Consider the following 57,671-nt stretch of genomic DNA (forward strand, 5'->3'; position numbering starts at 1 on the left):
ACCAAGGTACTGAGCGCCACTTTATGCAAAAAGCGGTGGGTGACACCAATACCTTGATTCCGTTCTTCAGTAGTCGCAAACCTAAAGAGACAGATAAGAGCTGAGCAATGGCATATTGCTACGCCGTTAGCTCAAGCACCCTGTTTACTCATTCGTTTCCAACTGTAAATCCCACATACGACGATACTCGCCATTCTTTTGTAATAACTCGCTGTGCGATCCTCGCTCAATCACTTTGCCCTGCGCCATCACTAAAATCTGATTCGCATCAGTAATCGTTGATAGACGATGAGCAACTACTAAGGTTGTTGTGGTCGCGGAAATTTGTCTTAGAGTACGCTGAATGGCTTGCTCAGTAGCACTATCTAATGATGAGGTGGCTTCATCAAATACCAAAATCGCTGGCCGCTTTAGAATGGCTCGCGCAATCGCCACCCGCTGCTTTTCACCACCTGATAATTTCAGGCCGCGCTCACCTACTTTGGTTTCCCACTTTTCTGGCAAGCTCTCAATAAAGTCGTGAATATGTGCCATTTTTGCCGCTTCATGTACTTGCTCATCCGTAGCTTGTGGGTTGCCGTACTGGATATTGTAAAAAATCGTATCGTTAAACAGCACGGTATCCTGCGGCACAATCCCAATCGCCTTGCGCAAACTACTTTGTGAGACTTCCTGCACATTTTGGCCATCGATAAGAATACCGCCATCATTCACATCGTAAAAACGGAATAATAAACGCGCCAAGGTCGATTTACCTGCGCCACTGTGACCAACTACAGCAACTGTTTCACCAGCCGGCACACTGAAATCTACACCCTTCAGTATTTCCCGATCATCCTGGTAGCCGAAATGCACATTTTCAAAACGCACTTCGCCTTTGCTGACTTGCAGATCTTTTGCATCCGTCTGATCCTGAATTTCAGGTTCGCGAGATAGCAGCTTAAAGACCAGATCCATATCTGCCAGCGTGTATTTAAACTGTCGGTAGATCATGCCCAGCGCGCCAAGCGGAATAAACAACTGCAGCATAAAGGCATTCACCATAACCAAGTCACCAATGCTCATGCGCGCATTCACCACTTCTTGCGCGGCAAAAATCATAATAATCGTGACGCCAATCGCAATAATTGCACTCTGGCCAAAGTTAAGTGCTGACATGGAGTTCTGGCTTTTTACGGCAACCTCTTCCCATTCAGAAAGTGTTTGATCGTAACGGCGCAGCTCAAGCTGTTCATTATTAAAGTACTTTACCGTTTCATAGTTGATGAGGCTGTCAAAAGCCTGAGTATTACCTTCTGAATCCAAACGATTCATATTGTGACGATAGTTGATTCGCCAGTTACTGATGGCAATCGTAAACAAAACGTACACGACAATTGTGCCAAAGGTAATTAAGGCAAAAATGCCGTCATAGTTTTTGAGCAATACAACGGCGACCAGCGTGAACTCTACGAAGATGGGAATAAAACTGAACACCAGAAAATTCATCATGGTGCTGACCGAGCGTGTACCACGCTCTAAGTCCCGGCTTATTGCGCCGGTTTTGCGCTCCAAATGAAAACGTAAGGAAAGATTATGAAGATGTTCAAGCACCTGATTCGAGAGTGTGCGCATGGCATGGTAACGCACGCGGGCAAATACACTGTCGCGTAACTCACTAAACAGAGAGTTGGCGAGTTTAAGTGCGCCATAGGCTAGTAATAAACTAACGGGAAGAACTAAAAGCTGGGTGCTTTTATCAAAGTAATCAACAATATCTCGCAGAATAAGCGGTATTCCAATATTCGCCCACTTCGCAACAATCAAACACAGCAAAGCGAAGATGGCACGCCCACGATAGGCTTTCAGGTAGCCAGCGACACGTCGCAGGTTCAACAAATCATCACGGTCGTGATGCTCTAAACTGTCGCGTTTTACAATCATAAAAAAGCCCCTTCTGAGAGGGGCTAATGATAGTGTATTTTTAAAGCGGGCGTTGTATTTAACGCTTACAACGCGGCAGGCTCACCCTTGTACAGATTAGCAACCGAACCCACCACTAACTCATCTGGTGAGTAAACCACTGAGGTATCTTTATTTGGGTAGTCCAAACGGTTCAGGAAGTAGCGCATACAATTAATCCGCGCGCGCTTTTTATCATCAGACTTTACAACAGTCCATGGCGCATCGGCGGTGTCGGTATTGAAGTACATGGAACGACGAGCGTCAGTGTAATCATCCCAGCGATCCAGTGACGCCACATCAATCGGGCTCAGTTTCCACTGCTTGAGTGGATCATGCTTACGCATTTGGAAGCGACGCAGCTGCTCCTGACGAGTCACTGAGAACCAAAACTTAAATAAAATCGTATTGGAATTCACCAGCATACGCTCGAAAACAGGGGCTTGGCGCATGAATTCCAAATGGTCGCGGTCAGAACAAAAGCCCATCACCTTCTCAACGCCGGCACGGTTATACCAAGAGCGGTCAAACATCAAAATCTCGCCAGCAGATGGCAGGTGCTGGATATAACGCTGGAAATACCACTGCCCCAACTCGCGTTCGCTTGGCTTTTCCAAAGCTACCACTCGTGCAATACGAGGGTTTAAGTGCTCGGTGAAACGCTTAATGGTCCCCCCTTTTCCGGCAGCATCACGCCCTTCAAAGATAATGACAATCTTCTGGCCTTCTTCTTTAGCCCATTTTTGTACTTTCAGCAGTTCAATTTGAAGCAGGTATTTTTCGCGCTCGTACTCGGCCAGCTTCATTTTTTCAGGATAGGGATATTGCTTATTGGCATGCGTGATCTTCAGCAAATCTTTGCCTGACATGCGCACTTGGCCGCTCATCACATACTCGGCATTAGTAAGGTCCGGCAACATCGCCCGCGCTTCTTCCTGGGTCATTACTTTTTTAACCGTCGGCGTAATAACTGGCCCGGCAACACTTTCTAACTCTTCAGACATGGCTTAATAACCTGACAAATAAAGTCGAAATTAACAAATCAATTATCAACATACAAGCAGGATACCGTTTTTTGTCAATACCAAACAATACTCATTAGTTTCGCCATATAAATGTCATTTTACTGTGATATACGCTTATATGAACGATGGCTCTATGGGATAATAGAGCACGATTTTTATTAGTGGAACACTCACCATGGCTGAACGAATTCAGAAAATGCTATCACGCGCGGGCTACGGCTCACGGCGTGAAATCGAACGCTGGGTTGAAGCAGGCGAGGTGATCGTGAATGGCCACCCTGCATCGCCCGGTCAAGCGATAGAGGAAACCGATCAGGTTATTTTGCGCGGCCAGCGCTTACGGATTAGCACCCGACTAAAAGCTGACTCGCAGACGATGATTTATCATAAGCAGTCTGGCGAAGTCTCTACCACGACTGATCCGGAAGGCCGCCCAACTGTATTTAAGAACCTGCCAAATCCGCACAGTGGTCGCTGGATTCAGGTAGGTCGCTTGGATATCAATACGGACGGTTTATTACTGTTCACCACCGATGGCGAGTTGGCTAACCGCCTAATGCACCCGTCGTATCAGATTGAGCGTGAATACGCAGTGCGTGTCATGGGTACTGTGACTGAGGAAATTCTTCAGGTACTTAAAGCGGGTGTGATTCTGGAAGATGGCCCTGCAAAGTTTGAACGCATTAAGTTTGCTGGTGGTGAAGGCCTTAATCAGTGGTATCACGTAGTACTACATGAAGGACGTAATCGCGAAGTGCGTCGCTTATGGGAGAGTGTAGGCCTTAAGGTAAGCCGCTTGATACGGATTCGCTATGGCTCGATTACCCTGCCGCGCTACTTGCGAGGTGGTCATCATGAGATCTTGGACGTTAAAGCGCTGCGCTCACTCTATAAGAATGTTGATTTGCCATTTGATGAGCCAACACCTCCGAAGAAAAGCCAAGCCGCGCCAAGTAAACGCCAAGCAGTTAAAGGCGGAAAGCCAAACAAGCGCCGTTAATTGCTAAAACACCTCGTTATTCTTAAAAATCCGCTTCTGGCACCCGCCTTGAGCGGATTTTTTGGTTCTGGCCAGCCAGTTTTGGTAATTTTCTAAAAACTGTCACCTCATGTGACGTTTGACTGTTCCATCCTGACATTAGAATGGGCAAAAAGTGACATTTTTTCAGTAAATTCAATATTTTACGTGCCAATTAAACTCCAATAAAAAACTATTAAGCTGATTCTTTTCAATAACTTAAACCCATTAAGCTCAAGTTTGGCATGGCCTGTGCAATATACTTTTCAGTTACAACATTAACCCATAAGAAAAACAACATAAAAAGAGAGTAATAAAAATGAAAAAGCAACTCCAGAAAGGTTTCACCCTGATCGAATTAATGATCGTAGTAGCAATCATCGGTATCTTGGCTTCTATTGCGCTGCCGGCTTATCAGGATTACACGATTCGCGCCCGCGTCTCTGAGGGAATGACACTATCTTCTGCATTAAAAACATCAATTGTTGAAGCGTTTAACTCACAAGGACCTCGTGATATGGGCTGTATCCAAGATGGCACAGGCTGTGATGAAATTAACGCTTCACCAATTTTATCAACTAAGAATGTTTCTAAAATTGAATCGAACGCGGCGGGTGTCATTACCATCACTTATGATGGAAGTGTAAACAATGGCGGCACCTTAACCCTAACACCAACTGATGGTACTGGCACGGCATTAGCACTTAATCTAAACGCAAGCGGTGGTACTCCTTTCCAGTATGTTTGTGCCGCAGGCACTTTAATTTCAAAATATGTTCCAGCAACATGTAAGCCATAATTAATTTTTAAGAGTAGAGCGAAAGCTCTACTCTTTTTACTTTGAGTATTTATGACTTCTCAAGCCAAATCAAATTTTGGATTTACCTTAATTGAGTTAATCATGGTAATAGCCATAATAGGAATTCTTGCATCAATCGCACTTCCAACCTACCAAACATACGTTAAGAGATCCTATGTCGCTAATGGGCTTCATTTTTCTGGCAGGGTTAAATTCGCAGTTTATGAGTTCTACACCAACAACGGTAATTGGCCAATCGATAACGCCGCTGCCGAACTATTAGATCCAAATGAGTATCAAAGCCAAGAAATTAAATCCATTTCAGTTGACGCAGGTACCATCACAATCACCTATAATTCAAAAGTAATAAATGACTCAACAATCACTTTGATGCCAACGTTTAATAACGGCTACAGCTGGGACTGTACTGGCGGAACAATACCAAACAACATCAGACCACCAAGCTGTAGATAAAAATCAAAGCCTAGTTTTCTCTAAACTACTAAAAGCCTGCTAGCATACCACCCTGTTATTACAAACTCCTTGGTAGCAATGAAAATGGCTAGTTTAAATACACAAAAAACCAAACACATCCTCTGCGTAGAAGATGAACCCGCAATCCGTGACATGATCCGTTTCTCCCTGGAACGCGAAGGCTACACCGTTCACGATGCCGAAAGCGCTCAACAATTATCCGAGCAACTCGTCGAACAGCGCCCCGATCTAATCCTAATCGACTGGATGCTCCCAGACGGCAATGGTCCACAGTTAGTCAAACAACTCCGCCGCGACCCATTCACGCGCGATATCCCTATCATTATGCTAACGGCCCGCGCCGAAGAGCAAGATATGATTCAAGGGCTAGAGTCCGGTGCCGACGACTACATCAGCAAACCCGTTTCCCTAAAATCCTTGAATGCCCGCATTAAAGCCCTACTCCGTCGCAGCGATGCGTTTAGCGAAGATGACAAACTCTCCTATCAAAACCTTGAGCTAAACCTCGCCGATCAAAGCCTCTCTATCGGTGGCAATAAAGTCAATATCGGCACCACCGAACTCAAACTCTTAAAATTCTTAATGCAAAACCCTGAGCGCATTTTCAGCCGCGTGCAATTACTGGATCATGTTTGGGGCCAAAACACCTTTATTGAAGAGCGTACTGTCGATGTTCATATATTACGCTTACGCAAACTCTTAAAAACCAATGCAGCGGATCACTTAGTCCAAACCGTTAGAGGTAGCGGCTACAAACTTTCTGCCTGATCGTATTTATTTACGGATCTGTCATAAACCTGTCATATACGCCCCCTATAGTGCGCTCCATCTTAGACAACTATGACGGAGAGACACTGAAATGAAAAAATTACCACTACTGGTAGCTGCTGGTCTTGTTGCAACTGCTTCTGCAGCGTCAGCACGTGATTACATCGAAATTGTTGGCTCTTCAACAGTTTACCCATTCACTACCGTTGTTGCTGAAACCTTCGGCAACAAGACTAAATTCAAGACTCCTAAGATCGAATCAACCGGTACTGGCGGCGGCATGAAGCTGTTCTGCTCAGGCACTGGCATTGATACTCCAGACATCACTAACGCTTCACGCCGCATGAAAAGCAGCGAGTTTGAAGATTGCCAAAAGAATGGCGTTAAGGACATCGTTGAAGTACAGGTTGGTTTTGACGGAATCGCCATTGCTAACTCGAAAGAAGCGGATCAAATGGAGCTGACTCGTAAAGATTTATTCCTAGCATTAGCTAAATCTGTTCCAGGTAAAACCCCAGGCGAGTTAATTCCTAACCCATACCAAACTTGGCAAGATGTTAACCCAGCACTTCCTGCAACGAAGATCGAAGTGTTAGGTCCTCCACCAACGTCTGGTACACGTGATGCTTTTGCTGAATTGGCAATGGAAGGCGGCTGTAAAGCAATCCCTGAAATCGCAGCACTGAAAAAGACGAATGGCTCTTTGTATAAAGAAGTTTGTCACTCAGTACGTGAAGATGGCGCATACATCGAAGCCGGCGAAAACGACAACCTGATCGTTCAAAAGCTCGAGAAGAACCCTAAGGCACTGGGTGTATTCGGCTTCAGCTTCCTTGATCAAAATGCGGACAAAGTACAAGGTTCAAAAATTGATGGTGTTGAGTTGTCATTCGATTCAATCGCTGACGGTAACTACCCAGTATCACGTCCTTTGTACTTCTATGTGAAGTCTAGCCACGTTGGCAAGATTCCTGGTATCAAAGAATTCTTGGCTGAGTTTGTAACAGAAGATGCATTCGGTGAAGAAGGCTACCTGACTGAAAAAGGTCTGATCCCAATGCCTGAAGAGAACCGTAAGTCTTTCCGTCAAGCGGCAACTGAGCTGAAGTCTTTATCTTTATAATTTAGGACAACTCAGTTTTTTGTCTCTTTGCGCCCTGCTCTGGCACTTTATTCAGAGTGGGGCGCTTAGCTTCAAACGGGTTTATTCCGGACTGAGCCAACGAATGCCACATAACAATAATATCAGTGCATAGATGGCTCAGACCCGAGTAAACCTTCGCAGATTAATTTGCACCAAATAGCATATAATCCCCGCTCGATCGGGGCTTTAGGATGTCAGGTATGTCATTAAACACCATTTTAATTACGCTGCTAGCATTGCTGCTATTCAGCTACTTTATCGGCAGGAGCCGCTCTATTGCGGTGGCGGGTAAGCCAGTCAACGGGCGACGCGCACTGCACTCCCTCCCCTCTTATTACGGTTATATGGTCGCTATTTGGGCTGCCATTCCTGCCATTATCATTTTACTATTGTGGACGGCATTTGACGCCAAGTTAGTATCCAGCCTGACCTTCTCATCGTTGCCAGCCGAGCTACAAGCCAAAGGCTCTGCGCAATTAGGCTTAATACTCAACGAAGTAAAATACCTAGCTGCTGCCGGCAACCTTGATCAGATTACAGATCCGGTCAAGCTAGCCGCTGCCGAGCGCTATCAAAGCCTGCAAAATATTAGCGCAATGGCCAAAACGGTTGTGGTGCTAGCAGCTGCCATTATCGGTCTGATGCTGGGTTTACGCTTAGTCAAACCAGAAACGCGTGCCCGAAATAAAGTGGAAAGCGTGATTCGCGGAATGATGATTCTCTGCGCGTCAATTGCCATACTCACCACGCTGGGGATTGTATTCTCGGTGATGTTTGAATCGATTCTGTTCTTTAAATCAGTCTCGATTACCGACTTCTTATTTGGCACACACTGGAGCCCGCAAACGGCAATCCGCAGCGATCAATCCGGTAGCTCTGGCTCATTTGGAGCCGTGCCGCTATTTGTTGGTACCTTGCTGATCTCTTTAATTGCATTGATTATTGCCGTACCACTCGGTTTGATGTCTGCAATTTACTTATCCGAATATGCCAGCCCAAGATTTCGCTCTTTTGCCAAGCCAACATTGGAAATCCTAGCGGGTATCCCAACGGTAGTTTATGGCTTCTTTGCGGCACTAACCGTTGCACCGTTTATACGAGATGTTGGTGAGTCACTTGGGTTAACGGTGGCCTCTGAAAGTGCGCTGGCGGCAGGCTTAGTGATGGGTATTATGATTATCCCGTTTGTATCCTCACTCTCAGATGACGTTATCAACGCGGTTCCACAATCTCTGCGCGATGGCTCCTACGGTATGGGGGCAACCCGCTCCGAAACAATCAAGCAAGTGGTCATCCCTGCCGCGCTTCCGGGTATTGTTGGTGGCGTATTATTGGCTGCATCCCGCGCCATTGGTGAAACCATGATCGTGGTTATGGCTGCCGGGCTCTCCGCCAACCTAACCTTCAATCCTCTCGAAGCGGTTACCACCGTGACGGTACAAATCGTAACGCTATTGACCGGCGACCAGGAGTTCGACAGCCCTAAAACACTGGCCGCATTTGCGCTGGGTCTGGGACTGTTCCTGATCACTTTATTACTTAACATTATCGCGCTGCATGTCATCCGCAGATACCGCGAACAATACGACTAAACCCGGGATATATTCATGAGAACCAGTACCCAAATCGTTGAAGCCGGTCTAAAGAAGCGTTATGCCAAGGAAAAGCGATTCCGATTTTTCGGTTTAGTCTCGATCCTGATTAGCTTTCTTTTTCTGATCGTATTGCTGACCGATATCATTTCCAAAGGCTTGCCCGCATTTGAGCAAAGCTATATAAAAATCAGCGTGACGTTGGATACCGACGCGCTTGGCGTAACGGCTAATTCAACGCCCGATGAGCTATACAGTGCCAACTACTCCACTGTGATTAAAAACGCCTTAAAGGAGAAGTTTCCGGGCGTTACCGGCCGTAAGCAAAAGCGTGAGCTGAATAATTTAATCAGTAAGTCGGCGGCTTATGAGCTGCGTGATGCGGTAATTGAAGACCCGACGCTACTCGGCACCACCAATGACTATTGGTTTCTGGCCAAGGATGATGTCGATGTCTTTATGAAAGGCAAGATTGACCGCTCTCTGCCAGAGGGTGACCGTCGCTTAAAAGACTTCCAACTGGAGTGGATCGATACCCTACTAGCCGAAGATCGTTTAGAAAAACGCTTTAACACGGTGCTATTTACCGAAGCAGATTCACGTGAACCAGAGCAAGCTGGTATTCGTGGCGCATTGATGGGATCGCTGTACACCATGCTGATCACTATGTTCCTGTCATTCCCAATTGGTGTGGCAGCAGCAACTTACCTTGAGGAATTTGCCCCGCAGAATAACCGCTGGGTAGATATGATCGAGATCAACATTAATAACTTGGCGGCAGTACCCTCTATTGTGTTCGGCTTGCTAGGCTTGGCGGTGTATATCAACTTCTTTGGTGTGCCACGCTCGACCCCATTAATTGGTGGCTTGGTACTGACTTTAATGACCTTGCCGACCATTATTATTGCCAGCCGCGCTGCAATCAAAGCCGTCCCACCATCCATTAGAGAAGCGGCACTGGGCTTGGGTGCATCCAAAGTACAAACGGTTTATCAACACGTACTGCCAATGGCAATGCCTGGTATTTTAACCGGAACCATTATCGGTATGGCGCAGGCATTGGGTGAGACCGCCCCACTGCTAATGATCGGAATGATCGCCTTTGTATCGGACGTTCCACAAGGCATTATGGACCCATCAACGGTTATGCCAGTGCAGATTTATCTGTGGTCAGACAGCCCGGAGCGTGCCTTTACCGAGCGTACCTCCGCCGCTATCATGGTGCTGTTAGCCTTCCTGATCACCATGAATATGATTGCAATCTTCTTGCGCAAACGATTCGAGCACCGCTGGTAAGTACCATGCAATACTTGAATAAGGCACAACTACTCAATATGACTACGGCAGGAATTTTCTGACAATGAGCAATGACCCAAACACCACTAAAAACCGCGACGAATTTGACGTTGAGATCCTGAATACTGTGGGTAAGCCACTGTTGGATAATCCTGAAAAAATCAAAATGGCCACTCGTAACTGCGATGTTTTTTACGGCGACAAGCAGGCAATCTTTGGCGTCGACCTGGATATCGGTAAAAACGAGATTATTGCCATGATCGGGCCTTCCGGTTGCGGTAAATCTACCTACCTACGTGCGTTAAATCGCATGAATGACACCATCGATATTTGCAGTGTAAAAGGTAGCCTGACCTTAGATGGTCAGGATATTTACGATAAAAAACAAGATCCTGTATTGCTACGGGCGCGGGTTGGTATGGTGTTTCAAAAACCAAACCCCTTCCCTAAGTCGATCTACGATAACGTAGCCTATGGCGCTCGCTTGCATGGTTTAACCACCAATAAATCTGAATTAGATGATTTGGTTGAAGCTAGTTTGACCAAAGCCGGTTTGTTTAAAGAAGTGAAAGATAGCCTGCAAAAACCTGGTACTGGTTTATCCGGTGGTCAGCAGCAGCGCTTGTGTATTGCACGCACCATTGCGGTTGACCCTGAAGTCATTTTGATGGATGAACCGACCTCCGCACTGGACCCGATTGCCACCGCGATTATCGAAGAGTTAATGGATGATTTACGTCATAACTACACCATTGCAATCGTAACTCACTCCATGCAACAGGCGGCTCGTATTTCACAGCGCACCGCCTATTTCCACCTAGGTAAACTGGTGGAAGTGAATAAGACGAACACGGTGTTTACCAACCCTGAACATAAATTAACTGAAAATTATATCACTGGCCGATTCGGCTAACAGAGGGCTAAGTATTATGGAAACCGGAGATCATATTCTTCAATCCTACGATCAGGAACTTGAAGATATTCGCAGTAAAGCGATGACCATGGGCGGCATGGTTGAGAAGCAAGTTCGCTGCGCACTGCAAGCCGTGCTTGAGCGCGATGTTGAGCTGGGTGAACTTGTTGCCGCGTCCGATGGTGACATCAACGATTTGGAAGTGGATATTGATGAAGAGTGCGCGGGTATTATTGCGCGTCGCCAACCGGCAGCAGGTGATTTACGCTTACTGCTGAGCATCATCAAAGTCACTACCGACCTTGAGCGTATTGGGGATGAAGCCGAGCAAATTGGTTTATATGCCTCACAGCTGGGTAATCAAGTCTCCAACCAAGGCATGAGCGCCCAATTACGTCATTTAGGTGAATTGGCGCACAGCTTGTTAAAGCTGGCACTCGACTCCTTTGCCCGCATGGATGACCTGCAAGCGATTGATGTGGTTAAGAAAAGCCGCCGCATTAGTAAAGAGTTTGATGATTTATCACGCGTACTCATCACCCACATGATGGACGATACCCGCAACATCAAAAACGCCCTACGCGTTATCTGGTGTGCGCGTGCTTTTGAGCGCATTGGTAATCACTCCACCAATATCTGTGAGTTCGTTATTTACCGCGTAAAGGGTAAAGACATCCGCCACACTAATCTAAAGAAAGTGCGTAAGAAGTTATACCCTGAAACACTTAAGGCTGAAGATAGAGCGGAAAACCTAGCTGGTTCAAAAACAAGCTCTTCAAACTAAGCCACGTACTTAATAGCGAAAATGACGATGCCCTGCCTGTTCACCAGCGCAGGGCAATTTTCATCCAGCAGCGTGATGGCCCTACCTCTCATTTGAGAAAGTCGGCAATCAATCATCTGTGGCAGTCCGTAACGGCTTATTGAGGGCTTCTCCAAGGGTATATTTCTTCAAGCAAATCGAATAGAAAATGGTGTTACTAACCGCTTTGTCACACTGCTGACATATAGCTTTGATTTAATGGCTGAATCTAAAAAAATCCCAGTGGCAATAGGTAATTATGGAAACCATTTTATTAGTTGAAGACGAGCAACCCATTCGCCAAATGTTAGGCTTTGCCCTATCGCGCGCTGGCTATCGAACCCTTGAAGCCGGTGATGCACGCCAGGCTCAGAGTACACTTAGCGAAGCGCAACCAGATCTGATTTTAATGGATTGGATGCTACCGGATGCCACGGGGATTGAACTGATTCGTCACCTAAAGCGGGATAGCTTTACCAGCGATATCCCTGTTATCATGCTTACCGCAAAATCCACAGAACAAGACAAAATCACCGGCCTAAATTCAGGGGCAGATGACTATGTCAGCAAGCCATTTTCACCCCGGGAACTCATCGCACGAGTACAGGCTGTATTGCGCCGCAACAGCTCTAAACAAGCTAGCGAAGAAATTCTGCATGCGCGTCAATTGCGACTCAATAAAGCCAGCCACCGTGTCACCGTGGATGATAATACGCTTGATCTTGGCCCCACGGAGTTTCGCTTGCTCAGCTTTCTGATGGAAAATCCGAACCGTGTTTATAGCCGTGGCACCTTGTTAGATCATGTCTGGGGACGAAATACCTATGTCGAAGAACGCACCGTCGATGTCCATATTCTGCGCCTGCGCAAATCACTTGCGCCATGGCGCTATGATCAACTTATCCAAACCGTGCGAGGAGTTGGCTATCGCTTCTCACCTAGCGAGTAATCCGAAGTAATGACTTGGAAATATTATTTAAGCGAGGTATTGGCTCACGAAATCCGCGTGCTGATGTATATCGGAATTGCTTGTTTATTGCTGGCGACTACCGGAGTTTCGTGGGTCGGATTAGTCATCTTGGCGCTGACGTCTTTTACGCTGTATCACCTATGGCAAGGTAAGTTACTGCTGGAATGGGTATCGATCGATCATCGTGAAGCACCGCCCGATGAGGTTCGTGGTATCTGGAATCTGCTCGCTACACGGATGCATAAAACTAATAAAGCGCATCGCCAACAGGATGCCAAGTCGCGCCAATTAATTAATCAATTCATTAAAGTCAGTATGGCCATGCCTGACGGAATTGTGATCGTCGATGACAAGGGCAGAATTGAGTGGTTTAACGAAACAGCGATTCGCTTATTGGGCCTGCGAAAAGTGCAAGATCGTGGCAGCCACATCATTAACTTAATCCGCGACCCTGCTTTTATTGCATTTATCGACAAAGATAATACCAGCGAAAGCCTGCGCATGGATTCCTCTGTCGACCCCGATGTGAAGCTTGATCTTCGACTCACCCGTTATAATGACAAGCGTCTATTAATCATTCAGGATTTCAGTGCTTTAGATCATATGGAACAAGTGCGCAAAGACTTTGTCGCCAATGTGTCCCATGAACTGCGCACACCACTGAGTGTGATTGCCGGCTATCTTGAAACCTTAAATGATGAAGAGGCCCCTGAGTTGGAGCCTTACCAACCGATATTCTGGCAGATGAAAGATCAATCTGATCGCATGACGCGCTTGGTTGAAGACTTGCTCATTCTGTCAAATCTGGAAAGTAATCAAACCATTAGTAACCGCACGCCTGTCGATGTTCCGGGCATGTTAAAAGGCATCTGTGATGACGCCATTATTCTAAGCGGCTCAAAAAATCACGACATTCATTTAGAAGTGAGCAGCGACAAATTCTTAAGCGGTAATCCGAGTGAGTTGCATGGCGTGTTTTCTAATCTGGTCTCCAATGCGGTTAATTACACTCCCGAGCTGGGTGCGATTTATATTCGCTGGTATTCCAGTGGAGGCAAACTCATTATGGAAGTCAGCGATACCGGAATTGGTATTGAGCCGCAGCATATTAATCGCCTGACGGAACGCTTTTACCGCGCCGATAAAGGCCGCTCACGGAGCGTTGGTGGCACTGGACTAGGTTTAGCCATCGCCAAACACGCACTGCAACGCCACGATGGTGTGTTGAAGATTAGCAGCGTACCCGGCCAAGGCAGCACCTTTAAATGTATTTTCCCTCCGGAGCGCGCACTGGATAATACTTTCAATTCATCCTCCGCTGACTCTATACTGGAGGACGATTAATACTATTTTGAGGCGCCCCAATGATAGCCATTGCACCCGGTTCAGCTCTCCACCAAGACATGATTACCTGGCGTCATTGGCTACATCAGCACCCCGAACTGTGTTTTGAAGAGTTTAAAACCAGTGACTACATTGCCAGTGTGCTGGAGTCGCTGGAGATACCCATTCACCGCGGTTTAGGTGGCACCGGTATTGTTGCCACTATAACCGGCCAAGGCTCCGGCCCCAGTATTGGTTTGCGCGCCGATATCGACGCCCTCCCCGTCACTGAGCTCAATGACATCCCCTACAAATCGCAACACCCCGGAAAAATGCACGCCTGCGGTCATGATGGCCACTCCACTATGCTGCTTGGCGCTGCCGCTTATCTTAAACAGAACAACCAATTTAACGGAACCGTTCACTGCATTTTCCAGCCTGCTGAAGAAGGTGATGCGGGAGCACTCCAGATGATTGAGGAAGGGCTGTTTGATTTATTCCCCTGTCAGGAAATTTACGGCATGCACAACTGGCCGGGCTTAGAAGCGGGTCAATTTGCGGTACACGATAGTGCGGTGATGGCAGGCGTGGAAACGCTTAATATCAGCATTCATGGCAAAGGTGGTCATGCTGCTATGCCACACAAAACTATTGATCCTGTGGTTATCAGTGCGCAAATCATTACGGCATTGCAGAGCATTGTGTCGCGTAATATCGCACCAGTAGATTCGGCGGTAATCAGCATTACTCAAGTCAATGCAGGTCATGCGCATAATGTGATTCCGGATACCGTGAATATGGCTGGTACCATGCGCTACTTTGATCCCCTCACCCGCCCGCTGGTATTAGATCGAATTAAAACGCTGGTAGAAGGGATTAGTGCGAGCTATGGCGCAACTGGCGAACTCACGATTATTCCTGGCTATCCACCAGTGATTAACTCGCCTGAGCATGCGGCGTACAGTGCCAATGCAACCAGCGCAGTGGTTGGTGAAGACAAAGTACAACGCACTATGCCGCCAAGCATGGCCGCTGAAGATTTTGCCTTTATGTTGCAGGAATTACCCGGTGCTTATATTTGGATTGGCAATGGCGAAGGTGAGCAAGGTGGCTGCATGCTCCACAATGCACATTATGATTTTAATGATGATGTGGCTCCGCTTGGTGCAAGCTATTGGGTAAACTTAGTTCGGCAGCGACTAACTTAAGGCAGCCGAAAATTATTAAACATCATGGCTTGGCCAACCACGCGCCAAGCCTAACCATCCGCCAGTAAGCCAGTAAGCCAGTAAGCCAGTAAGCCAGTAAGCCAGTAAGCCAGTATTATTCGCTAGGTGCCTGCGCTGTGACTAACTCTAATTGTTCCAGCATTAGTTTAAAATCATCACTTAGCGGCGCTTCAATATCTAATGGCTTCCCCGTTACCGGATGCTTCAAACTCAAGCGCCCTGCGTGCAGCATCAAGCGCTGCAAATCAAACTGATCCCGCAAAAAACGGTTCTGTGTGCCATCGCCATGCGAGGTATCACCAACGATCGGATGGAAGATATGTTTCATATGCCGACGCAGCTGATGTTTACGTCCCGTCTGCGGGCTTAAGCTCACCAAGGAATAGCGCACGCTGTTATAACGCCCCACCGGAAACGGCAACTCAGTTCGCGCCAAGCACTCATAATGAGTCACTGCATCCTGCGCAGGCTTGTCAGGATCGACCTTAGCATCGGTCATTTTGTCCCATTGTGCTTGTAATGCATAATCAATAACCCCACTATCTTCTATATGACCACGCACAATTGCCTGATACGTTTTGGCAACCTGCTTTGCCGTGAACTGCTCCGTCAACTGGCGGGCAACTTCGGATGACAAAGCAAACAACAACACACCAGAGGTAGGCTTATCAAGCCGATGCACCGGAAATACGTGTTGCCCAATTTGGTCTCGCGTGAGTTGAATCGCAAAGCGCGTCTCATGCTTATCAATCGGGCTTCGATGAACCAGCAAACCTGAAGGTTTATTGATCGCAACGACCGCGGTATCTTGGTAAAGTATTTCCAGCATAAACGTCAGCAACTATTTGTTTTTAATTCATAAAGATTTATTAATCAATTGGCAAACAATCAGTAACAATGTGCGTGACACAATCGCATGCAATTAATCAATGGAGGTTATAACGGTGAGCCAGATAATTAGGCCAGCAACCATTAAAGCATTTTCCGCAATGCTTCTAACAGGTATTTTACTTGCCACATCCTATGCCGCGAAGGCAGATGGACTCCCTAATCTCGTCGATGTAATCGAGAAGAACCGTAATTCGGTCGTTAACATCGCCACAAAAGGCAGCTCAGACCCGACGGTAAACACTGGAAGCAACAGTCTGGATCTGGATAGCCTGCCACCGCAACTGCGTGAGTTCTTTAAAGGCATGCCAGCGCCAAATGCTAAGCCAAAATCGCAGCCATTTCGTTCATTGGGCTCCGGCTTCATCATCTCATCCGATGGTTATGTTGTCACCAACGCCCATGTAATTGATGATGCAGAAAGCATTCGCGTGACCTTAAAAGATCGTCGCGAGTTAGATGCAAAAGTGATTGGTGTCGATGAAAACAGCGACATCGCATTGTTAAAAGTTGAAGCTAAAGATTTGCCAGTGGCGACCTTTGGTGATTCATCAAAATTGAAAGTTGGCCAGTGGGTTGTAGCGATTGGCGCACCATTTGGTTTAGAGCACAGTGCTTCGCAAGGTATTGTCAGCGCACTGGCTCGTAGCTTAAATGACGGCGTAAACAACACAACGTATGTGCCATTCATCCAAACGGACGTTGCGGTTAACCCTGGTAACTCAGGCGGCCCACTGTTCGATTTAGATGGCAATGTCGTTGGTGTGAACTCCATGATTTACAGCCGCAGTGGCGGTTACATGGGAATCTCATTCTCCATTCCAGCGAACACGGTTAAGAATGTAACCACACAGCTGAAGGAAAAAGGCTATGTAAGCCGCGGCAAACTGGGTGTATTGATTCAGGATGTTACTCAGGAGTTGGCAGATTCGTTCAACCTACCTGGCCCAACCGGCGCACTAGTTGCCCGTGTCGAGACGGATAGTGCAGCGGATAAAGCGGGCCTAAAAACCGGTGATGTCATCGTGTCGTTTAACAGCGTACCAGTTTACACCTCTTCAGATTTACCACCATTGGTTGGTAACACTGAAATCGGTAAACACGTACCAGTGACACTGATCCGTGCTGGTAAGGAAGTTAAGGTTGAAGTGGTCGTAGGCCAGTTAAAACCAACACCGGATGCGAAAGTGGCTAAAGCTGCTGCCGCTAAAGATGGGTTTGGCGTTGCCGTTGGCCCACTGGATGAAGAGCAGCGTAAAGCGACTCGTTCTGACAAAGGTGTGGTTGTAAATCAGGTAATCGGTGACAGCACTGCTGAGAAAGCCGGCATCCTAGTTAACGACATTATCGTATCGTTTAATAACAAAGAAGTGGCTACACCAGATGAGCTTCGCCAAGCGATTAAAGATGCCCCTAAAGGCCGCTCAGTACCCGTGCTAGTCATTCGTGACAACTCTGCGCGTTACATTCCGGTGCACTTACCTGAGTAACACGCAACAACAAGCTTCATAGGTAGTACCCTTTTGCGCCCTGTTTCAGGGCGCTTTTTTTATGCCTGCTATTTCGCTATCGGTTTAACTTACAGCTCGATGGTGCCTTGCCTGGATTGCTCAACATCTTCATCGTCGTCATCTGAAGAAACACGCTGCATTGGACCGTGATCATGAATTTTATTGATCTTGTATTGCAGATAGTAAGTGGTAAACAAAAACAGTAATAAGCCGTTTACCCAAACCGCATCACCCGGTACCGCACCCGTCAAACGGTTTAATTGACGGCGAAAATTAAATAGCCATACTAACGCCATCACAAACGATAACAGCCCCAAAATGCCTTGTGCACCAGAGGTTGAAGTCGCCAGCCCAGTTTCCGGCATCATCAATTGAATCGAGGACATTACAAAACCGATCACACCCAGAATCACGGTAGAGTTGACCAACCATTCCGGCATTCTGAGCGAGGCGGGTATACAGCGGTTTAACATTTGATTGCGGGTATAAATCCAGTAATACACAAACAATCCCATGGTAAGAATACCGATACCAACAAATAACATGGTTGGGAAACGTGGGAAGTTCTGGATAAAATTAGGGTCCTGCTTCGGTCGTAAATCAGACTCTGGCGGGGTATACGGGTCGTGCTCCGACATTGTTTTTCCTTGTATGAAAAAAGGGATTCATGCCCCTGAAAATAAGGCGTTAGTGTACCAGTAGACCCTGCAGGGTCAATGCTGGACTAGTTAACTTAAGCTTTGGATAATGGTATATGTATATTGACCAAAAAGACAAAACACCCAGCTCTCGCGCTGAGAAAATATTCATCCTAATCCTAAGCGGGCTGTTCCTGTTTATGATGTGCATGGAAATGATCAGCGACTACGAGCCTCGCAAGCTATCCATGCTGCTATTCATCCTATTCTGGGTGCCTTTATTATTCCTGCATGAGTTTGGACACGCATTAATGGCAAAGTTCTGTGGCTGGGAAGTTAAACGCACGGTAATTGGCTTTGGTAGCGTGATGCACACCACTCGCTTATTTGGCGCGCCAATGGAAATTCGCATGGTGCCGCTGGAAGGGTTTGTCAGTATTGCACCGCTGAATATGAGCTGGGTACGCGTAAAACATGCGCTGATTTATTTTGCAGGCCCTGGCATTGAGCTGCTGGTGTTTTTTGCGATCATGGTTTTTTTAGGCACTGATCAGATTTTTGCACACCATGATAATTATGCGCAGATAGCCTTGCAGAGTCTGGCTTTTGCAGCTTTAGCAGGTGCCATTATCAATTTGATTCCGATTGGTATTCAAACGGAATCTGGCAACTCCCCAAATGACGGTTTAGGTATTTTGCTGTGTTTGACCAGTAGTAAATTAGATTATGAGCTCTGGATTCAGGAGAACCAAAAATCCTAAGCTCAGAATCAATAGCCCGCTTAGCGCCCTTCCGCCTCTGATAGCAAATAAGAGGTTAAGTAGAGCGCAAAGGAAGCCGCACAGTTCACATGAGTGGATGGCACTGCATTGCAGTCTTCCAGCGTGACATCCGCCGCGCCATTGGCTTGCATACTCGTCAATGCATTTACTGCATTTTGATACGGTACGATGTCATCGTTTTGTCCGTGGAATAAGCGCACTGGTGCGTGCGGAGTCCAGTCATACACATTATTGTCTTCCAAGCGATACTTCAGCGTTAACTCACCAGCCAATCCGGCATACTCACTTAAGAAAGCCGGGTCAAATAACTCATCCTTAGCCCGTGGCAACACGCTATTCACCGCAGCACTGCTGTAATCACCGTTATAGCGGCTGTCCAGCACCCGATCGTAAGGCGATTGAATGGCGCGCAAGGTGAGATTTTCCAAGTCATACCATGTGTCATAGGCATGTACCACAAAGCTAAAATAAGCGGGCTGACTTAGCGTCGACTGATTAAGCAAAACCTCATCCGTCATGCCACGCACATCATAAGGCCCTGCCCCAGCGATACTGGCAGTCACCGTAAACTCATCGGCATATAACGTTTGCATGCGTTGATGCGCGGCAATCGTGGCATAGCCACCTTCGGAGTAACCGGCTAAGAATAGCTGCTGATTTAATTCAACGGATTGGGCTTGCAGGTAAGAGCGCGCAGCCCGCAATAAATCAATCACGCTGTTAGCACTGGGAATTGCCTGAATATAAGGATGAGTCAGTGATTTAGACTCGCCGTAGCCAATATAGTCCGTCGCCACCACCACAAAGCCAGCCGATGCAGCCAGCAACGGGCTCGTGTCAAATGAGGGATTATTACTGGGTACCGCACTATCCAGAAAAATTGTACCGTGCTGGTAACTCAGCATTGGGCTTGCTGTAGTTTTGCCTTGCGGAATCGCTACAATCCCCGAAGCATTCACCCGATCCCCGTTTTCCAGTGTGGTTTTGTACACTAGCTTAACCACTTTAACGTCGTAATTACGCCCGGAAATCACGGAAAACAGCGTTAAAAAGGTGTTTTCAGAAACTTTGTATTCATTGAGCACAGAGCTACGAAGTAAGGCTCCCGGTTCGGTATCACCATCAGAGTTGCTACTGCTACCACCGCAAGCACTCAGCAATAGCATCGTTGTTAAAATAAGAATTAAACGCATGGGGGATATCATCATCGACTTATAGTGTGCGCCATCATAACAGAATTTCAGCCAATCGACCCTAGCGTCCTCTACCGAATATGACCCTACGGATACTGTCAGAGCGGCTTAGCGTGTATTATACAGCGTTCAGAAATAACCAACTATTCGGATCGCAGATGGCAAATACCACCTTATTCTGGCATGACTACGAAACCTGGGGCATTAACCCGCGCAAAGACCGCGCATCCCAGTTTGCAGGCATTCGCACCACTCTGGAATTAGAGGTCATTGGCGAGCCCGTGATGATTTACTGCCAGCCTTGCGTCGACTTCCTACCGCACCCTGAAGCCCTACTGGTCACTGGCATCACACCGCAAAAAGCGGCAGCTGAAGGTTTGAATGAAGCAGAGTTTTTTACCCAGATCAATGAAGAGCTTAGCAAGCCCGGCACCTGTGGCGTGGGTTACAACAGCCTGCGCTTTGATGATGAAGTCAGCCGCTTTGGTTTTTACCGCAATTTTATCGACCCCTACGCCCGTGAATGGCAAAACGGTAATAGTCGTTGGGACTTGCTGGATTTAGTGCGCATGACGCATGCTCTGCGCCCTGAAGGCATTGAATGGCCTGAACGTGAGCCCGGTATTACCAGTTTCCGCCTTGAATTATTGACGGCTGCCAATAACATTCAGCATGAAGGCGCTCACGATGCCTTAGTTGATGTACGCGCTACCATTGCCATGGCTAAGCTAATTCGCGAGAAGCAGCCACGGCTTTACGAGTACTACTTTGCGCTGCGCCAAAAGAGCAAAGCGGCAGAGTTATTGAATGTGCAAAAGCAGGCAACCGTGCTGCACATTTCTGGAATGATTCCGGCAGAGCTAGGGTGTATTTCCCCGATCGTACCGCTGATGCAGCATCCGGTAAATAGCAATGAAATGGTCTGCTTTGATCTACGCCAGGACCCGCAGCAATTATTAAATGCTAGTGTCGATGAAATTGCCAAAAGCTTATATACACCCAATGCAGAACGCGAAGATGACACCCCACGCATTGCGCTAAAAGGCGTACACATCAATAAATCCCCTGCCTTGGCACCGCTTAAAACACTAAGCCCTGAAATGACTGAAAAATGGCAGATTGACTGGGAAGTGATTGAGCAGCACAAACAAACCCTGCTGGCAGATAGTGGCTTACTGGATAAACTGAAAGAGCTCTACAGCCGCTCACCAGAGCGCGAGCCAATTGATGCTGATTCTGCCTTGTACAACGGCTTTATCAATTCTGGCGACCGCAAGCTGTGTAATCTGGTCACCAGCTTATCGCCCGACCGCTTAGCTGGCGAGACAATTGCATTTTCCGATCCACGATTGAAAACCTTGTTATTCCGTTATCGCGCCCGCAACTGGCCGGATAGCCTGAGCCAGCAAGAGCAATGGCAGTGGCAGGAGTTCTGTCGTGCCCGCCTGTGGGATGGGGAGTTTGGTTGTGACTTTACGGCGAGTGATTTTCAGGAAGCCATGCAAGGCATTGCGCAGCGTGATTTGAGTGATGATCAGAAAGCCAATCTTCAACAACTTGTGGATTGGGTTCAGCAGTACGGTTAAATCAGTATAAAAAAAGCGGGTTAATCTAAGACTAACCCGCTTTTATCAAGCTTTCATGCTTAACTACACGTCACACCGCTTTGCTTATTCCAGTCAGGAACTAAGCATCCAGCGCACCAGCTTTGGCTTTCTCAAGCTCAACTAATAACGCATCCGGTAACTCTAAAGCAGCAGCCAACGCATCCAAGTAAGCGCGCTCCATTTCGTTCTGCTTATTGATCACCATTGAGGAGACCAAATAGATCTCAGCACTGGTTTCAGGGCTGTCAGACATCGCTGCCAACTCATCCAGATTCAATGGCGAGGCAATTTCCTTTTGTACAAAGGATGCCACATCACCGCTTAAATTCAGCTTATGCATTTGCTCAGTGATGCTAGTGATTTCATCCTGATCAATATGACCATCTGCCTTAGCGGCTTCAATCATCGCTTTAAGCAAAATCAAGCTGCGTTTTTCAGCTGCATCAGACTCCAGCATGCCCACTGGCACGGGGTCAGGCTCGTTATTTGCCGACTCCACATTATTTTTGTCAGACCAATTTTGATACGCTTTCCAGGCAATGCCACCCACAGCAGCCAAGCTTCCCAGTTTTAATGCGGAACCGGTCACACGGCGACCTGCGCCAGTGCCCAGTAATAAGGCCAACACGCCCGCAGCAACTGCACCGGTTTTCATTCCGGAAATGGTTGAATCACGCTTTTCGCCGGGCTCAGCAATATCAAGCTTCTGCTCAATCGCCGCCTGACCTTTCGCAGCCATCTGGCGTCCGGTTTGCAGTAGTTCTTCAAGTACTGATTTTGCGTCCATACGAGTTACCTATTTGCGTTAAAAGCAGAAAGCCTGCCCTTTAATTAATAAGGTTAAACCAGCTATGAATCAAGTACCTGCTTTAAAAAGGGTACTGTTATTTTCGAATGCTTGCGTAGGCTTTCCTGATCTAACACGTTCAAAATAGTGAGTAGCGAGCCGATATCTCGCGGGTAATGGCGCTCCAGGTAGCTCAGTACCCGATCGCTTAACTCAATCCCGCGCTGTGCTGCACGCTGCTGAAGTACCTGGCGCTTCTCATCATCGGTCAGTGCATACAACACATGCGTTTCACCCCAGATCAGGCGCGAGGCCAAGTCCGGCAACTGACACTCAAGATAGCGAGGATTCTGCGTGGCACTTAAGATCAAACGCTGCTGGGAGGTTCGGGACTGATTAATCAGATTAAACAAAGCCTCTTCCCAATCGCGATTACCCAGCACCTGATCAATATCATCGATCACGATCATGTGCATGGCTTCAAGGCCGATGGTCGCCGCAACGCCATAAGTCGCCAAGGATTTCATCGGTAAATAGGAGACTCGCTGCCCACGCTCCGAGGCGTGATAGCAACACGCTTGTAATAGATGGGATTTTCCACTGTGCATTTCACCCCATACAAATAGCTGGGATGATTGGCTGGTTTCTGAGAATGTTTTTAACAGAGCAAACACATCCTCATTCGCCGGTGTGGAGAAAAAGGAGTCGAAACTCAAGCTGTCACGCGATGTGACATTTAGCACCATTTGTTGTGACATCAGATTCGGTATATTTGGCTTTCGAGATAGGAGTCATGCGCATGTCGTAACAACACCGCAAGAACTGCGAAGACTGGCAATGCCAGCAGGATTCCGAAAAATCCAAACAACTGACCGCCAGCTAATACGGCGAAAATGACCGCCACCGGATGCAGCCCAATACGATCACCGACCAGCAATGGCGTTAAAAACATTCCCTCGATCACCTGCGCCACTCCGAATACCACAAAGACCCAGAATACCATCATAAAGCTTTGGGTTTCTACTAATGCAGCAACACTCGCAATCGCAATACCAACAAACAATCCCATGTAGGGAATGAAGCTAATAATGCCCGCGATCATGCCAATCAGCAGTGCAAAATCAACACCGATAATCGCCAATCCAATGCTGTAAATAGTGCCTAAACCCATCATCACCAGCATCTGGCCACGCAAAAAAGCACCCAACATTTCATCGGACTCTTTAGCCAGCATGGCAATTTTAGGCTCGATATTACGTGGTAGCAGTTCGCGGACATAAGCAACCAATCGGTCCCAGTCGCGCAGCAGGTAGAACGTGATGACCGGAATCAGCATCATATTGATCAGCCAGCCCATCACCACTAAGCCAGACTTAGAAACAGTGCCAACCAAACCTTTAATGAAGCCACCGGCAACATCCCACTCTTTGGAGAGCGTAGCACCCAAGCTTTCTTTATCAATCTGTGGCAGATCAATACCGAAGGCAGCCAGCTGCGGTGACAAGGTCTCACGCAGCCAGATTAGATAATCAGGTACTTTAACAATGAAGTTAGTGATTTGCCCCTGCATCAGAGAAGCCAAGAACACAAAGAATGGCAACAGAACCAAGAACACCACCGCAAACACAATGGCTACGGAGGTGGTCCGGGAGAGCTTATAGGTTTCCAGCCGATCCACTAAGGGATCGCCCAAATATGCCAGCAAAGCACCAACCACAAATGGCAATAAGATCGGCGATAACAGATAAATCAGAAAGCCGCCGACCAGCAGCATTGCCAGCCAAAACCATTGTGTACTTGCTGTCATAAACTCAACATCCTGTTATCAATTCAAATCCAACACATCCTGCATCGAGTAAACAGCAGGCGGGCGACCTTTTAGCCAGTTCGCAGCGCGTATTCCACCTTTAGCAAAGGTCATACGGCTAGAAGCTTTATGGGTGATTTCAATGCGCTCACCGATGTCAGCAAACAGCACGGTGTGCTCGCCCACAATATCACCGGCACGAATGGTTTCAAAGCCAATCGTTTTGCGATCACGCTCGCCCGTTACGCCTTCACGACCATACACGGCGCATTCTTTCAAATCGCGCCCTAAAGCATCCGCCAGCACTTCCCCCATACTCAGTGCCGTACCGGATGGCGCATCAATTTTATGACGGTGATGCGCTTCGATCACTTCAACATCGACGGTATCGCCCAGCACGCGTGCGGCCATATCCAACAACTTAAAGCACAGGTTCACACCCACACTCATATTCGATGAAAAGACCACCGGAATAGTTTTGCCAGCTTCCTGAATACGGGCTTTTTGCTCATCACTAAACCCCGTTGTACCGATCACGATGGCTTTATTGTTCGCCACGCACCAATCCAAATGCTGCATCGTCGCCGCTGTTACCGTAAAGTCGATAACAACGTCAAAGTCTGCTGCGGCATCCAAAGAGTCTACCAGCGCAATCTCGTTCTTACCGATTGCGGCTAACTCACCCGAGTCAGCACCGGCCAGAGAGCTACCCACATTCACCGTCGCAGCGGTTAACTGCGCAGTTTCATCTAAGTGGACGGCTTCCATCAGAACTCGTCCCATACGTCCGGCAGCGCCGACAATTGCAACCTTAGTCATGGCTTACTTCTCTCCCTCAAACCAACCTTTTACATTATCAAAGAATGATTTGGTTTTATCACCCCAGCCGTGCATTTCCGGGCTGTGCTTTTCTTTGCCATCTGACAAACTTTGCTCCAGCTCTTCCAGCATGCGCTTTTGATCTTTAGTCAGATTCACCGGTGTTTCTACCTGAATCTTACAGAACAGATCGCCTTCAAACGCATCGCGGACTGATTTCACGCCTTTGCCACGCATCCGGAATACTTTTCCAGACTGTGATCCTGCCGGAATCTTCAGACTAACTTTACCATTCAGCGTTGGCACTTCAACTTCACCGCCCAGTGCGGTCGTTGTAAAGCGAACGGGAATGGTGCAATGCAGATCGCTGCCATCACGTCTGAAGATAGAGTGTTGCTTAAGCTCCATCTGAACATACAAGTCACCGGATGGGCCGCCGTTCATGCCAGCTTCGCCTTCGCCCGACAAACGAATACGGTCGCCAGTATCCACACCCATTGGAATCTTAACTTCCAGCGTCTTGTGTTCTTCTGTACGTCCTTGTCCGTGACAACTTGGGCAAGGGTCTTTAATTTCTTTTCCTGAACCATGACAACTTGGGCAAGTCTGCTGTACCGCAAAGAAACCTTGCTGAATACGGACCTGGCCTTGGCCATGACAGGTTGAGCAGGTTTGTGGTGTAGTGCCCGATTTAGCACCGGTTCCGCCACAAGGCTTACAGTTTTGCATGGTTGGAATGCGAATATCGACTGTGGTACCAAATACAGCCTGTTCCAGTGTCAAATCCAAGTTGTACTGCAAGTCGTTACCGCGATATGCACGGTTCGGATTATGACCACCACGGCCACCGCCAAAGATCTCATCAAAGATATCGCCAAAGCCGCCACCGCCGCCACCGAAGCCGCCGCCAAATCCACCACGACCACCCGCAGAGCCATCCACACCCGCATGACCAAACTGGTCATAAGCCGCGCGCTTTTGGGGCTCACTCAATATTTCATAAGCTTCTTTAATGTTCTTAAATTTGGCTTCTGCTTCAGCATCACCGGGGTTACGGTCAGGATGGTGTTTCATCGCCATGCGCTTAAACGCTTTTTTTAATTCACTTTCACTAGCGTTTTTGCTGACGCCAAGCGTTTCGTAATAGTCCTGTTTTGCCATACTGTTAACCTGAATTTTGCTACGTAAATTGTGATTCGCTAAAAACTAAAGCAGGCGTGCAGAGTATTGCCCTGCACGCCTGAGTGTCTTACCAGCTTGTGTGTTGCTTACTTCTTAGAGTCATCAACATCAACAAACTCAGCGTCAACCACGTCATCATCAACTGGCTTTTGCTGTGCCTGAGCACCGTCTGGCTGACCAGCTGCATCACCGGCACCCGCTTGTGCCTGAGCCAACGCTCCGGACGCTTCCATCAGCGCTTGAGCTTTGCTGTCGATCAGCTCTTTGTCGTCGCCTTCCATTGCTTTTTTAACTTCATCAATCAAAGCTTGGATCTTAGCAACTTCAGCGCCGTCAACCTTATCGCCGAACTCTTTCAGTGACTTCTCAGTACCGTGAACGATGCTGTCTGCAGAGTTACGAGCATCAACCAATGCGCGCAGCTTCTTATCTTCTTCAGCATGTGCTTCAGCATCTTTAACCATCTTTTCGATTTCATCATCAGACAAACCGGAAGAAGATTTGATCTGGATAGATTGCTCTTTACCAGTCGCCTTATCTTTAGCCGATACATTCAAGATACCGTTGGCATCGATGTCTAAGCTAACTTCGATCTGAGGCATACCGCGTGGTGCTGGCGGAATGTCTGTCAGGTCAAAACGGCCCAGAGACTTGTTACCGGAAGCCATTTCGCGCTCACCCTGTAACACGTGCACAGTTACTGCACTCTGGTTATCATCTGCTGTAGAGAACACTTGCTGCGCCTTAGTCGGAATAGTTGTGTTCTTTTCGATCAGCTTAGTCATTACGCCGCCCATTGTCTCGATACCCAGAGACAGTGGAGTAACGTCCAGTAGCAGTACGTCAGTCACAGAACCACCCAGTACACCACCTTGAATCGCCGCACCTGCTGCAACTGCTTCGTCAGGGTTCACGTCTTTACGTGGCTCTTTACCGAAGAAGTCTGTAACAGTCTGCTGAACCTTAGGCATACGGGTTTGACCACCCACCAGGATTACATCGTCGATGTCAGACGCTGACAAACCAGCATCTTTCAATGCCATTTGGCAAGGTGCAACAGTACGAGTAATCAGGTCATCAACCAATGATTCCAACTTAGCGCGAGTCACTTTTACGTTCAAGTGCTTAGGGCCTGATGCATCAGCCGTGATGTATGGCAGGTTTACATCAGTCTGGTTTGAGGATGACAATTCGATCTTCGCTTTCTCAGCCGCATCCTTCAGACGCTGCAGAGCCAGAGGATCGTTATGCAGATCCATGCCGTTTTCTTTCTTGAACTCATCTGCTAAGTAGTCGATCAGACGCATGTCGAAATCTTCACCACCAAGGAATGTATCACCGTTGGTAGACAGTACTTCGAACTGGTACTCGCCATCGATCTCAGCGATTTCGATGATAGATACGTCAAAAGTACCACCACCTAAGTCGTATACCGCCAGCTTCTTATCGCCTTTGGTTGCTTTATCCATACCATAAGCCAGTGCAGCAGCAGTTGGCTCGTTGATGATACGCTTTACATCCAAACCAGCGATCTTACCGGCATCTTTAGTTGCTTGACGCTGTGAGTCATTGAAGTATGCAGGAACGGTGATAACCGCTTCTGTAACTTCTTCACCCAGGTACGCTTCAGCATCTTTCTTCAACTTCATCAATACGCGAGCTGATACTTCAGGTGCTGACATTTTCTTGCCGTTCACTTCAACCCATGCGTCGCCGTTATCAGCTTTAACGATTTTGTAAGGAACCAGCTTAATATCTTTTTGTACGGCTTCTTCTTCAAACGTACGACCAATCAAACGCTTGATGGCATACAGCGTGTTATTTGGGTTAGTAACCGCTTGACGCTTTGCAGAGTGACCTACCAGAACTTCATCTTCAGTGAATGCGATGATTGAAGGCGTTGTACGATGGCCTTCTGAGTTCTCAATGATCTTTGCTTCTTTACCTTCGATTACAGCAACACAAGAGTTTGTGGTACCCAAATCAATTCCAATAATCTTTCCCATTCTGTTTCTCCAAAGAAAACTTTTTAACTTGAGAAATAAATGCGGTTCATTTCTCTTAATTCAAGTAATGTTTTTATCTAAACACCAATTATTTCTAATTAGTGGCTATTAATTTTTAACAACCATGACCATTGCAGGACGAATCAGGCGACCATTGATGGTGTAACCCTTCTGCATAACGGCCATAACGGTGTTGTTTTCCATGTCAGGGTTTGGCTGCATCGCCATTGCCTGATGTAGCTCCGGATTAAACTTTTCACCCATCGGATTAACCGATTCGATGTTAAATTTATCCATTACTGATTCGAACTGTTTCAGTGTCAGGTTCATCCCTTCACGAATTTGCTCGATACTGCCCTCTGCAGACATTCCCATTTCCATACTGTCGGCAACTGGCAGTAAAGCTTCTACGAATTTCTGCGAGGCAAACTTGTGCGCATCTTCAACTTGCTTGTCGGTACGCTTACGTTGGTTATCCATTTCAGCTTGCAGACGTACCAGCGTTTGCCAGCTATCATCAGCTTTCTTCTCTGCTGCCTCTAACTGCTCACGCAACTGCGCGATAATTTCATCGCTGGACATTTCTGCTTCATTGCCGTCCACCGTTACCTCTTCTGTTGCCGCCGCATTTGTCTCGACGGTTTCTGCAGACATAATCTCGACGTCTGCAGCAGGGGCTTCTTGGTTTTCCGGTTTTTGATCAGATGTACTCATTGGCTCCGCTCTCTAGATAGTGTTTGACGCTTATAATTTGGGTTGTCCCTTCGTTTTCAAGCTAAAAGGCGAAAAAACATAAAAAAACCCTGCACAAGGCAGGGTTTCAAGTAATCGATCATACTATTCTAAGCATCATGCTTAATTTGGGATCAAAAGCGATAAGATGCAGTCAACTTGATATTACGACCTGGCTCAAAGTCTTGCAGGTACAAATCGCCAAAACGTGGGTGATAACTGAGCCCGGTTCTGGATGATTGTGAAGCATAGTATTCATCAAATAAGTTATCAACTCCCAGGGTTAAATCTAAGCCCTTAACCCGACTTGGCTTCCAGTTCGCTGAGACATTATGAACAGTAAAGCCATCTTTTTTGTTATTCGCTGTCGCACCATCAAGATCGGTACCCCCCGATAAACTGGCGACATTCATCACATCCCAATGTAGCGACAGATTCTTACTTGGAATTTTATAGCCAACATTTAATGCAACAGTATTCCCCTGCGAGCGGTCTAGACGTGCACCATCCAGCGTATCTTTATAATCATCAAATGCATCCAACTCACTTTCTGCTTTAGAGTAGCTTAATAATGTTGTCAGATTACCTTTGTCATAACCAAGATATGCCTCAAAACCATTAATCGTCATATCGCCGACATTATCTTTCCAGTAGTCACCATCGTCATTGAGCGCATAGTCATAGATATACTTATCAAGCTTGGTTTGGAACAGCGTTGCACCGGCTGCAAAGCGATCAGCACCGAACATTGATTTTTCAAACGCGACTGACAGCTCGGTATTGGTACCGGTTTCCGCCTGAATATTCTGATTTTCAGTTTCATAAAGACCCGCTCCGGTAAAGACTTCGCCAATTTCAGGGCCTTTAAACAGCTGGGTTTGACCTAACTTGAGCTGCAGACTATCCGTTGCCTGATACTCCAACGCCAAGGCGCCCGTGGTTTTACTAAACGTATTGTCAGTCACGCTGGAGTCAATTTTATAGTGGTTGTAGCGAATGCCTGGCGTAATCGCTAACTTGTCGGTGAATTGATAACGGTCCTGAAGGAATAAGGCCGTATTGGTTGCACTCTCGCTTGATTGCTCTGAAGCACCTGAGGTGTATGCTGCATCGAAATCCGTATCGTAATTAACAACCTCGGTGCCATAAGTCAGGGTGTGTTTACCCAGCTCCACATCGCCCGATAAGTTAAGACCCGTGTTGATAGCCTCTCCAGTTACGATACCTGCAGAGCTTGCAAAAGCCTCATTGCTTGCCCAGCCGGTTTCATCACGTTTTAACTTGCTCTCGTTTCTGAACGCGGTTGCTTTTAAAGTCGCATTGTCAGACAAAATACCTTCGTAATTAAATGTCAGCGTGTCACGCGTGAACTCTGTTGGCCACAATAGCGGGACGCCTAAGCTATTGGTAATCGCCAAATCAGTCGCCACGCCCATATCCGGACGATAGGTGTAATCCCCTTCATCCTTATAACTTTCATAGCCGAGCTCAAAACGGTGGTTATCGCCCACATCGTAGCCAAACTTGAGTAAGGTATCGCTGAGGTCACCTTTTAAGCCGCTCACTTCTCCGTTAGTACCCTCAACCGTATTGCCATCGAAATCTTTAATCTCGCCACCGCCGACTTCGTAGTTATCCCGCTTCACCTGATTGTGATACATCAACACATCCAGAGAATCCGTTAACTGGCCATAAAGCGTTAGCGAGGCATTCTCGCCAGAATTATCGCCACCGGATAGCTTTACATTACCGCCAAAGCGCTTGTCGCCCGTTAATAGCTGCTTGGCCTGTTTTGTTTTAAAACTAACGCCACCGCCTAAGCCGCCATCGACCACCGAGTTCGTTCCGACCTTTACATCGACCTCTTCCAGAATATCAGCGTTGATCTGCAAGTTGCCCATATGGTGATACATATAAGTATTTTGGTTGGCGCCATCAATGCTAATGCGCAAATCCTTGTCATCCATACTGCGAATCGTAATACGCTGATTTAAGGAATGAGCGCCGCCAACGTCAACTCCGGGAATTGGCCGCAATAAATCACTAATATGCTCAGCCTGCTTTACGGCAATCGTTTCATCATCCAATTTCACTGATGAGGATTTAATTTCAGTCCCCCAGACCTCAACCGCACCTAAGGTGGTCACTGGCTCTTCAGCACTGACCGCTACCACCGTTGACACGCTGCTTACTATCAAGGTTACGTTGAGTAACACACGTTTTCTATCGACACTCATACATCTCTCCATCGGAACTCTACTTGCAAGTGATTATCATTATTATTTATGATAGAGGAGTCGCAGCAGCAAAATGCTCATAAAGCCTATGCAGAATCGTCAAATGATTGTGTGAAATCGCTATATTTTTCCGGTTACCTTAAAGATGACTAAATTTAAAACAGCCCCACCGACTGACTTAGAAAGCCTGCGACGAATTCATGCTGACTTTGGCCAACAACGCTCAGGCAAGCACTTAAGCAATGGGCCTCACCCCCTGATCCAAGGTCACTTTGCTTATCAAAATACCCACGAGGGTTTAGCCATCCACTATGGCGAACTGACCGAGCTCAATACCGCGTCGATTGCCAATGAGCTACCCGCTGGCCTAAGCATTAACCTGATGTTTGAGGGTGAAATCCAATTTGCATTGGCAGACCAGCAATACACGCTGGGGATGAATCACCCTGACTTTGAATGCTCTCTGTTTGTCTTAACGCAGCCAGAAATACTAACGCGCCACTTTCAGCAAGGCATGACCATTAAAAAGCTGAATATCTTTGTCGAGCTATCTTGGCTAAAAAAGCGTTGCTGCACGCCTTCCCAAGTCGCACAGCTTAATCAACTATTTAACAGCCACGCGCAGCTCAATCGTTTACAAACCTCACCGGATATTCTGGCGGTTGCCTCCGAGCTAATCCAAGCCGAGAAGCAACAACACTCAGGCTATCACTTGATCGTCGAGTCTAAGGCGGTACAACTGTTGTCCCTGTGCTTAAGTCAACTACCCGAGGTCGCGCCACCCTCAAACAAAGAAGCATCAAGTTTAGCTAACGGCCATGACCTTGGTTGGCAAATCAGCAAAATCATTGCCCAAGAGCCAGCCGGTCAAGCAACCTCACTTCAGGCCATTGCTGATCAATTAAACTTAAGCATCAGCACCTTACAGCGTCGATTTAAAGCAAGCGCGGGCATGACAGTAATTGAATACACTCGCCGCGAGCGCTTGGAGAAAGCTAAAAAAGCACTGATTTATGATGGCTTAAGTATTGGTGAAGTGGCGTATCTGTCTGGCTATCAGCACCCATCAAATTTTATTTCCGCATTCACCAAACAATATTCCATCTCACCCTCACGCTATAAGAAAACCTATGCGCCGGAGGGTTAGCGCTAGCGACCGACATAACGAGTTACTCATCACTCCAGACCACTTCGGTTTTCATCAGCTCACCAAACTTAATAATGTGCAGGCCCACCACCGACTTGACGACTTCCAGCGCCTCTACACTCTTTGCACTGCATTCAAAATTCATTTCAGAGCCAGCAGCTGACATTTGGCAAAGCCCCATTTCAAAGCGTACCTGCACCTTGTCTTCATCAAAATCAACAGGGACTTTGCGCGCAAAATGCTTGCCTAATGAGTTGATATAGCGCTGTGATTTTTCAGCATAAACCTGCGTTTTTGATCGGTATTCCATAGTCTTAGTGACCTCCATTCTCAATTGTTTCCACCAGTGCGAATAATGCGTCTAGCTCAATTTCGATATTTTATTTAACAAATGCTAATGCGAATTACTCTTGTTTTTATTAGCGACAACAGTCTACACTATGTCAATCTTTTGATTCAAATGAAGCTTTTCCCGACCCAGATTACGTTTTAATTTCCCCGCATTATTGGAACCGATTTATGACACTTCAACGCTCCCTGAAGGCAAGTACACTCGCTATGCTATTGCTCTGTAGTCCCGTAATGGCTGAAACAATAACGATTGAAACCGCTCGCGGCCCTGCAACTGTCGATGCCAAACCAGAAACCATTGCCGTGTTTGATATCCCTGCAGTCGACACCCTAAACGCGCTGGGCATCACGGTTAACGGCACGGTTGATGAAGTCTTTGTTGATTACCTAGATGAAGTGAGCCAATCGGCAAAGGTGACCGGAAGCTTATTTGAGCCGGATTACAAGGCCCTGTCCATGATGAAGCCAGACCTGATTATTGTTGGTGGTCGCTCTTCAACAACCTTAGATAAAGTGTCCAAAGTCGCACCAGCCGTTGATATGACCATCACCGGTGACGCTCTAATGGAGCAATCCCGTCAACGAATCAATACTTACGGAGAGTTGTTTGGCAAGCAAGATAAAGCAAAGGAACTAGTGAGCGAATTGGATGACGCGCTGGCACAAGCAAAAGCTGCCGCCAAAGGAAAAGGCAATGGGCTGATATTAATGACCAATGGCCCCAAAGTCTCAGCCTTCGGCACAGGCTCACGGTTTGGATGGATCTACTCTGCCCTAGATCTGAAAGCCGCAACCAGCGACATCAGCATTGCGAACCATGGTGATGCCGTTTCCTTTGAATTTGTACTCAAAGTCGATCCGGACTGGATACTAGTAATTGACCGCAGCTCGGCGATCGGTGCTAAAGATGAAAGCCCGACTCAAACATTGGACAATGAAATTATTCATCAAACCAAAGCATGGAAAAATAATCAGCTGGTTTATCTGAATAGCGCTGATATCTACATTGCCAGTGGCGGCATTCAGTCCCAGTTACGGACTCTGGCATTGTTAAGTAAGGCATTTAACGCTGCTCAGTAAGCGATAGGAACTCCAATGTCAGCCTCCTTAAAGTCCACTGCGTACTGGCCTATTGCAGGCCTTGCGCTGCTGTCTTGCACTGTCATCAGCCTGTTTATTGGCGCGATTGAGCTTAGCCCAGCCAGCTTATTGAGCAACCCTGAATCCTTATGGCTGATGGCGGCCAGCCGCTTGCCTCGCACCCTTGCAGTGCTACTCACGGGTACCTCGCTGGCCATTGCTGGTCAGGTTATGCAAGTGCTGGTGCAAAACCGCTTTGTAGAGCCAACCACTGCGGGCAGTGGTCAGTCCGCTATTTTAGGTATTGTACTGGTCACCTTGTGGCTGCCCAGCAGCTCAATCATGATGAAGATGGGTTTATCGAGCCTCGCTGCTTTACTGGGAACCGGGTTGTTTCTGTTATTGGTGCGTAAGCTTCCGGTACGTGACACCTACCTCGTTCCATTGGTAGGCATTATCTACGGCGGTGTGATTGGTGCTATTGCAATGTGGCTCGCCTGGCAGGCCGACTTATTGCAATTAGTCGACATTTGGCTAACGGGTGAATTTTCAGGAATCATTCGTGGACGCTATGACTTTTTATGGATTGCTGGCGCGCTGGCTATCTTTTCTTATTATCTGGCCGACCAGTTTACCATCGCCAGCTTAGGCAAAGATCAGGCACGCAACCTCGGCTTGAATTACAACACGGTACTCGGGTTGGGCTTATTGGTGGTCTCGGTAGTGACAGCAGTCACCGTTGTAACGGTTGGCATCATTCCATTTATAGGCCTGATTGTGCCCAATATTGTCAGCCGCTGGCGAGGAGATAATTTACGTAAATCATTACCGATGGTGGCTTATCTTGGAGCCATGCTAACGCTGCTATGTGATGTGGTGGGCCGTTTGGTGATCTATCCTTATGAAATCCCCGTCGGGTCAATATTTGGAGTCGTCGGCGCGTTTATTACCTTGTGGCTGCTCTATAGCAGCCCGTCAGCGCAGAGAGCCTAGCATGAGTGAGCAATACACACGGGCTCGCCACTCCAAATCCTACACGGTTGTTTGGCTGACGCTTATCTCAGTCCTTGTTTGCCTGATTTACCTGTTTCAGGGCGCTGAGGGCAATAAGCAGTTTATTATCACATTTCGGCTGCCAACGTTAATTGGGCTAGTCATTACTGCCGCAGCGATTGGCGTATCCACCATATTATTCCAGACACTCAGTAGTAATCGCATACTCACCCCGTCACTCATGGGCTTCGACTCGCTCTATGTCTTGCTGCAAACCAGCGTTGTGTTCTTGTTTAGTGCGCTGGATTATGTATCGCTACCCACCTACTGGAAGTTTTTCGGTGAATTGATCTTGATGACTCTGCTATCGGTTGCGTTGTTCAGTACCCTGCTGACGCGCCTGCAAGCGGACTTCTCCCGCATGATTTTAACCGGCATTATCTTTGGTATTTTATTCAGGTCGCTGTCTGGCTTTATGGGACGCGTCATGTCGCCCAATGATTACGCAGTAGTACAAAGTGCCAGCTATGCCCGCTTTAGCAATATCGATGAATCGCTGTTGGTCTACGCGGCAGCCATTGTGCTGCTAGCACTACTCCTCATTGCCAGCATTCATCGCAAACTGGATGTGATGGCATTAGGACGAGATATTTCGATCGGCTTGGGCGTTAATCATCGCAACTGTGCATTTCAGGTGCTCACCCTAATCGCCCTACTTGTAGCCACGGCAACTGCGCTGGTTGGCCCTGTTGTGTTTCTGGGCTTACTCATTAGTAGTTTGGTCTACCGGCTTACGCCTAACCAGAGCCATGCCAACTTATTACCGCTTAGCATTGTATTCGGTGTGCTGGTAGTGGTTGGCGGCCAGCTATTGCTAGAGCGCTTACTCAATTTACAAGTGACCATTAGTATCGTAATTGAGCTAATTGGCGGACTGGTTTTTATTTATCTTATTCTGAGGCGTCAACGGTGATTAAGACGGTAGATCTGGAGCTCAAGCTCGGTGGCAGCACCATTCTAAACAAAGTATCGATTGAAATACCTAAGCAGCAAATAACAGCACTCATTGGCCCAAATGGCGCGGGTAAATCAACCCTGCTTCACACCATTTCACGCCTGCAAAAAGCAGATTCGGGAACGGTATTGCTAGACGATCGCCCGATCACAGAGTATGAAGACAGAGAGCTTGCGCGTGACATGTCAATTTTACGGCAGGAAAGTGTCATCGGCTCACGCTTACAAGTGCGGGAATTAATTGCGTTTGGGCGATACCCGCATAACAAAGGTCGGCATACAGAAAAGGACGATATTCTGGTCGATAAAGCGTTAGCGGCCTTTGACCTTGATACATTAGCCGGACGGTTTCTCGATACGCTATCCGGAGGCCAGAGACAAAGGGCTTTATTGGCCATGAATTTTGCTCAGGATGCAAAGACCGTATTGCTCGATGAGCCATTAAATAATCTGGATTTAAGCCACGCTCGCCGCTTAATGCACCTAATTCAGGAACCTGACAATCAAAGCCGGACTTTTGTATTGGTATTGCATGATTTGAACTATGCCGCCCGCTACGCCGATCATATTATCGCCATGAAACAAGGAACGGTATTTGCAGCAGGTAGTACCGCTGACATTTTTGACTCTACCCTGCTTTCCGATCTTTATGAAACTCAGATCAATATTGTAGATGTTCAAGGGCGACCCATGGCGTTAACTTACTAGCTCACGCCATTTTTGACCGAAGCGCTGCGGTTAATAAACGCGAGGTAATATCAACCACCGGAATAATACGCTCGTATTGCATGCGCTTAGGGCCAATCACGCCCAGCACTCCGATATGCTTATCATCGATACTGTAAGGCGCAGTCACCAGACTACAATCATTAAACACCGCACGACCGGATTCACGCCCGATAAATATCTGCACACCATTCGCTTGAATACAGCTATCTAGCAAAGTGAGCACTTCACGCTTTTCATTAAAGGCATTAAAGATTTGACGCAAGGTGCCGATATCTGACAGATCTTCGTAATCCATCAGCTTGGTTTTGCCGACAATCAAGCAACCTTCGTCTTCTACACTGCCATCCGGCACCGCTTCAAAGGCTTTTTCACCTAATTCAATCGCTGATTGCATCATCAAATTCAAGGCTTCACGATCGTTTTTCATCGCTTCGATTAAGTGCTGGCGAGCCGCTTGTAAGTCCAAACCATTTAAATGCTGATTCAGATAATTACCCACCTGCTGCAATTCGCCGGGCTGATATTCGCGATCGGTATGAATAATGCGATTTTGTATTTCGTTGTCGCTCATCACCAAGACCACCAGCACTTGGTCTTTAGATAAATACAGAAATTCGATATGCCGCAACTCAAGCGCTTTGGCTTGCGGGAAGGTCACCACACCAGCCAGCTGAGTCACATTGGAGAGCAAACTGGACGCTGTTTTAATTAACTGACTTTGGGAGTGCGTATCGCTAAAACGCCCTTGAAAGGCTTGTAGATCCTGCTCATCAAGCGTTTGAATATTGACTAATGAATCGACAAATAAACGATAGCCCTGCGCGGTTGGAACACGACCTGCAGAAGTATGTGGCGCATGAATGTAGCCAAGATCTTCCAAATTGGCCATGACATTACGCACCGTGGCCGGGCTTATTTTCAGACCGCTACGCTTGGCCAGTGTCGAAGATCCAATAGGCTCGCCGTCGATAATATAGGCCTCAATCAACACTTTAAGCAGCTGTAGCGCCCGTTCATTCAGTTTGCTTTTATTCGTTGCCATTAAGGTTTCGGATTCTGTTAGTTATACATATATTACTGTTATATGGGGACGAATTGGAATGCTTGCAATATAGAATTAGCCCTCTTGCATTTAGCAGCAAGGTTTGCCACTCTAATGAACCTGATCAGAGCTGGAAAATCGTATGCGCTCCTTTAACCGAATCGGCCTATTCTCCAAACAGGAAGACCCCCGAATAGCCGACACTCTGGTTCAACTTCACACCTTCCTGACTACACAAGACTTCACTGTACTGACGACCCACACCGTAGCGAGTTTTGTAGGTACTTCACCCTCTTTTACTGACCAAGAGTTGGCTAGCCAGATTGATATGGCAATTGTGGTCGGTGGTGACGGAACATTGCTGCAAGTTGGGCGCTTACTAGCCACTGAAGATATTCCTATTATCGGCATTAATCTTGGCCGCCTAGGGTTTCTGGTTGATATCTCACCGGAGAAATTAGACGAGCAACTGCATGCCATGCTGGAAGGTCATTACACGGTTGAGCCGCGCACATTATTGCAAACCGAAGTCTACCGCGGCGACACCCTGCTCGGCAGCCGTAATGCACTGAACGATGTGGCACTGCATGTACGCAATGATGTGCGAATGATCGAGTTTGATACCCAAATCGATGGCCACTTTGTGAATACTCAACGTGCCGATGGCATGGTGATTTCCACGCCAACGGGCTCCACGGCTTACTCATTATCAGCCGGTGGCCCTATTCTGCATCCTGGGTTAAACGCCGTTGTGCTTGTGCCAATTTGCCCGCACACACTCAGTCATCGCCCAATTGTTGTTCACTCTGATAGTGTGATTGAAATTCTGTTGTGTGAGTCTCGCAATGTGGATTCACGTATCTCTTTTGATGGTCAGTCTAATCTGGATTTATTGGCCGGAGACCGGATTGTTATTCGCCAGCATCCTCATAAACTGCGCCTGATTCATCCTGAGAATTATGATTATTATCAGATTCTACGGACTAAACTCGGCTGGAGCACCACCCCTCCCTAATTTGCCCATTCGCCTTATCTGGCTTTGCTAGGCAAAGCCTCGATTCGCTGGCACAATGAGCCCTCATTTACTCCCTGCACCCTATTTATGTTAAGCCATATTTTTCTGCGCGACTTTGCCATTATCGAAACGCTGGACCTAGAGCTGGAGCCCGGCATGACCGCGCTAACCGGCGAAACTGGCGCTGGTAAATCAATTCTGATTGATGCTATTGGACTGGTATTGGGCGACCGCGCGGATAGCGGCGTGGTACGCCATGGTGCAGAGAAAACTGAAATCACCCTGAGCATTGATGTCTCTGATACCCCATCGGCTATGCAGTGGCTAAAAGATCAGGATTTGGATCAGGATGAACAGTGTATTTTACGGCGGGTAATTACCAGTAGTGGCAAATCTCGCGCCTGGATAAACGGCACGCCAACCAACCTCACCATGCTGCGTCAACTTGGCGAGCAAGTGGTGGATATCCACGGCCAGCATGAACATCAGTCGCTGATGAAAAAAGAAATGCAGCGGCAGTTGCTGGATGATTACGGCAGCCATGCCAAGCAACTGCAAACGCTGGATAAACATTACAGCGAGTGGAAACAGCTGAATGACAAACTAAGACAGCTGACCGATCAGAGCAGCGACCATCAAGCACAAATTGATTTGCTCAGCTTTCAAACCCAAGAGCTGGAAACGCTGGAGTTGGTTGAAGGTGAGTATGCTCAATTGGATGAAGAGCACTCACGCCTCTCGAATGCTGGCGAGTTATTGCAAACCGCAGCCGGTGGTATTGAGCAGCTTTATGATGCCGATGAGAACTCGGTTTACTCTATTCTTAGTCATCTAATTACCGACCTATCTGATCAGGAGCGATTGGATAGCGCGCTCACAGAACCGCTGGCATTACTGACCGAAGCCCGTATTCAAATTGAAGAAGCGACGGGTTTATTACGTAATTATCAGGACAGTTTAGAGCTTGACCCACAGCGCTTGGATTGGGTTGAAAAGCGCATTTCTGATTTGCTGCAAATGGCGCGTAAGCACAATGTCACACCAGAAGAGTTACCTGAGAAATTTAATAGTCTGAGCACGCGACTTGCTGAATTGGATGGCGGCGATTATGACTTGGATGCTTTGCAGGCTAAATTAGATAAGGCACGTGAACAATATTTAGAGACGGCTGAAAAACTTCATAAAGCGCGCCAAAAAGCAGCAAAGCAACTAGGACAAGGCGTTTCTACAGCCATGCAACAACTAGGGATGGGCGGTGGCGTATTTGAAATTCGCTGCGATTATGATGCAGAAAGTAAATTCACTACACATGGCTTGGATGATATTGAGTTTCAGGTCAGCGCCAATCCCGGACAACCACTGAAAGCACTGATTAAAGTGGCTTCAGGTGGTGAGCTCTCACGAATTTCGCTGGCTATTCAAATGATTGCCGCACAAAAAGTGACATTGCCCGCATTGATTTTTGATGAGGTTGATACCGGTATTGGTGGTGGTACTGCAGAGGTGGTTGGTCAGCAATTGCGCAAACTAGGCTCTAGCCGACAAGTGCTATGTGTGACGCATTTACCGCAAGTGGCATCCCAAGCTCATCAGCATTACAAAGTAACTAAGATTAAAGGCAAGACGAGTACCAGCACTGGCATGTTGGATTTGCAGGCGGATGAACGTGTTGAAGAAATTGCCCGTATGATGGGTGGTATTGAAATTACAGAGTCGACTCGCGCATTAGCCAGGGAAATGCTGCAAACGGGTGAGCAGTCAGATTAAATACTTATTAAGCTTAATGGGCAATTAGTCGGTTACCGCAAGATTAAAGGTTGGCCTGCTACTCGCTGGGGCAGGCGCTTCCTGATATAACACAACAACTTTTGGTGGTGAGTTACTTGTCGCCTCGTCGCGATCTAAATAATCAGGAATACCATCGTTATCTGAGTCGGCCGTTGCGCCTTCCAGCTTAGTTAGTCGGCTATCGCCATCATCGTTAGCGTCCTGATAATTCGGTACACCATCATTATCGGTGTCGTCATTTAACGGCGAGCCATCTCCATCCACATCTTCCAGACGAGTTAAAATACCGTCATTGTCATCGTCGTTATCTAAACGGTCGATAATGCCATCGCGGTCGCTGTCTTGCGGGTGATTTTTATCCTGCCCTATTTCTGCAATATCTGGAATGCCATCTTGGTCAGTATCGTCACTGAAGACTTGTTTGGTCTTGGTGGCTAATTTGGCGTTGGCGTTGGCGTTGGCGTTGGCGTTGGCGTTGGCGTTGGCGTTGGCGTTGGCGTTGGCGTTGGCGTTGGATTTTGGCTTTGCTGCGAGAACGGTGCTAGTGCTTTCTAAGAAATCAGCAATACCATTTTGATCAAGGTCGGCCAGAGTCACATTATCATCAATGCCATCCCCATTCGTATCCTCACCACCGGTGGCATCCGCATCAAACTTATCATCTACTCGGTCGTTATCCTGATCAACTAAGCTTAAGCCCGCTTCGTCATGATCGAGAATGCCATCATTATCAGAGTCTTTATCGAGGTAGTTAGCCAAGCCGTCTTTATCAGCATCGCTGGTCCCTTCGATGATAGAAGGAATGCCGTCGCCATCATCATCTTCATCCAGTAGGTCCAATCGGCCATCACCGTCAGTATCAAGCGGAACGTTATAATTACTCCCGACTTCCAGACCATCTTTTATCCCATCGCCATCAGTGTCGCTAAGCATTAGCTCAGAGCCAAAGCGCACCTCAAGTTCATCAGGTAAACCATCGCCATCGGTATCCGTTAAGTCGGTAATAGCAACAGGCTGTGGAAGCTTTTGTTTAGCTAACTGTGCTATGGACTCTGTCATTGCAGGGACTTTCTCAGCAAAGGCTGGAATCACATAAAAGCCTAACAGAAACAGCAATACCGAAGCCGCTGAAAAGGTCAGTAAATGGGCAAAGAATCGAATTAGCTGATGTATCCAGCGAGGAAGCAGTAAAGCAAATGAGTGATAATTTTTCACGTCGCACCTATGTAGCAGCTTGGCATTTAGTACCTTCGCGCTGCTTTAATTTTTATTATTGTTCAATAATATGACATAACGAGGTGTTTTAAACAAGCTGAAAGGCCATTGGTCAGACAATCGGTACGTTTTATCTATTTAGCTTGCGTTACAGCAAACTGGTGCCCATCGCGAATAAGCGGCTGTATTCCTTAATCGCAAAGCGGTCAGTCATACCAGCGACATAGTCAGCAACGACTCGGGCATAATCGGTGGTTCCGCCTTTTAGCTGTGCCGCTTTGGCATAAGCCTGATGCTCTGGCGGCAATAAGCGCACATCATCAATAAAGGCAGTAAACAGCGCTTCAATAATCTGCTGCGCCTTGCGGGTCATGCGATAAACCTGATGATGAAAGTATAAATTTTCTCTCAGGAATTTTTTCATTAAGCGACTTTGGTTAAACATGTCATCACTAAAGCGAATTAATGGAGCAGCTTGCGCCCTCACTTCATCAATATGTTTTACGCCTGCATCTTCGATTAAACCACGGCTTGTGTTTACCAGATCAACTACTTGCTCACCAATCATGCGGCGAATTGTTTCGTGCACACTGCGATTATCATCCAAATCTGGATACTTCCACTTCACCTGATCATAGTGCAAGGCGAACATATCGGTCTCGCGCAGCTGCTCAATTGTCAGCAAGCCAGAGCGAATACCATCATCAATATCATGATTATTATAAGCAATCTGATCGGAAATATTGGTAAGCTGCGCCTCAAGGCTCGCCTGAGTTTTATCCAAAAATCGCTGTGCGACCGGCCCTAATTCTTGCGCGTTTTTTAAAGCACAGTGCTTGAGAATGCCTTCGCGGGTTTCAAAGGTGAGATTTAAGCCCTGAAATTCGGCGTATTTTATTTCTAAGTGATCAACCACACGCAGTGACTGTAAATTATGTTCGAAGCCGCCATAGGGTTTCATACAGGCATTTAGTGCATCTTGTCCGGCATGCCCAAATGGGGTGTGGCCTAAGTCATGCGCCAAGGAAATGGCTTCGGTCAGGTCTTCATTGAGTGCCAGCGTTCGTGCTATCGAGCGGGCAATTTGAGCGACTTCCATGGAATGCGTCAGACGGGTTCGGTATAAATCGCCTTCATGATTGACGAAAACCTGAGTTTTATACTCTAAGCGTCGAAAGCCAGTGGAATGGATAATACGGTCGCGGTCGCGCTGATATTCAGTGCGAAACGTCGGAGATGGCTCATCGTGCTGCCGCCCTCGGCTACTCTCAGGCGATGCCGCATAATCCGCAATCATACCCGCTCCAGAACCGCGTCAAGTGCTTGTGGATCGTAATCATTACTAGTAACGGCTTCGCCAATTTTGCGTAGCAATATCAGGTTCATGACACCATCTTGCACTTTCTTATCACGCTTCATATGTTTCATAAACGCTTGAGGTGATACTTCAGCTGGAGGCTCAACAGGCAACTTAGCTAGCACAAATAAGGATTTAACCAACTCAACATCGGCTTCAGATAACCACCCCATTTTCTGCGATAGCTCAGCAGCCATCACTGTGCCAGCAGCAACCGCTTCACCATGTAACCAATTGCCATAACCCATTTCAGTTTCAATGGCATGACCAAAGGTGTGGCCAAGGTTTAATAGAGCACGTTGCCCAGTTTCACGTTCATCCGCTGCGACTAAATCCGCTTTATGCTGACAGGACTGGTAAATAGCATAAGCTAGGGCTTCAGGATCACGCGCCATTAGTTTGGTCATATTTTCTTGCAACCAAACAAGGAACTCCGGATCGCGAATCAAACCGTACTTAATGACTTCCGCCAAGCCAGCACTCAACTCGCGATCTGATAAGGTACTTAGGGTTTCAGTATCGATGATTACACATTGGGGCTGGTAAAACGCACCAATCATGTTTTTACCCATCGCGTGATTAACGCCAGTCTTTCCACCAACGGATGAATCAACCATGGACAGCAAGGTCGTAGGTACTTGAATAAAGTTAATGCCTCGCTGGTAACTCGCGGCAGCAAACCCGCCCATGTCACCAACGACACCGCCACCTAAGGCTAGTAAGGTCGTCCGTCTGTCACAATGATTTTCCAGCATGCCGGTGAAAATCTGATTTAAGACTTCCAGCGTTTTAAAATTCTCACCATCAGGCAGCGCTACATCGGAGTTCTTATATGCAGTCAGGTTTTCCTGCACTGTTTTCAGATACAACGGCGCGACCGTTTCATTAGAAACAACGATCGTACTATTACCATGAATAAATGGCGTGAAAAGTTCTGGCCGCTTTAACAAGCCTGTGCCGATATAAATCGGATAACTGCGATCACCTAACTCAACGGTTAATGTTTGCATTACGCCTTTCCCTTCTTAATGCTTTCTCAATACGATGCATGACAACACTGACTTTCTCATGCCCGGTACGAATCACGATATCCGCAGTATCCAAATAAGCAGGTTCCCGTACAGCCAACAAATCACGCAATGTTTGCAGTGGGTTTTCTGTCTGCATCAACGGACGTGCTTTATCATGCTTAATCCTTGAATACAGCTTTTCCGCAGAGGCCCTCAAATACACCACACAACCACTGTTCTTAATGATTTCACGGTTTTCAGGACGGATCAAACTACCACCACCGGTAGCGATCACACAGCCTTGATAGGTGCTTAGCTCCTGCAAAACCTGAGTTTCACGCTCGCGAAATCCATCCTCACCTTCTATATCGAAAATGGTCGCTATCGGAACTCCGGTACGCTCTACAATTAAACGGTCAGAATCATAAAAATCCACTCTCAGGCGGCGCGCCAATTGCCGGCCTACTGTTGACTTTCCAGCCCCCATTAGGCCAACCAAAAATATTTTTTGCTTCACTGGCTACTGTGCCACTCTTTTCCATTTTGACGGTCTATATTCTAAACGCTCTGACCATTGATTGCATTGCAATTTTCCGGACATAAAAAAAGGAGCTCGAAAGCTCCTTAATTTATCCCTCAAATCCAAGCGTAAAACTTAGTTCATGATTTTCGGTGTTACAAAAATCAACAACTCACGCTTTTCATTACTTTTAACATTATTCTGGAACAGCTTACCGAGGTAAGGCAACTCACTGAGCACCGGCACTTTAGTCGAATCATGGGCATTAATCTCTTCATGCACACCACCCAATACGACTGTCTGACCATTGTCGACCAACACCTGAGTGTTCACTTCACGTGTATTGATACTTGGCACACCAGAGTACAGTGACCCAACGGTATCTTGGTTAACCTTTAGATCCATGATGACATGCTCATCGGGTGTTACCTGTGGTGTTACTTCTAAGCTTAGTACCGCTTTCTTAAACGATACACTGGTTGCACCACTAGAGCTTGCTTCCAAATACGGTATCTCAACACCTTGCTCGATGGTCGCTTTCTTCTTATCAGCCGTTACTACACGTGGCGTTGACACGATGTCACCTTTATTCTCAGCCTGTAGCGCTGAAAGCTCCAAATCAAGCAGGTAATCTTTTGCTAACAAAGAAAAACCAAAGGCACCAGCGGCACCCGTAACAGGCAGGTTCACATTCAAGCGATCACTAATACCTGGCAAACCCACGGATACACCATCAGCCACATCACTTAAGATACTGCTGGTTGACTCTAGTGAACCAGAGGTCGTTCCCGTTCCTGAACTACCCACTGAAGACAGCTTAGTTACACCAAAGCGTGCGCCTAGCTCCTTACTGAAAGTGTCACTGGCAATAACGATTCGCGTTTCAACTGAGACCTGCCTAACTGGAACGTCTAAACTCTTCACCATATTGCGAATTTGATCAACACGGCTAACGGTATCTTGTACTAGCAATGTATTTGTTCGGCTATCCACTGAGACATTACCGCGATCAGACAACATGGAATTGTTCTTTCCATTTGTTTGGTTATTAACAAGGCTCATCATCTCGTCAGCCTTAGCAAAGTTAACCGCGATGTACTCAGTTACCAATGGCTCTAATGCTTTCTTACGCTGTAAAGCCTGAAGCTCTTGTTGTTCTTTGGCTTGCAGCTCAACCGCTGGTGCAACCCAAATTACATTACCATTACTGCGCATAGCTAAGCCTTTGGACTCAAGCACAATATCCAATGCCTGATCCCAAGGAACAGACTTCAGGCGCAAGGTGATATTGCCCTTCACACTGTCGCTAACCACAATATTCTTATCGGTAAAGTCTGCTAGCAGCTGTAATACAGAACGGACTTCAATATCCTGGAAGTTTAGTGAGAGAGGTTTACCTTTATACGTTTTCTGTTTTGGCTTGAGTGGATCAACTGGCTTCACTACACGCTTTATGCGCTTCATTGTAATTTTATACTGATTGCCATCACGAGAAATTTCATGTTCGAAGGCAGTATTAGCCACTAACTTAATTAATGCATCGGCACCTTTACGTTCAATATCAACAAACGAGACAGGCGTTGCGAAATCCATTACATTCAATCGCTTACGTGGCTCTTTAGTCGCCACATCACGCACAGTTACAACCACCAAATTACCATTTTTGACCGCACTCACCTTCGTTGCAGAGCTTGGCAGCTTGATAATCGCCATGCCGTTTCCACTCGCATCACGTCTGAAATCAATCGGCGCTAAATGGCTAACCCGCTTGGCGACAGTACGCTTCGGTACAGAGGCTGCGGGCCTCGGGATGTAATTACTGGCTTGCGCCTGGTGTGAGATCGCACGCTGCTGAACAGCCGGACCTTGAGTATTCATGGCACGCACTGGCTGCGCAGGCACACCTGCCCGGCTAAAGGTCACCAGAACCTGAGAGCCTTGAATTTTAGTCTGAAACTCCGCCTTTTGTGTTAACCCGACCATCACCCGCAGCTTACCGCTACCGGTTGCCGTTCTAACGCTATTAACATAGGGAGAGCGAATCAATTGCTTGCGAACACCTAGTGCCGATTCAGCATCAGCAAAATCAAGTACAATCATTCCAGAAGAAGCCACAGGGAATGTAGTCGGCGCTCTAACCGCAGAGTCAAAGAAAAGCCTTAGCTGGGTACTACCGTTTCCCTGACTAACTGCATCTACTTTCTGGAGTCGCGCGGCCGCGAAGCCGTCAGCAGATGCAAGCAACCCCAAAGGCAGGGCGATGGCAGTCATCAGTCGCGTTATTGTTTTCATGTTCAGACCTATTTATTATTATTCATTTTAGTCACAGGCACACCATTGGTTCAGGCGGCAATCGTGAGTGTCGCTTATTGCTCCAACAGCAGCTTGTTATCCTGCTCTTTATATCCGCCCAATCCATTGGTTACAATTTCAGACAAGTCTAGTTTCGCCTCGGACACCGAGACAATCTTGCCGTAGTTTTGCCCAACATAATTTCCCTGCCTGACGCTTTGAACTCCACCATCTGGAATCTTAATTAACGCCCATAGCTTATTATCTTTCTGCACGGTACCCACCATCTTTAAACTGTCTAGCGGGAAGCCTTCCAGGAATTCTTTCACTCGCGTGGTATCCACTTCAATACCCGAGTCTACGACCGGCACTTCATTTGGCTCCAACATGGAGACATCAAACGGGTCCTTTTCATTCTCCGGATACACATAACGTAAATATGGCTTTACTTCCGGAATCGGAGAAATGGGTCGTGCAGGCTTGGCTCTGTGTGATTCAAAATACACGTCTAAGTCTGACGTATCCTGAATACAACCAGACAAAAGCACACTGGCCGCACAGCAGCAGATGGGTAACAATACCTTACGAGGCAACATTTTAGTGTTCATTAGCTATTACCTTCATCATTTTCATCAAGATAGCGATAGGTTGTAATCATCGCTTCCATCGTCAATCGGAAGGATGCATTCTTCTTCTTTTTATCGTCCTTCACCTTTTCAGGTGACAGTCGAATGTCAGAAATGGTTACAATTCGCGGCAAACCAGAGATATCGCTCACAAACGCAGCCAACTGGTTATAAGTTCCATTCGCTTTGAGCACAATTGGCTTTTCCGCATAGAACTCTTTTTGCCCTTCAGGCTTCGGTTGGAATAACTCGATTTCCAATCCGTTAGACAAACCCTTCTCCGAGATATCCAAGATAAGTCCCGGGATTTCAGTCCCACTTGGCAGCTGCTTCATCAGCGAGCCAAATGATACTTGCATCTCTTTTAACTGAGCCCGAAAAGCAGGCAGCTGATTCGCTCGTGCCTGTTTCGTTTCATAAGTCTGCTTGAGTGTTGACTCTTGCGCCTGTCGACTATCTAACTCACTCATCTTATCAATGATGATTAGCTTGTAGCCCATAAATACTACCAGGCTGCAAACTGCAAAAATCGCAATGATTTTAACTGGGAGAGACACATTAGCCGGATCATCGATCAGACTATTTAATTCCTGTAAATCAATGGCCATTATTGAATCTCCTCATCGCTGCCGGATTTCAATAACTGAGTAACGCTAAGGCTAAAGTTTCTCAATTTATCCGTTTCTTTTCGGGTATCGATCGAAATGATATTCAATGCTGAAGAACTCAGCCAAGGGGACATATCCAAGCGATTCATGTAGCTGGAAACGCGTGCATTAGACTCTGCCTTCCCTTCCAGTTTAATTTTGTTTTCTTTCTGCTCAAGATTGGTTAGGTACAAGCCCTTAGGAAGCGATTTCACCATCTCATCAAACAAGTGAACAATGCCAGGACGAGTAGACTGCAAGCCTTCGATAATCGTAATGCGGTCTAACAATGCCTTACGCGTTACATCCAGCTTCTTAATCTTAGCGATCGTTTCATCCAGCTTCTTAATCTCAGTGGTCAAATACTGATTACGCGTTTCCTGCTTAGTAATCTGATCCTGATAAAAACTGTAACCGGCAAATACCGTCAATGCTGAAACAGCCACCGCACCAACTACCGTCATTACGAATTGTTTTTGGCTATCTTTGCGAGCCTGTTCGCGCCAAGGTAATAAATTTAATCCTGCCATTAGATAATTCCTCGCAGAGCCAGTCCGGTTGATACAAGCATCGCGGGGATATCACTGGTAAAACGAGCCGGATTAACTCGTGAATTCAACACCACATTCGAAAATGGGTTAGCCAGTGTAGTCGGTACACCAGTTGCATCCTGAATCTGCTCATCAATACCTGGAATACTCGCACAACCGCCCGATAGCAGAATCTTATCGACATTCCCAGTCTGGGTAGAGGCATGATAAAACTGCAAAAATCGTTGAACCTGACGAACCATGTTTTCTCGGAATGGATCAAGTACTTCAGGAATATAGCCTTCCGGTAAGTTACCGTTTTTCTTAGCGAGTCCAGCCTCAGAGTAAGGCAAGCCATAGCGCTGCATGATTTCTTCGGTCAGCTGCTTACCACCAAATGCTTGCTCTCGGGCAAAGACAACACGCCCTTTTTCAAAGACGTTAACACCGGTCATGGATGAGCCAAAATCGACCAAAGCAACGGTGTCGTGCTTAATGACATCATCAACCAAGGTACTAAATAGTAGTTCGATCGCGTGCGACTCAAGATCAACCACATCGACCGTTAGGCCAGCCATTTCTGCCGCAGCCAAACGAATTTCAACATTCTCAGTTCGGGTTGCAGCCAGAAGTACATCGACCATTTCAGGTGACTGCGCCGAAGGGCCAAGCACCTCAAAGTCAAAGTTAACTTCTTCCATTGGATAAGGAATGTACTGCTCAGCTTCCAACGTTACCTGAGCTTCCATTTCAGAAGCAGGTATAGATGCCGGCATTGCGATTACTTTATTAATGGCCATCGACGATGGAATACCCAACGCACAGTGTCGGGTTTTAGTACGACTTTGCTTCAGTACACGTTTGATTGCTTCACCAACCGGATCCGCCTCGACGATGTCTCGCTCGTACGCGGCACCTTCAGGTAAGGACGCTACGCCGTAACTCTCAACGCGGTAGGTGCCGTTCTTATGGGAGAGCTCAATCAGCTTGACTGCCGAGGAACTGATATCAATTCCGAGGAGCCCGCCTTTTTTATTGAAAGAAAACACAGATTAGGTACCGCCATCTTATTTTTATTGTTATATGTTCACGACCAATGGCCAGAACTTTAGATTTGTCACTCAATGGTAGCGATAAGCATCAAAATAGTCTACCCTCAACCATCCGAATTAACGACTCTCTAGACAGACGGTTCCGGCGCTACAAGGACGAGTAACCCGCTGTTAATACACGATTAAGACATGTCTAATATTATAAAAATTCTCTTCAGAAGCTTGTTTGCACCGGCGATTCTGCTATTTTCTCTGGGCGTGATTTTAGTCGCCGCAGCCTATTTTTTCTATGAGCCGAACTTACCCAGAGCGGCCCAACTACGCAACACCCAACTGCAGCTTCCAATACAGGTTTATAGTGCAGAAAACCAACTAATTGCTGAGTTTGGTCAGTTCCGCAGACGCCCTGTAACCATCGACGAAATCCCTAAAGACATGATCAATGCCTTTGTTGCGATTGAAGATGCGCGCTACTGGAACCATGTCGGCGTCGACTTTAAAGGTATTATCCGTGCTGCGGTGACAACCCTGCGAAATCGAGCGGTTTCACAAGGTGCCAGTACGATTACCATGCAGCTGGCGCGCAACTTATTCCTAACCTCAGAAAAAACAGCCGATCGTAAGATTCGAGAGCTATTTCTTGCGCTTAAAATCGAAAAAGAGTTCACCAAAGAAGAAATTTTGGAACTTTACCTGAACAAAATCTTCTTGGGTAACCGTGCTTATGGTGTCGGCTCTGCTGCGGAAGTGTACTACGGCAAAAAACTTCAGGACCTGTCACTTGCTCAAATGGCGATGATCGCAGGTTTACCTAAAGCCCCTTCCCGCTACAATCCCATCAGCCAACCTAAGCGCGCTAAAATTCGCCGCGACTACATTTTGCAGCGAATGATGGAGCAGGGGTACATTACTCAGGTTCAGTACCAAGAAGCCTTGAGTGAGGATGTGTCGGCTAAGGTTTATCAGGTCGAATCTGAAACCTATGCGCCGTATATGGCGGAAATGGCCCGTGCCGAAGCGCTTGAGCGTTACGGCGTGGAGAACATGTACACGCTTGGCTTGAAAATCTACACCACGCTGGACAGTAACCAGCAAGATATCGCCTTAAAAATCCTACGCAAACACCTTATTGACTACAGTCGTCGTCATGGGTATCGCGGCCCGATTGAAACACTGAATCTTGCAGACTACCCCGATGAAGCCTCCCGCGAAAAGAAGCTGGAGAATTACAATAACTATCAAGTGATTGAGCCTGCAATCGTTACCACTGTTAATGACGAAAAAGCAGAGCTTCAACGCCGAGGTAGCTCTACACTAATTTCCTTAGGCCTAAAGCAGGTCAAATGGGCAAGGACTTATAAAAGCGAAAATAGCCGTGGCCCAAGCGTCAAAAAAGTAACCGATGTATTAAAACAAGGTGATGTCGTTTGGCTCGGGAAAAACGATAAGGACGAATGGGAGCTAAGTCAGCTACCTAAAGTAACCGGAGCAATCACAGTAGTTAACCCGAAAGATGGCGCAATTGAAGCCATGGTTGGCGGCTTTGATTTCACTTACAGCAAGTTTAACCGCGCGATACAAGCTCAGCGTCAACCAGGCTCCAGCTTTAAACCTTTTGTTTATAGCGCAGCATTGGCAACAGGTGACTATTCTCCAGGCAGTGTTATAAAGGATGAAGAAATCGTAATTCCTGGCAGCAGTTGGTCTCCACAGAACTATGATAAAAAATACCACGGCCCAACAGCGTTGCGAGAAGGCTTAAGAAAGTCGCGCAATATTATCTCCATCAAACTGCTTCAACAGATTGGTGTCGAGACAGCATCTAACTACGCTAGACGCTTTGGTTTTAACGAGGCCGCACTACCACAAGACTTAACTTTGGCGCTGGGTACCGGCTCAGTTGCTCCTCTTGATATTGCTACGGCCTATGCCAGCTTTGCGAATGGCGGCTTTAAAGTTAATAACTACTACATCCGGAAAATTCTTGATAAAGATAACCGGGTACTATTTGAAACCAAACCTGATACAGTTTGTACGCAATGTCCCAGCCCGGGCCTAACTGAGCTTGAAGCACCAAATATGCCAACCAGTATTAATGGAAATCCGGTTGCCAAGCGTATTATCGAACCTTATGTCGAGTATCAAATCACCAGCATGCTGCGTGATGTGGCGACCTCAGGAACAGCCGCAAAAGCGACTCGCATTTTAAAACGTAGAGATTTGGCCGGAAAAACTGGAACCACCAATGATCAACGCGATGCTTGGTTCAGTGGCTTTACGCCCAGCAAAGTAACGACAGTCTGGGTAGGTTTTGACGACCTTGCACCACTAGGTCGCTACGAAACGGCGACGCAGGCGGCTCTACCACTGTGGATAGACTTCATGAAGGAAGCACTAGCCGATATTCCCGAAGCTAAGTGGCCACCCGCCCCAAAAGGCATGGTCAATTATACTTTGGATGCTCGCAATGGCCTACCTCCTTCAGAGCTCACTACCAAAACACTGACTGAGCTGGTTATCCCTTCTCAAATCCCATCAGAAGAAGAAATTTTGGCGTACCGGGAAATGCACCCCGAAGAATTTATGGTGGCTGAGGAAGACTTAGCCCAACAGCGCCAGAATGAACGCCTTGAGCGTGAGTACCAGCAAAAAGTGGACAACTACAATCGTCGGGTTGCGGCGCGTCAGCAGGAAGTAGAACGTTTACGCTCAGTCGGTAGCACCTTTGTTCCGCCAGAGCTTGGACCGCCACCGGAAGTACCACTGGAGCTTATTCAAGCCCAAGAGCGCGCAGCTATCCGCGCTAAACAAGGCGGTAACTCAGGGGTAATGACGCAGGCACCATTAACTGTAGAAGGACTACCACCACCAGACCAGCAAACTGAAGAAGACAAGCAGCTGCTGGAAATGATTAGGCAGTTCAATAACTTGAACTAAACAAAAAAGCCCCTGATAAATGATTATCAGGGGCTTTTTTTATGAAACGTCTAATTAAGCTGTTGAATCAGGCTTTGCGACCAAATTCATGAACACTATCCACTAAGACCTTCAGGTGATCTGGGTTCACATGCTGATGAATACCATGACCTAAGTTGAATACATGGCCTGTTGGCTTATCACCAAAATCAGCCAGCACGCGTTTCACTTCTGTTTGAATGGTCTCTGCGTCAGCATACAGTACCGAAGGATCCATATTTCCTTGCAGCGCAACTTGATCACCGACACTAGCAACGACTTCGTTCAAATCGGTCGTCCAATCCACCCCAATTCCATCACAGCCAGTCGCAACAATATCTTTCGCCCAGCGCGCACCATTTTTGGTGAACAAAGTCACTGGTACACGGCGCCCTTCAGATTCGCGCTGCAGACCATCAACGATCTTTGCCATATAGCGCAAAGAGAATTCACGATAAACATGCGGACTTAGCGCCCCGCCCCAAGTATCAAATACCATAACAGACTGTGCGCCTGCTGCGATTTGCGCATTCAGGTAAGAAATCACGCTATCAGCCAGCTTATCTAATAATAAGTGTAGCGTCTTAGGGTCGCTATACAGCATTCCTTTAACTTTTGAGAAGTCTTTACTGGTGCCGCCTTCAACCATATAAGTCGCCAACGTCCAAGGACTACCCGAGAATCCAATCAACGGCACTCGACCATCTAAGGCTTTACGAATGGTGCGCACAGCATCCGTCACATAACTTAGCTCAAGCTCAGGATCTGGTACACCAATAGCCGCCACATCTGCTGCAGTGCGAACTGGTCTCTCAAAGCGAGGACCTTCACCTTCGGCAAAGTATAGACCTAAGCCCATCGCATCTGGAATCGTCAGAATGTCAGAGAACAGAATAGCCGCGTCTAAATCAAAACGCTCTAATGGCTGCAAAGTGACTTCACAGGCCAACTCTGGATTTGTACATAAATCCATAAAGCTGCCCGCTTGTTTACGCAACTCACGGTATTCTGGCAGATAGCGTCCAGCCTGACGCATAATCCAGACAGGAGTGGTATCGACGGGCTCTTGAAGCAAGGCACGCAAGTAACGATCGTTTTTTAATTCAGCGACAGACATAAGGGATGACCTTGAAGGAAGACTTCGTAAACGGCAGGATTAATTACATTATAATCAATCAGCCTTCTGGCAGGAAGTATGCGAACGCATAGTGGTCGCTGCAATTGTCAAAGTGCATAACACTAAAACTAGCAAGCGCCAACAAGTGGCGCCTGATTACGCATACTGGATGCGTTTTTACCGCAGGCCTGCACTAGCGTCAGGCACTGCGGAGAAACTGTAAATCAGAACAGACGGATACGACGGTTCAATTCACGCTTCAAATTCTTGATGTTACGCTTTACTGCAGCAGCTTTTTCACGCTTGCGTACTGATGTTGGCTTTTCATAGAACTCGCGACTTCTTACTTCTGCAACAACACCTGCTTTTTCACAAGTACGCTTAAAACGGCGCAGTGCAACTTCAAAAGGCTCGTTTTCTCTGATCTTAACGTTTGGCATAAAATTCGACTTCTCAATAGAAAGTATTTACTAGGTAGCCGAGCATTATACCCCGAGTTCTGACAATTGCAAAAGTTGTAACGCGATTTATTTGGCGAATTGCATTAAAATCATCACTATTACCAGAAAATAACCTTGCTGCACCGTTCAGCTACGCTAGAATGTGGCCATAAACAATAACCCGACCAAGACAACTAAAATGGATTACCATTAATATGCCGTCTATGAAAAATATTCTCCTCATCTGCCTGATCGCAGGTTTCAGCGCCGCTTGTACGTATAAACCGACCATTCTTCAAGGCAATGCACTAGAGCAAGATACTATTTCTCAAATAAAGCCCGGCATGCCAAGAGCAGAAGTGATCAGTATTTTAGGCTCACCGCTGATGCAGGATGATTTCACGACGAATCGCTGGGATTATCTGTACTACTCAATTGAGCGCGACCAACGCAGCCAACAAAAAAATCTGTCTATCTATTTCAGTGATGGGATTGTGAGCAAGGTCAGTCAGGAATAAAATCAGCATTTAGTACCTTCGGATCACCGCTCTGCCAGGGATGGCGGATCACTAGCTATGTACCCTGTTAAGGGTATGAGCTAAGCAGAATTGAAAAAGGACAGACTCGTGCGTAAAAATCCACTGTTATACAGCGACCACGCTGAACCCCAAGAAATCTTCGAAGCGACCCCTCTTCCCGAGGAGCCACGCTCTTTTTTCTTCTACATCATTATTCTTGCCAACTCTCTATTGGTGCTCTTTGTATTGGGAGTGATTTGGTTTCTCTTTTTGAAGTCTCCGGACTTGGAGCTTAAGTCACTAACCGACCGTTTCTTAGGAGGCTCTGAGCAACCCACTATGATCATCGAGTCACCGAGTAACTCCGGCACTGAGACCAATGCTGCATCATCAAAGCAAGCTCAAGACGAAATTCAGCAAGCCAGATTAAAGCAGATGCGAGAGCAAGAGGAGCTAGCAGCAGAGCGTAACCGGCTTGAGCAGCTGCGACTGGAGCTTGAAGCCGAAAAACAACGAGCGGATTCACTGCAAGGTGCATTACCCGTCATAAGTAACAAAGCCGAAGAGGCCGTTGAAACCTCAACAATTACTATCACATCTGAGACAAAAGTAGAAAGTGCACCGGAACCCGAACCAACCATCGTTCCAAATGCTGCCAGAGAAATTCCACCAGTGCCAATTGATACTAATGATATGAAGTCTCAGATGGACATAATTATAGAACAACTCAATCAGGGGAATCCGGCAAAACAACAATAGGCACGGATACATTCCTCCCAAGCAGGAATCCATTCGTAGCAAACTAGCCCATTGAGTTCTGGATGGTGTTAACATATCGGGTTGACGTTTTAATCGAGTAAATACTCGAACTCTGAAGCGAAGACAGTATAATGTTCCGCTGAAAAACGAATAACGATACTCCAATACAAGGAATTAATAATGGCCAAAGGCATTAATAAAGTCATCCTGGTAGGCAATCTGGGTACTGACCCAGAAGTCAAATACATGCCAAGTGGTGGTGCAGTCACTAACTTCAGTCTGGCCACGACCGATAGCTGGAAAGATAAAACCTCTGGCGAGCGTGTCGACAAGACAGAATGGCATCGGGTAGTGTTCTTCAATCGTCTGGCTGAGATTGCGGGTGAATACCTGAAAAAGGGTTCACAAGTTTATATCGAAGGAAGCTTGAGAACTCGCAAATGGCAAGATCAAGGTGGACAAGATCGTTACACCACTGAGATTGTTGGCTCTGAGATGCAAATGCTGGGTAGCCGCAGTGGCGGCAATAGTGAATTTGATCAGTCTCAATCACGCCCTGCGCCACAGAAAAGCCGCCCTCAGCAGTCTGCGCCTCAAAACCAGTCACGCCAAGCGCCACCGCCAGCACAAAACTTTGATGATTTTGATGATGATATCCCGTTCTAAACAGCACTTGGGATACACCTGAAAGAATTAGTAGCCGTGTATACGCACCTGCAGAGCCTTTATATATAGGGGCTCTGCGTTGTCGTTGAATCATTCATGAATCGCAACACATTTAGGATTTTACGCTATGTCCCACAAATCCAATCCTGTTATTGCTAAAAAAGGGCCTTACGTTGTTGAGCTTGAAGCCGGCAAAACCTATTACTGGTGTTCTTGTGGTCGATCCGAGAAGCAACCATTTTGTGATGGCTCTCACGCTAATACTGATTTCACACCATTAAAGTTCACGGCCGAAGAAAGCAAGAAGTACGGGCTCTGTGGTTGTAAATATACAAAGCATGCACCTTTCTGCGACCGCGAGCACAGCAAGTTAGACTAAATTGCGAAAAATTGATGGCTTGTCTTTGTTTTCACGATAAAACAATGCCACATTACCAATACGCTGGACCAGCATGGCTTTATGCTGCTCCGCCAATGATTGAATCAGCTCATCGCGCTGCTCCCGATCACCGAGATTAATCTTTAGCTTAATTAGCTGATGATAATCCAGTGCGATTTCAATTTCGTTGTTAATACTCTCTTTCATACCGTGTTGCCCAACGGTAACGACCGGGCTTAAAGTATGACCGAAAGACTTGAGTTGTTTGATCTGTTTAGTATTCATTTCCATCCCTGAATTGTATGACGTTATGGCTAGAAGCAAAAGCAGTACTCGCTGGTTAAAAGAGCATTTTGATGATGAATTTGTAAAACTCTCCCAAAAAGAGGGATATCGCTCGCGTGCGGTCTACAAACTCAAAGAAATTCAGGAGAAGGATCGCCTGATACGCCCCGGCATGAAGGTGGTTGACCTTGGAGCAGCTCCAGGCGGTTGGAGCCAATATGCAGCCCAAATCATCGGGACTAATGGCCGAGTTGTCGCCAGCGATATCCTACCCATTGACCCGCTACCTTTTGTCGAGTTTATACAGGGTGATTTTACCGAACAGAGTATTCTCGATGAAATTCTGCTTTTGATGGGAAATGATAAAGCCGATGTTGTAATTTCAGATATGGCCCCCAACTTAAGTGGGAATGATGCAATTGATCAACCCGGCTCGGTTTACTTATGTGAGCTGGCTTTGGATATGGCAAGGCAGATTTTGGCACCAAATGGTTCCATGGTCGTTAAGCTGTTTCAGGGTGAAGGCTCTGATCAATACATACAGGATGTAAAACGTAGCTTCAAACAAGTGAAAATACGCAAACCCAAGGCATCACGAGCCAGAAGTCGTGAGGTCTACGTGGTTGCTTTGCAGTATTTT

General features: G+C 47.0%; 56 protein-coding genes (2 of these 56 running past the window's edge). 29 read left to right on the forward strand and 27 right to left on the reverse strand.

The window, feature by feature from the left end:
• Positions 1-104 carry the 3' end of a coiled-coil domain-containing protein gene (locus LEUMU_RS0113755; RefSeq protein ID WP_157474345.1) on the forward strand. The gene continues 1,111 nt to the left of window position 1, outside the view, so only the last 104 of its 1,215 coding nucleotides appear in the window; its start codon lies beyond the left edge, outside the window; the stop codon is at positions 102-104.
• A 40-nt stretch (positions 105-144) separates the two neighbouring features.
• Here the strand turns inward: LEUMU_RS0113755 and LEUMU_RS0113760 are convergent, their stop codons facing one another.
• Positions 145-1,923 carry an ABCB family ABC transporter ATP-binding protein/permease gene (locus tag LEUMU_RS0113760; RefSeq protein ID WP_022952869.1) on the reverse strand — a complete coding sequence of 593 codons (1,779 nt, stop codon included), beginning with the start codon at positions 1,921-1,923 and terminating at the stop codon, positions 145-147.
• A gap of 65 nt (positions 1,924-1,988) precedes the next feature.
• A complete protein-coding gene (ppk2, locus tag LEUMU_RS0113765; protein ID WP_211223086.1) occupies positions 1,989-2,810 on the reverse strand; it encodes a polyphosphate kinase 2 in 822 nt (273 codons plus the stop codon).
• 331 nt (positions 2,811-3,141) lie between these two features.
• Between ppk2 and rluB the strand changes: the two genes are divergently transcribed.
• The 12 genes from rluB to LEUMU_RS0113835 all read left to right on the forward strand — a co-directional run bounded on the left by rluB (position 3,142) and on the right by LEUMU_RS0113835 (position 15,294).
• Positions 3,142-3,966: a 23S rRNA pseudouridine(2605) synthase RluB gene (rluB, locus tag LEUMU_RS26100; RefSeq protein ID WP_022952871.1), complete on the forward strand. Its 825-nt coding sequence runs from the start codon at positions 3,142-3,144 to the stop codon at positions 3,964-3,966.
• Positions 3,967-4,303: 337 nt separating this feature from the next.
• Entirely contained in the window at positions 4,304-4,783 is a 480-nt protein-coding gene (locus LEUMU_RS0113780) for a pilin (protein ID WP_022952873.1), read from the forward strand.
• A 51-nt stretch (positions 4,784-4,834) separates the two neighbouring features.
• Positions 4,835-5,257 (forward strand): pilin, encoded by a 423-nt coding sequence (locus tag LEUMU_RS29315; RefSeq protein WP_022952874.1) that lies wholly within the window; start codon positions 4,835-4,837, stop codon positions 5,255-5,257.
• Between the two features lie 84 nt (positions 5,258-5,341).
• Entirely contained in the window at positions 5,342-6,046 is a 705-nt protein-coding gene (gene phoB / locus LEUMU_RS0113790) for a phosphate regulon transcriptional regulator PhoB (RefSeq protein WP_022952875.1), read from the forward strand.
• A gap of 91 nt (positions 6,047-6,137) precedes the next feature.
• Positions 6,138-7,169, forward strand: coding sequence for a PstS family phosphate ABC transporter substrate-binding protein (locus LEUMU_RS0113795; RefSeq protein WP_022952876.1), 1,032 nt, complete (start codon positions 6,138-6,140; stop codon positions 7,167-7,169).
• 221 nt (positions 7,170-7,390) lie between these two features.
• Positions 7,391-8,782, forward strand: a complete 1,392-nt coding sequence (pstC, locus tag LEUMU_RS0113800) for a phosphate ABC transporter permease subunit PstC (RefSeq protein WP_022952877.1) — start codon at positions 7,391-7,393, stop codon at positions 8,780-8,782.
• A 15-nt stretch (positions 8,783-8,797) separates the two neighbouring features.
• On the forward strand, positions 8,798-10,078 hold the full coding sequence (gene pstA / locus LEUMU_RS0113805) for a phosphate ABC transporter permease PstA (protein WP_022952878.1): 1,281 nt from the start codon (positions 8,798-8,800) through the stop codon (positions 10,076-10,078).
• A 64-nt stretch (positions 10,079-10,142) separates the two neighbouring features.
• Complete coding sequence (gene pstB, locus LEUMU_RS0113810) at positions 10,143-10,991, forward strand: phosphate ABC transporter ATP-binding protein PstB (protein ID WP_022952879.1); 849 nt, start codon at positions 10,143-10,145, stop codon at positions 10,989-10,991.
• A 16-nt stretch (positions 10,992-11,007) separates the two neighbouring features.
• Entirely contained in the window at positions 11,008-11,775 is a 768-nt protein-coding gene (gene phoU, locus LEUMU_RS26105) for a phosphate signaling complex protein PhoU (RefSeq protein ID WP_022952880.1), read from the forward strand.
• A gap of 277 nt (positions 11,776-12,052) precedes the next feature.
• Positions 12,053-12,742, forward strand: a complete 690-nt coding sequence (gene phoB, locus LEUMU_RS0113825; protein WP_022952882.1) for a phosphate regulon transcriptional regulator PhoB — start codon at positions 12,053-12,055, stop codon at positions 12,740-12,742.
• Between the two features lie 9 nt (positions 12,743-12,751).
• Positions 12,752-14,107, forward strand: a complete 1,356-nt coding sequence (phoR, locus tag LEUMU_RS0113830) for a phosphate regulon sensor histidine kinase PhoR (protein WP_022952883.1) — start codon at positions 12,752-12,754, stop codon at positions 14,105-14,107.
• A 20-nt stretch (positions 14,108-14,127) separates the two neighbouring features.
• Entirely contained in the window at positions 14,128-15,294 is a 1,167-nt protein-coding gene (locus LEUMU_RS0113835) for a M20 aminoacylase family protein (RefSeq protein WP_022952884.1), read from the forward strand.
• A gap of 115 nt (positions 15,295-15,409) precedes the next feature.
• On the opposite strand, the gene truC is transcribed toward LEUMU_RS0113835, so the two are convergent.
• Positions 15,410-16,144, reverse strand: a complete 735-nt coding sequence (gene truC, locus LEUMU_RS0113840; protein ID WP_022952885.1) for a tRNA pseudouridine(65) synthase TruC — start codon at positions 16,142-16,144, stop codon at positions 15,410-15,412.
• Positions 16,145-16,259: 115 nt separating this feature from the next.
• Between truC and LEUMU_RS0113845 the strand changes: the two genes are divergently transcribed.
• Positions 16,260-17,693: a Do family serine endopeptidase gene (locus LEUMU_RS0113845; protein ID WP_022952886.1), complete on the forward strand. Its 1,434-nt coding sequence runs from the start codon at positions 16,260-16,262 to the stop codon at positions 17,691-17,693.
• Positions 17,694-17,782: 89 nt separating this feature from the next.
• Here the strand turns inward: LEUMU_RS0113845 and LEUMU_RS0113850 are convergent, their stop codons facing one another.
• On the reverse strand, positions 17,783-18,352 hold the full coding sequence (locus tag LEUMU_RS0113850) for a DUF4234 domain-containing protein (RefSeq protein ID WP_022952887.1): 570 nt from the start codon (positions 18,350-18,352) through the stop codon (positions 17,783-17,785).
• 116 nt (positions 18,353-18,468) lie between these two features.
• Here LEUMU_RS0113850 and LEUMU_RS0113855 point away from each other — a divergent pair, with 116 nt between their 5' ends.
• The gene (locus LEUMU_RS0113855; RefSeq protein ID WP_022952888.1) at positions 18,469-19,113 is read left to right on the forward strand and encodes a M50 family metallopeptidase; all 645 of its coding nucleotides are present in this window, start codon (positions 18,469-18,471) and stop codon (positions 19,111-19,113) included.
• Between the two features lie 20 nt (positions 19,114-19,133).
• Here the strand turns inward: LEUMU_RS0113855 and LEUMU_RS0113860 are convergent, their stop codons facing one another.
• On the reverse strand, positions 19,134-20,327 hold the full coding sequence (locus LEUMU_RS0113860; RefSeq protein WP_022952889.1) for an alpha/beta hydrolase family protein: 1,194 nt from the start codon (positions 20,325-20,327) through the stop codon (positions 19,134-19,136).
• A 158-nt stretch (positions 20,328-20,485) separates the two neighbouring features.
• Here LEUMU_RS0113860 and sbcB point away from each other — a divergent pair, with 158 nt between their 5' ends.
• Positions 20,486-21,913 carry an exodeoxyribonuclease I gene (gene sbcB, locus LEUMU_RS0113865; protein ID WP_026744774.1) on the forward strand — a complete coding sequence of 476 codons (1,428 nt, stop codon included), beginning with the start codon at positions 20,486-20,488 and terminating at the stop codon, positions 21,911-21,913.
• A 100-nt stretch (positions 21,914-22,013) separates the two neighbouring features.
• Here sbcB and LEUMU_RS0113870 read toward each other — a convergent pair whose 3' ends face one another.
• From LEUMU_RS0113870 to LEUMU_RS0113905, 8 genes are all read right to left on the reverse strand, one after another.
• Positions 22,014-22,721 (reverse strand): tellurite resistance TerB family protein, encoded by a 708-nt coding sequence (locus LEUMU_RS0113870; RefSeq protein ID WP_022952890.1) that lies wholly within the window; start codon positions 22,719-22,721, stop codon positions 22,014-22,016.
• 62 nt (positions 22,722-22,783) lie between these two features.
• Complete coding sequence (hda, locus tag LEUMU_RS0113875; RefSeq protein WP_022952891.1) at positions 22,784-23,479, reverse strand: DnaA regulatory inactivator Hda; 696 nt, start codon at positions 23,477-23,479, stop codon at positions 22,784-22,786.
• Positions 23,479-24,528 carry an AI-2E family transporter gene (locus LEUMU_RS0113880; RefSeq protein ID WP_022952892.1) on the reverse strand — a complete coding sequence of 350 codons (1,050 nt, stop codon included), beginning with the start codon at positions 24,526-24,528 and terminating at the stop codon, positions 23,479-23,481. The genes hda and LEUMU_RS0113880 overlap by 1 nt, the downstream gene beginning before the upstream one ends.
• 18 nt (positions 24,529-24,546) lie before the next feature.
• On the reverse strand, positions 24,547-25,347 hold the full coding sequence (gene dapB, locus LEUMU_RS0113885) for a 4-hydroxy-tetrahydrodipicolinate reductase (RefSeq protein ID WP_022952893.1): 801 nt from the start codon (positions 25,345-25,347) through the stop codon (positions 24,547-24,549).
• Positions 25,348-25,350: 3 nt separating this feature from the next.
• Positions 25,351-26,508 (reverse strand): molecular chaperone DnaJ, encoded by a 1,158-nt coding sequence (gene dnaJ, locus LEUMU_RS0113890; RefSeq protein WP_022952894.1) that lies wholly within the window; start codon positions 26,506-26,508, stop codon positions 25,351-25,353.
• 107 nt (positions 26,509-26,615) lie between these two features.
• Positions 26,616-28,535 carry a molecular chaperone DnaK gene (gene dnaK / locus LEUMU_RS0113895; protein ID WP_022952895.1) on the reverse strand — a complete coding sequence of 640 codons (1,920 nt, stop codon included), beginning with the start codon at positions 28,533-28,535 and terminating at the stop codon, positions 26,616-26,618.
• A 108-nt stretch (positions 28,536-28,643) separates the two neighbouring features.
• Positions 28,644-29,249 (reverse strand): nucleotide exchange factor GrpE, encoded by a 606-nt coding sequence (gene grpE / locus LEUMU_RS0113900; protein ID WP_022952896.1) that lies wholly within the window; start codon positions 29,247-29,249, stop codon positions 28,644-28,646.
• Between the two features lie 152 nt (positions 29,250-29,401).
• On the reverse strand, positions 29,402-31,504 hold the full coding sequence (locus LEUMU_RS0113905; protein ID WP_022952897.1) for a TonB-dependent receptor domain-containing protein: 2,103 nt from the start codon (positions 31,502-31,504) through the stop codon (positions 29,402-29,404).
• A 145-nt stretch (positions 31,505-31,649) separates the two neighbouring features.
• On the opposite strand from LEUMU_RS0113905, the gene LEUMU_RS0113910 reads away from it, so the two are divergent.
• A complete protein-coding gene (locus LEUMU_RS0113910; RefSeq protein ID WP_022952898.1) occupies positions 31,650-32,651 on the forward strand; it encodes an AraC family transcriptional regulator in 1,002 nt (333 codons plus the stop codon).
• A 22-nt stretch (positions 32,652-32,673) separates the two neighbouring features.
• Here the strand turns inward: LEUMU_RS0113910 and LEUMU_RS26110 are convergent, their stop codons facing one another.
• On the reverse strand, positions 32,674-32,961 hold the full coding sequence (locus LEUMU_RS26110; protein WP_022952899.1) for a DUF2218 domain-containing protein: 288 nt from the start codon (positions 32,959-32,961) through the stop codon (positions 32,674-32,676).
• A 272-nt stretch (positions 32,962-33,233) separates the two neighbouring features.
• Here LEUMU_RS26110 and LEUMU_RS0113920 point away from each other — a divergent pair, with 272 nt between their 5' ends.
• From LEUMU_RS0113920 to LEUMU_RS0113935, 4 genes are read left to right on the forward strand one after another with little or no spacing between them, the layout of a single operon-like run.
• Positions 33,234-34,082: a siderophore ABC transporter substrate-binding protein gene (locus LEUMU_RS0113920; protein ID WP_022952900.1), complete on the forward strand. Its 849-nt coding sequence runs from the start codon at positions 33,234-33,236 to the stop codon at positions 34,080-34,082.
• 15 nt (positions 34,083-34,097) lie between these two features.
• Entirely contained in the window at positions 34,098-35,075 is a 978-nt protein-coding gene (locus tag LEUMU_RS0113925; protein ID WP_022952901.1) for an ABC transporter permease, read from the forward strand.
• Between the two features lies 1 nt (position 35,076).
• Positions 35,077-36,048: an iron chelate uptake ABC transporter family permease subunit gene (locus tag LEUMU_RS0113930; protein WP_022952902.1), complete on the forward strand. Its 972-nt coding sequence runs from the start codon at positions 35,077-35,079 to the stop codon at positions 36,046-36,048.
• Positions 36,045-36,797 (forward strand): iron ABC transporter ATP-binding protein, encoded by a 753-nt coding sequence (locus LEUMU_RS0113935; protein WP_022952903.1) that lies wholly within the window; start codon positions 36,045-36,047, stop codon positions 36,795-36,797. The genes LEUMU_RS0113930 and LEUMU_RS0113935 overlap by 4 nt, the downstream gene beginning before the upstream one ends.
• Before the next feature lies 1 nt (position 36,798).
• Here the strand turns inward: LEUMU_RS0113935 and hrcA are convergent, their stop codons facing one another.
• Positions 36,799-37,860 carry a heat-inducible transcriptional repressor HrcA gene (hrcA, locus tag LEUMU_RS0113940; protein WP_022952904.1) on the reverse strand — a complete coding sequence of 354 codons (1,062 nt, stop codon included), beginning with the start codon at positions 37,858-37,860 and terminating at the stop codon, positions 36,799-36,801.
• Between the two features lie 142 nt (positions 37,861-38,002).
• Between hrcA and LEUMU_RS0113945 the strand changes: the two genes are divergently transcribed.
• Positions 38,003-38,875, forward strand: coding sequence for an NAD(+) kinase (locus LEUMU_RS0113945; protein ID WP_022952905.1), 873 nt, complete (start codon positions 38,003-38,005; stop codon positions 38,873-38,875).
• An 87-nt stretch (positions 38,876-38,962) separates the two neighbouring features.
• A complete protein-coding gene (gene recN, locus LEUMU_RS0113950; protein WP_022952906.1) occupies positions 38,963-40,642 on the forward strand; it encodes a DNA repair protein RecN in 1,680 nt (559 codons plus the stop codon).
• A 24-nt stretch (positions 40,643-40,666) separates the two neighbouring features.
• Here recN and LEUMU_RS0113955 read toward each other — a convergent pair whose 3' ends face one another.
• From LEUMU_RS0113955 to LEUMU_RS0113995, 9 genes are all read right to left on the reverse strand, one after another.
• Positions 40,667-41,878 carry a hypothetical protein gene (locus tag LEUMU_RS0113955; protein ID WP_022952907.1) on the reverse strand — a complete coding sequence of 404 codons (1,212 nt, stop codon included), beginning with the start codon at positions 41,876-41,878 and terminating at the stop codon, positions 40,667-40,669.
• Between the two features lie 148 nt (positions 41,879-42,026).
• The gene (locus LEUMU_RS0113960) at positions 42,027-43,175 is read right to left on the reverse strand and encodes a deoxyguanosinetriphosphate triphosphohydrolase (RefSeq protein ID WP_022952908.1); all 1,149 of its coding nucleotides are present in this window, start codon (positions 43,173-43,175) and stop codon (positions 42,027-42,029) included.
• Positions 43,172-44,245, reverse strand: a complete 1,074-nt coding sequence (gene aroB / locus LEUMU_RS0113965) for a 3-dehydroquinate synthase (protein WP_022952909.1) — start codon at positions 44,243-44,245, stop codon at positions 43,172-43,174. Before aroB ends, LEUMU_RS0113960 begins: the two co-directional genes overlap by 4 nt.
• Entirely contained in the window at positions 44,226-44,762 is a 537-nt protein-coding gene (locus tag LEUMU_RS0113970) for a shikimate kinase (protein WP_022952910.1), read from the reverse strand. The genes aroB and LEUMU_RS0113970 overlap by 20 nt, the downstream gene beginning before the upstream one ends.
• Before the next feature lie 138 nt (positions 44,763-44,900).
• Entirely contained in the window at positions 44,901-47,057 is a 2,157-nt protein-coding gene (locus tag LEUMU_RS0113975; protein ID WP_026744778.1) for a type IV pilus secretin PilQ, read from the reverse strand.
• 74 nt (positions 47,058-47,131) lie between these two features.
• On the reverse strand, positions 47,132-47,665 hold the full coding sequence (locus tag LEUMU_RS0113980; RefSeq protein WP_022952912.1) for a pilus assembly protein PilP: 534 nt from the start codon (positions 47,663-47,665) through the stop codon (positions 47,132-47,134).
• A complete protein-coding gene (locus LEUMU_RS0113985) occupies positions 47,665-48,291 on the reverse strand; it encodes a type IV pilus inner membrane component PilO (protein WP_022952913.1) in 627 nt (208 codons plus the stop codon). The genes LEUMU_RS0113980 and LEUMU_RS0113985 overlap by 1 nt, the downstream gene beginning before the upstream one ends.
• The gene (locus tag LEUMU_RS0113990) at positions 48,291-48,860 is read right to left on the reverse strand and encodes a PilN domain-containing protein (RefSeq protein WP_022952914.1); all 570 of its coding nucleotides are present in this window, start codon (positions 48,858-48,860) and stop codon (positions 48,291-48,293) included. Before LEUMU_RS0113990 ends, LEUMU_RS0113985 begins: the two co-directional genes overlap by 1 nt.
• Positions 48,860-49,909, reverse strand: coding sequence for a pilus assembly protein PilM (locus tag LEUMU_RS0113995; protein ID WP_022952915.1), 1,050 nt, complete (start codon positions 49,907-49,909; stop codon positions 48,860-48,862). The genes LEUMU_RS0113990 and LEUMU_RS0113995 overlap by 1 nt, the downstream gene beginning before the upstream one ends.
• Positions 49,910-50,101: 192 nt before the next feature.
• Between LEUMU_RS0113995 and LEUMU_RS26115 the strand changes: the two genes are divergently transcribed.
• A complete protein-coding gene (locus LEUMU_RS26115; protein WP_022952916.1) occupies positions 50,102-52,849 on the forward strand; it encodes a penicillin-binding protein 1A in 2,748 nt (915 codons plus the stop codon).
• Positions 52,850-52,916: 67 nt separating this feature from the next.
• Here the strand turns inward: LEUMU_RS26115 and hemE are convergent, their stop codons facing one another.
• Positions 52,917-53,984, reverse strand: a complete 1,068-nt coding sequence (gene hemE / locus LEUMU_RS0114005) for a uroporphyrinogen decarboxylase (RefSeq protein ID WP_022952917.1) — start codon at positions 53,982-53,984, stop codon at positions 52,917-52,919.
• Between the two features lie 224 nt (positions 53,985-54,208).
• Entirely contained in the window at positions 54,209-54,424 is a 216-nt protein-coding gene (gene rpsU, locus LEUMU_RS0114010) for a 30S ribosomal protein S21 (RefSeq protein ID WP_022952918.1), read from the reverse strand.
• Between the two features lie 215 nt (positions 54,425-54,639).
• Here rpsU and LEUMU_RS26120 point away from each other — a divergent pair, with 215 nt between their 5' ends.
• The 4 genes from LEUMU_RS26120 to LEUMU_RS0114030 all read left to right on the forward strand — a co-directional run bounded on the left by LEUMU_RS26120 (position 54,640) and on the right by LEUMU_RS0114030 (position 56,746).
• Positions 54,640-54,942, forward strand: a complete 303-nt coding sequence (locus tag LEUMU_RS26120; protein WP_022952919.1) for an outer membrane protein assembly factor BamE — start codon at positions 54,640-54,642, stop codon at positions 54,940-54,942.
• 108 nt (positions 54,943-55,050) lie between these two features.
• The gene (locus tag LEUMU_RS0114020; RefSeq protein WP_022952920.1) at positions 55,051-55,701 is read left to right on the forward strand and encodes a hypothetical protein; all 651 of its coding nucleotides are present in this window, start codon (positions 55,051-55,053) and stop codon (positions 55,699-55,701) included.
• 180 nt (positions 55,702-55,881) lie between these two features.
• Complete coding sequence (ssb, locus tag LEUMU_RS0114025) at positions 55,882-56,367, forward strand: single-stranded DNA-binding protein (RefSeq protein WP_022952921.1); 486 nt, start codon at positions 55,882-55,884, stop codon at positions 56,365-56,367.
• Between the two features lie 127 nt (positions 56,368-56,494).
• Complete coding sequence (locus LEUMU_RS0114030; RefSeq protein ID WP_022952922.1) at positions 56,495-56,746, forward strand: CDGSH iron-sulfur domain-containing protein; 252 nt, start codon at positions 56,495-56,497, stop codon at positions 56,744-56,746.
• Here LEUMU_RS0114030 and LEUMU_RS0114035 read toward each other — a convergent pair.
• The gene (locus LEUMU_RS0114035) at positions 56,738-57,031 is read right to left on the reverse strand and encodes a YhbY family RNA-binding protein (RefSeq protein ID WP_245570702.1); all 294 of its coding nucleotides are present in this window, start codon (positions 57,029-57,031) and stop codon (positions 56,738-56,740) included. The two genes, LEUMU_RS0114030 and LEUMU_RS0114035, sit on opposite strands and share 9 nt — an antisense overlap.
• A gap of 25 nt (positions 57,032-57,056) precedes the next feature.
• Here LEUMU_RS0114035 and rlmE point away from each other — a divergent pair, with 25 nt between their 5' ends.
• Positions 57,057-57,671 carry the 5' portion of a 23S rRNA (uridine(2552)-2'-O)-methyltransferase RlmE gene (rlmE, locus tag LEUMU_RS0114040; protein WP_022952924.1) on the forward strand. The gene runs 15 nt beyond the window's last position, so only the first 615 of its 630 coding nucleotides appear in the window; it begins with the start codon at positions 57,057-57,059; its stop codon lies off the right edge, out of view.

Source organism: Leucothrix mucor DSM 2157 (assembly GCF_000419525.1).
Lineage (GTDB): Bacteria > Pseudomonadota > Gammaproteobacteria > Thiotrichales > Thiotrichaceae > Leucothrix > Leucothrix mucor.

Coding starts and splice junctions, on each gene's coding strand:
- phoB (WP_022952875.1), top strand. CDS start 5,342: ATGGCTAGTTTAAATACACAAAAAACCAAACACATCCTCTGCGTAGAA.
- LEUMU_RS0114035 (WP_245570702.1), bottom strand. CDS start 57,031: ATGAATACTAAACAGATCAAACAACTCAAGTCTTTCGGTCATACTTTA.
- LEUMU_RS29315 (WP_022952874.1), top strand. CDS start 4,835: ATGACTTCTCAAGCCAAATCAAATTTTGGATTTACCTTAATTGAGTTA.
- recN (WP_022952906.1), top strand. CDS start 38,963: ATGTTAAGCCATATTTTTCTGCGCGACTTTGCCATTATCGAAACGCTG.
- LEUMU_RS0113880 (WP_022952892.1), bottom strand. CDS start 24,528: ATGACAGCAAGTACACAATGGTTTTGGCTGGCAATGCTGCTGGTCGGC.
- LEUMU_RS0113795 (WP_022952876.1), top strand. CDS start 6,138: ATGAAAAAATTACCACTACTGGTAGCTGCTGGTCTTGTTGCAACTGCT.
- LEUMU_RS0113985 (WP_022952913.1), bottom strand. CDS start 48,291: ATGGCCATTGATTTACAGGAATTAAATAGTCTGATCGATGATCCGGCT.
- ppk2 (WP_211223086.1), bottom strand. CDS start 2,810: ATGTCAGGCAAAGATTTGCTGAAGATCACGCATGCCAATAAGCAATAT.
- rluB (WP_022952871.1), top strand. CDS start 3,142: ATGGCTGAACGAATTCAGAAAATGCTATCACGCGCGGGCTACGGCTCA.
- LEUMU_RS0113855 (WP_022952888.1), top strand. CDS start 18,469: ATGTATATTGACCAAAAAGACAAAACACCCAGCTCTCGCGCTGAGAAA.
- LEUMU_RS0113850 (WP_022952887.1), bottom strand. CDS start 18,352: ATGTCGGAGCACGACCCGTATACCCCGCCAGAGTCTGATTTACGACCG.
- LEUMU_RS26120 (WP_022952919.1), top strand. CDS start 54,640: ATGCCGTCTATGAAAAATATTCTCCTCATCTGCCTGATCGCAGGTTTC.
- pstA (WP_022952878.1), top strand. CDS start 8,798: ATGAGAACCAGTACCCAAATCGTTGAAGCCGGTCTAAAGAAGCGTTAT.
- hda (WP_022952891.1), bottom strand. CDS start 23,479: ATGTCACAACAAATGGTGCTAAATGTCACATCGCGTGACAGCTTGAGT.
- phoR (WP_022952883.1), top strand. CDS start 12,752: ATGACTTGGAAATATTATTTAAGCGAGGTATTGGCTCACGAAATCCGC.
- LEUMU_RS0113835 (WP_022952884.1), top strand. CDS start 14,128: ATGATAGCCATTGCACCCGGTTCAGCTCTCCACCAAGACATGATTACC.
- LEUMU_RS0114030 (WP_022952922.1), top strand. CDS start 56,495: ATGTCCCACAAATCCAATCCTGTTATTGCTAAAAAAGGGCCTTACGTT.
- LEUMU_RS0113945 (WP_022952905.1), top strand. CDS start 38,003: ATGCGCTCCTTTAACCGAATCGGCCTATTCTCCAAACAGGAAGACCCC.
- pstB (WP_022952879.1), top strand. CDS start 10,143: ATGAGCAATGACCCAAACACCACTAAAAACCGCGACGAATTTGACGTT.
- aroB (WP_022952909.1), bottom strand. CDS start 44,245: ATGCAAACATTAACCGTTGAGTTAGGTGATCGCAGTTATCCGATTTAT.
- LEUMU_RS26115 (WP_022952916.1), top strand. CDS start 50,102: ATGTCTAATATTATAAAAATTCTCTTCAGAAGCTTGTTTGCACCGGCG.
- phoB (WP_022952882.1), top strand. CDS start 12,053: ATGGAAACCATTTTATTAGTTGAAGACGAGCAACCCATTCGCCAAATG.
- LEUMU_RS0113920 (WP_022952900.1), top strand. CDS start 33,234: ATGGCTGAAACAATAACGATTGAAACCGCTCGCGGCCCTGCAACTGTC.
- LEUMU_RS0113870 (WP_022952890.1), bottom strand. CDS start 22,721: ATGGACGCAAAATCAGTACTTGAAGAACTACTGCAAACCGGACGCCAG.
- sbcB (WP_026744774.1), top strand. CDS start 20,486: ATGGCAAATACCACCTTATTCTGGCATGACTACGAAACCTGGGGCATT.
- LEUMU_RS0113910 (WP_022952898.1), top strand. CDS start 31,650: ATGACTAAATTTAAAACAGCCCCACCGACTGACTTAGAAAGCCTGCGA.
- phoU (WP_022952880.1), top strand. CDS start 11,008: ATGGAAACCGGAGATCATATTCTTCAATCCTACGATCAGGAACTTGAA.
- LEUMU_RS0113925 (WP_022952901.1), top strand. CDS start 34,098: ATGTCAGCCTCCTTAAAGTCCACTGCGTACTGGCCTATTGCAGGCCTT.
- LEUMU_RS0113905 (WP_022952897.1), bottom strand. CDS start 31,504: ATGAGTGTCGATAGAAAACGTGTGTTACTCAACGTAACCTTGATAGTA.
- hrcA (WP_022952904.1), bottom strand. CDS start 37,860: ATGGCAACGAATAAAAGCAAACTGAATGAACGGGCGCTACAGCTGCTT.
- LEUMU_RS0113860 (WP_022952889.1), bottom strand. CDS start 20,327: ATGCGTTTAATTCTTATTTTAACAACGATGCTATTGCTGAGTGCTTGC.
- LEUMU_RS0113980 (WP_022952912.1), bottom strand. CDS start 47,665: ATGAACACTAAAATGTTGCCTCGTAAGGTATTGTTACCCATCTGCTGC.
- grpE (WP_022952896.1), bottom strand. CDS start 29,249: ATGAGTACATCTGATCAAAAACCGGAAAACCAAGAAGCCCCTGCTGCA.
- LEUMU_RS0113780 (WP_022952873.1), top strand. CDS start 4,304: ATGAAAAAGCAACTCCAGAAAGGTTTCACCCTGATCGAATTAATGATC.
- hemE (WP_022952917.1), bottom strand. CDS start 53,984: ATGTCTGTCGCTGAATTAAAAAACGATCGTTACTTGCGTGCCTTGCTT.
- LEUMU_RS0113975 (WP_026744778.1), bottom strand. CDS start 47,057: ATGAAAACAATAACGCGACTGATGACTGCCATCGCCCTGCCTTTGGGG.
- truC (WP_022952885.1), bottom strand. CDS start 16,144: ATGCTGGAAATACTTTACCAAGATACCGCGGTCGTTGCGATCAATAAA.
- LEUMU_RS0113990 (WP_022952914.1), bottom strand. CDS start 48,860: ATGGCAGGATTAAATTTATTACCTTGGCGCGAACAGGCTCGCAAAGAT.
- ssb (WP_022952921.1), top strand. CDS start 55,882: ATGGCCAAAGGCATTAATAAAGTCATCCTGGTAGGCAATCTGGGTACT.
- pstC (WP_022952877.1), top strand. CDS start 7,391: ATGTCATTAAACACCATTTTAATTACGCTGCTAGCATTGCTGCTATTC.
- dapB (WP_022952893.1), bottom strand. CDS start 25,347: ATGACTAAGGTTGCAATTGTCGGCGCTGCCGGACGTATGGGACGAGTT.
- dnaK (WP_022952895.1), bottom strand. CDS start 28,535: ATGGGAAAGATTATTGGAATTGATTTGGGTACCACAAACTCTTGTGTT.
- dnaJ (WP_022952894.1), bottom strand. CDS start 26,508: ATGGCAAAACAGGACTATTACGAAACGCTTGGCGTCAGCAAAAACGCT.
- rpsU (WP_022952918.1), bottom strand. CDS start 54,424: ATGCCAAACGTTAAGATCAGAGAAAACGAGCCTTTTGAAGTTGCACTG.
- LEUMU_RS0113960 (WP_022952908.1), bottom strand. CDS start 43,175: ATGATTGCGGATTATGCGGCATCGCCTGAGAGTAGCCGAGGGCGGCAG.
- LEUMU_RS0113930 (WP_022952902.1), top strand. CDS start 35,077: ATGAGTGAGCAATACACACGGGCTCGCCACTCCAAATCCTACACGGTT.
- LEUMU_RS0113760 (WP_022952869.1), bottom strand. CDS start 1,923: ATGATTGTAAAACGCGACAGTTTAGAGCATCACGACCGTGATGATTTG.
- LEUMU_RS26110 (WP_022952899.1), bottom strand. CDS start 32,961: ATGGAATACCGATCAAAAACGCAGGTTTATGCTGAAAAATCACAGCGC.